The sequence below is a fragment of the Roseibium sp. TrichSKD4 genome (assembly GCF_000148725.1).
In the GTDB taxonomy this organism is placed as follows: Bacteria; Pseudomonadota; Alphaproteobacteria; order Rhizobiales; family Stappiaceae; genus Roseibium.
This window is the reverse complement of the sequence record NZ_GL476300.1, coordinates 240,882-297,879: the sequence shown is the minus strand read 5'-3', so window position 1 is coordinate 297,879 and position 56,998 is coordinate 240,882. Positions and strand designations below refer to the sequence as shown.

Below are 56,998 nucleotides of genomic sequence, written 5' to 3'. Positions count from 1 at the left end.
ACGGCTTCTATGAAGCAGCCGATCAGGTGGACCTCGGAGCACGCAAAAATGTAATGCGGTGGTATGAGGCCTGCGCAAACCGTCCAGCGAGCCAAAAGGCCATCAACATCCCTGCGCGGGATTGAGACGAAGTCTGCATTCCAAACACTCAAAGGCGGCTATCCAGCCGCCTTTTTGCGACCTAGTGCGAACGCGAACTCGTTGAGACTTGGATGATAGTGGCCGGAACAACAAAAAAGGGCGACCCGAGGGCCGCCCTTTCGTAACGCGTTAGCTTTGGGCTTCTTAGAAGCCCATGCCGCCCATACCGCCCATGTCCGGAGCAGCCGGTGCAGCAGCTTCCTTCTTAGGAAGTTCAGCAACCATTGCTTCGGTGGTGATGAGCAGGCCAGCGACAGAAGCTGCGTCCTGAAGAGCAGTACGCACAACCTTGGTCGGGTCGATGATACCAGCTTCGATCATGTTGACGAACTCTTCGGTCTGAGCGTTGAAGCCGAAAGTTGTGTCGTCGTTTTCCTGGATCTTGCCAACAACGATGGAGCCTTCAACACCAGCGTTTTCAGCGATCTGACGGATCGGAGCTTCCAGAGCGCGCAGAACGATCTTGATACCAGCTGCAATGTCAGCGTTGTCGGAAGCAAGACCTTCAACAGCCTTCTTCGCACGCAGGAGCGCAGTACCACCACCCGGTACGATACCTTCTTCAACGGCAGCGCGGGTTGCATTCAGAGCATCGTCAACGCGATCTTTTTTCTCTTTCACTTCGATTTCGGTTGCACCGCCAACGCGGATCACTGCAACACCGCCAGCGAGCTTGGCAAGACGCTCTTGCAGCTTCTCACGGTCGTAATCGGAAGTGGTTTCTTCGATCTGAGCCTTGATCTGTGCAACGCGGCCTTCGATGTCAGGCTTCTCACCAGCACCATCAACAATGGTGGTGTTTTCTTTGGTGATGTTGACCTTTTCGGCAGTGCCGAGCATGTCGAGGGTAACGTTTTCCAGCTTGATGCCGAGGTCTTCGGAGATGACTGTGCCGCCGGTCAGGATCGCGATGTCTTCGAGCATTGCCTTGCGGCGGTCGCCGAAGCCAGGAGCCTTGACAGCAGCAATCTTCAGACCGCCGCGTAGCTTGTTGACAACGAGAGTTGCCAGAGCTTCCCCTTCAACATCTTCAGCGATGATGAGAAGCGGACGGGAAGACTGAACAACAGACTCAAGGATCGGAAGCATGGCCTGAAGGTTGGACAGCTTCTTCTCGTGCAGAAGGATGTATGGCTTTTCGAGGTCAGCCAGCATCTTTTCCGTGTTGGTCACGAAGTAAGGAGACAGGTAGCCACGGTCGAACTGCATGCCTTCAACGACTTCGAGTTCGGTTTCCAGAGACTTGGCTTCTTCGACGGTGATAACGCCTTCGTTGCCAACTTTCTGCATCGCTTCAGCAATGTCAGCGCCGACCTGAACGTCGCCGTTTGCGGAGATGGTGCCAACCTGAGCAACTTCTTCAGAAGTGGTGATGGTCTTGGAAGCAGCTTCAAGTGCCTTCACAGCTTCAGCAGCAGCAAGGTCAACGCCGCGCTTCAGGTCCATCGGGTTCATGCCAGCAGCAACTGCCTTGGCACCTTCCTTGACGATGGACTGAGCCAGAACAGTTGCAGTGGTTGTGCCGTCACCAGCGATGTCGTTGGTCTTGGAGGCAACTTCACGCACCATTTGTGCGCCCATGTTCTCGAACTTGTCTTCCAGTTCGATTTCCTTGGCAACAGAAACACCGTCTTTGGTGATCCGAGGAGCGCCGAAGGCTTTGTCCAGAACAACGTTACGGCCTTTAGGGCCAAGGGTTACCTTCACAGCGTTTGCGAGGGTATCGACACCGCGCAGCATGCGCTCACGGGCGTCAGAGGAGAACTTTACGTCCTTCGCAGCCATTTTATCGTCTCACTTAATTAGAATTGGAACTTTGGATTGACAAAAGGGGATGCCGATTAGGCGATCACACCCATGATGTCGGATTCCTTCATGATCAGGAGGTCTTCACCATCGATCTTGACTTCTGTGCCGGACCACTTGCCGAACAGAACGCGATCGCCAGCTTTGACGTCGAGAGCAACAACGTTGCCAGAGTCATCGCGAGCGCCGTTGCCTACAGCAACGATTTCACCTTCTTGCGGCTTCTCTTTTGCGGTGTCCGGAATGATGATGCCGCCAGCGGTCTTCTCTTCGGAATCTACGCGGCGAACAACGACACGATCGTGCAGCGGACGAAATGCCATTTGACTGTATCCTCTCATGGGCACGCCCCACACCATAATTGGCAGCGTGCGAAGCATGATGATATGGTTTGAAAGCCATGAACACGCTGTCCATGACTGTTAGCACTCCCTAATGGCGAGTGCTAACGACATAGGATTTATGAACCGCAGCGACCTTTGTCAATGGTTGGAAATCACAATTTCTGCAGCTGGCGACGTCTTGGTCGATGGACGCAAGATCGCCCGAAAGTCAGATCAGGCACATTTTGCTGCAGTCTATCGGCTCGCAGCCGAGAACTTATTGCTGATCTTCAGAGGTGATTGCAAATGGCAGCAGAATTTCAGCCGACTTTTCACTGACTTGATCAGTGATATCCAGCGCCAGAGTATACTCGCCGCCCGGAAGTCCAGAAAACTGAAAACTCATGGACGTTGAGAGTTCACGCCGTGGGCTGCGCGCTTCATTTTCAAAGCGAGCAAAGTCGGTGTTTTCTGCGAGCACTTGTCCGGTCGGATTGAGCAGCCGGAACCCGGCTGACAAAGCGTAGGAATAGGTTCCCTCAGCTTCGCTCAGGCCAAAGGCAACGGGTTCGACATATACGTGCATCACCTCATCAGCGGAGAAAGCGGAAGCCGCGCGCGGTTCATATTGCCCAAAACCTGAGGCAGGGCCTTTAACAAAAAGGGCCTTGGTAAAGCCGAGTGGGGCCGACGCCCATGTCTTGACGAGGGCTGTCGTCGCGTCCGAAAGCGGGGCTGCAGGTTTGGGAAAACTGGGAGCAGCAGTATCAGCAGCCATGGACACTGTTGTGCCAGCCGCAACGATCAACATTCCCAGAGACAGTTTTGTGAAGCCCATTACCCCAATTTGCATCCGCAAACCCCTCGACCTGCGCGTTGGCGCAGTGTGTCATATGTCATTTGAGCTGCGGTATAGACCGCTTGGATCAAAGACACAAGAATTTGAGCAGGTTATGGTTTAGACATAAGGTCGCTAAACGCTACGCGCTTCCCAAGACTGGCGCTTTCGATAGATCGTGGATGGACTTATTTCCAAAGCGGCAGCAGCCATGGCAATGTTTCCGTTAAAGGCCGTCAGCGCATCCTCGATAATTCTGCGCTCTTGAGCCCAGAGCGGCTCGATGGTTCCGAACGCGCGCTGCGCAGGCGCTGGACGGGCACGTTCACGAGAAAAATCGATCAAGGATTGCGAGGCGCGGGCGGAAGAATCCCGGATCATGAGTGGAAGCATGTCGAACGTAATGGACGCACCTTCATTCATCACCACAATCTGCCGGATCGTGTTTTCAAGCTGCCGGACATTTCCCGGCCATGGATAACTGAGCAGGCGGGCTTCCGCGTCTGCGTCAAATCCCTTGAAGCCACGACATTCCTCTGCCGAATACTTCATCAGGAAGGAGAGGGCGAGGGGAACAATGTCCTCCCGGCGCTCCCGCAAAGGCGGTAGCTGGATGGGTAAAACGTGCAGCCGATAATAAAGGTCTTCCCGGAACCGGCCTGCGTTTATCTCTTCAAGTGGGTCGCGGTTGGTGGCGCAGATGATGCGAGCATCGACTTGCCGGGCGACCGTGTCCCCAAGGCGCTGAAAGGTGCCGGTTTGCAGAAAACGGAGCAACTTGCTTTGTAGCATGAGGTCCATTTCGCCGATCTCGTCCAGAAAAAGCGTTCCGCCAGCGGCTTGTTCTGCAGCGCCAGCCCGATTGTCGGTCGCTCCGGTAAACGCTCCACGGACATATCCGAATATCTCACTTTCAATGAGATCCCTGGGTATGGCCGCGCAGTTCAAGGTCACAAACGGTTTGCCTTCCCGGTCCGACAGATCGTGGATGGCATTGGCGCAGAGTTCTTTTCCCGTACCAGATTCCCCAGTTATGAAAACTGGTGCTTGAGACGGTGCCATGCGCTGGATTTGCTCATACACCTTTTGGATTGAAGGTGAAGAGCCAATCAGACGCGTTTGACCGGACGAATTATTGGGGGCTCGGGGCGCGAACCCAGCCTCTGCCGAGCCCACAATGATGGGATGGGTGTCTAAATCTACCTGATCTTCAGAAGTCGGGAGCAAATCGGATTTCAAAGCCGGACGTTGGTCCAGTTGAAAAGAGACTTTGTTGGCAAGCGCATCAAGGGAGAAGGGTTTCGTCAGGAAATCATGTGCGCCAGATCGCATGGCCGAAACAGCTCGCGACACTGACCCTTGTGAAGACACTGCGATGATGACCGCGGATGGACTGCGAACTGCAAAGGGCTCAAGCCCCTCATCACTTCCAACCGCTTCCAGATCAAGGATCAAGACATCAGTGTTTTGGCCGGCCAGATCTTTCAAGCAATCCGCGACATCGGTGTAGATTTGCGGATCAGCACATTCCAAAGAGAGTTTGGCACTGACTGCAGCCGTACGGCTGGCCTCGGAATAAGAGGCATCAAGAACACGCACAATGACGGGCCGTCCTTGGCCCAAATTACTTCCCATTTCTGGGCATCCCCCGTCGCTCAAACAGCTTTATCGAGAATCGATGCTGTTGACTAACTCAAGGAGATAATTCGCCGAACAGGGTAAACAAAGGGTTGTCATTTGCGTTTTGAGAAACACAAAAGACAACCCTGTGAGCGGTTTAAGTTTCTGAAATCTTTCAGAGTCTACCGATTACAAAACCAAGTAAAAAACTTGCCAGACATGCAATAGACACAATGTGCCGCTGCAAAAAAGCCTCGACAGCAGGTTTCTCAGCGGTCGTTGAAGATGCGATCTGTCCAGCGGAAATCGCCGGTTTTGCACAATCGTCACCGATCATTGATGCCGTGGGAGCCTCAGGCGCCGCTTGAGCTGCGGAGTGAGGAACCTGAGATTGTTCCATTTGGTTCGGTATCATGTGAAGCGAAATATCGGGAACGTAGCTTCCCTTGGGGATCGTAATCCGCAGGGGGGCGGTGTTTCCACTCCCCTCATAAAAGTCGCTCAGCCGACGGCGTAGTCGAGCTGCTTCTACGCGGACAATCGGATCTGTAACGGGATTGAAAGACGGATCCCGCCCTAAAGCTTCTACAGCGATAGTGTATCCCTTGATCTCGTCCACACGCCTGTCGAGCACAGCGCAGACAACGTAGTTCAAAAAGGCACGCAGCTGCGGTACGGAGCTGAATTCCGCGCTCGTAAGAATATTTTTTAATGCTGTCCGAACCTGATCATCGGTTGGAGCATCAGGTTCTGTGCCTTCAACATTGTCGGAAGCCCGACGGCGCTCGGAAGGAATAGTGGCCCAAGGGCGTGTTGATAGGTTACGCCGCTCGCCTTTGCTCGGATCCCACTTTCCAGAAGAAGGAGAGCTGGCCTCGGATTCAGATGTCGTCGAACCTTGTGGCAGAACGTCATCCGCAAGTTGTTTAGGGGCTTCGGCGTCGGGTAAAGGTTTAAGTTCCGAACCAGCCCGTTTTTGCGGTAGTTGTATGACGTGTCCAGCCTTGGTCATTCGACTAACCCCCTGTTCATTTGCGCTGATTGACTCAACGCTACCGAAGTCTGACCGTTAATATTACGTAAATGTACTTAGCGCAGATTGAAAAGAGTAAATCTTGAACGCAAAGTGAAGTTGCGTAAAAATTATTGCATTTCATTCAGGTAGTATCCGTATTTTTCGCATCACGCCCCTTTATGTAGGGGACAAACCTGCCATTTTTTCGCAGTTCTTCGCGAGGGAGTCGGAACTTCGCCCTGTTTAAGGCATGATTAACACTTGCAATTTGATTCGGGCCGAAAGTGTTGAGTGACGATGGGGCGCACCGCGACCATTTTTATAGTTTCCTGCATGGGCATCATTGCAGTGTCCGTTGCTGCAATCATGATGTTCCAGTTTGGGCGCCCGTTTGGCGAGGCAGCCTCGCTGTCGCTTGCTCTCTTGTGCACCATGATCGTTGTGCATCTGCTCATTGGTCGTAGCCGCGACCGCAGCGCCGTGGGCGAGGCAGTGGATCGATTGGAAGATCGACTGGCGGATGTCGATGAGGACCTTGGCAACCTGGAAGGCCGACTGAGCGGTGTGGAAAATGCGATCCCGCATCGGACGCGAGCCGAAATCGATCCGATCTTTGCGGAAGTTGAAGTGCTTGGCACTTTGGTCAAGCAGATGGCCGAGGCCATGGCTGATCTGGAAACGCGGGTCGAAGAGCAACCCGCACTGCCGCCTCAGTCCCACACACCGCAATTGCAGTATCAGGAGCCGCCACAGTCTCCTCGTGCGGATCAGCCGCGCCAATTCTCGCCTGAACGAACCACTGCGTATCCACAAGACCGGGATTATCAAGAACGCCAAGAGGTTCGCAGAGCAGAGCATCCTGCCCAATCAGAATATGAAGACACTCCCCGTCGTCGTGCCACGGATTGGAGCGAACCGTCCGGCGAAGAGCGCCAACACTATGCGGATACGAGAGCTGATGAATTTGGCGCTCCTTCAATGCCGGAACCAGCTCCGCGGCAAAAACGGCAACCTCCCGACCCGGCCATGCGGGAGCTTATCAATTCAGCTTTGAACGCCAATCGCGTCGAGCTTCACCTCCAGCCGATAGTCACGCTGCCGCAGCGTCAGGTTCGTTTTTACGAGGCGTTTACGCGCTTGCGGGATTCACAAGGTGAAATGATCGAGGCAGCTGTTTTCCTGCCAGAGGCAGTTCGCTCCGGGTTGATCGCACGCATCGATAATCTGCTGCTGTTCCGGTCGATCCAGGTGATCCGCCGTTTGACGTCGCGCAACAAAAACTCGGCCCTGTTTTGTAACATCTCGTCTCTGTCACTTGTCGATGACACGTTCTTTCCTGGGTTCCTTGAATTCGTGAAGAACAATCGCAACTTTGCTGACGTTCTGATCTTTGAGTTTCGTCAGGCTGAGGTTGCGGAGATGGGCGCACTCGAGCATGAAAGTCTGCGCGCACTCTCGGACCTCGGCTTCCACTTTTCCATCGACGGCATTACCGACATGAAGATGGACTTCAAGACTTTGGCGCAGCAGGGCTTCAAATACGCCAAACTTCATGCGGATTATCTGATTGGTCGGCGTGAGACCAATCATGGTCACATTCATCCCTCTGATTTTGGCGATTTGCTGCATCGCTATGGGATGGAACTTATCCCGAACCACGTCGAGACTGAGTCTCAGGTTCTGGAGTTGCTCGACTTTGAAATTTCGTTGGCGCAGGGGAACTTGTTCTCACCGCCGCGCCCTGTACGCGCCGAGGTTCTGCAAGGCGCTCCAGCCCCAGCTCCGCGCCGTCAACGCGCTGCCGAGTAAAAGCAGTTTTCACTTCTGCTGTAATCGCTGATAAAAATAAAAGGGGCTGCCACAGTGTGGACGCCCCTTATATTGTTCAGCTATGGCTGGGTCTGTTACTGTCCGGGATTAGGGCCAACAGTCACGATTGTTGGCGTCTTGTTTTCCAGCAACCGTTTGGCAACCCGTTTGATGTCTTCCAGCGAGACCGCTTCGACCTTGGAATTGCGGGTATCGAAATAGTCGATGCCAAGATCCGCGTTTTGCAAACCAACGAGCTGGCTGGCAATTTTGCCTGAACTGTCAAAGCGAAGTGCGTAAGACCCGGTCAAAAAGCGCTTGGCGCTGTCCAGCTCTTCTTGCGTTGGGCCCACAGTTCCCATTTTTTCCAACTGGGCCAGCATGACATCGACGGCTTCATCCGCGCGGTCAGGCCGGGTGGATGCGGACGCCATTAGCAAACCTGTGTGCTCATACGGCGCAAGGGACGTCCCAACGCTATAAGTCAGCCCACGTTTTTCACGCACTTCTTCGAACATCCAGGATGTGAAGGTTCCGCCGCCCAGAATGTGGTTCATCACAAACGCCGGAATGAAGTCGGGGTCGTCCCGTTTCAATCCTTCAAGCGTCATGAGAATTGAGGTTTGCGGAACATCAAGGGTTTTGGCAATGCGCTCGCCAATCGCAGGAGTGACGTCCTTGATGTCGGTCAGATTTCCTTTTTCCGCCAATGATCCGAACGTTTTGTCCAACAATGTGGCGAGCGAATCTGCATCGATAGCACCGACAACGCCAACATGAAGCGTGTCCTTGGTCAAAATCCGTTTGCGTTGGTTGTCCAAACCGTCGCGGGAGAGGTTGGGGAGACTTGCTTCAGTTCCGCCGCTGTGGCGCTCATAAGTGTGACCGGAAAAGAGACTTGCCACGAGTGCCTTGCCTGCAATGGAATTCGGGTCCGTTTCCTGACGCTTGATCCCGCTCAGCATTCGCGCCTTGATTCGCTCAATGCCTTCCTCTTCAAAGCGAGGTTCGGTCATGGCCAAGCGAAGCAACGCAAATGCTTCATCGCGCGTCGGCGTTAGGGTGCGCAGTGTGCCGTAAAAACGATCACGATCAGCACTGAAGCCGATTGAAACGGACAGGTCTTCCAGTCTTGTCTTGAACTCAGCTGCCGTCATATCGCCAGCACCCTCATCCAGAGCTGAAGACAACAGGCGGGTAAGACCTTCCTGACCATCCGGGTCCTGCGCAGTCCCACCGTCAAAGGAAAAATTGACTGCAATCAGCGGGATTGTGTGGTCTTCAACCAGCCAGGCTTCGATGCCGCCCGCACTGGTGACCTTTTGAACCTCAACAGCATGCGCTGCAATGCTTGCAGAAATGAGAAGGCCAACGCCGACCATAGCAGACATAAAGGTCTGCCGAAGTGCAATTGAAAATGCCATGGCTTATGATTTCTCTTCTGTTTGAGTCTCAGCCGGTTTGCGGAGGTAGCCAATTACAGGGTCACGAACGAGATGGGCATTTGCTGCAGCCATCACATCTTGCACGGTGACCGCCTGAATGCGCTGCGGCCAGGATTGGACGTCTTCTACAGTCAGGCCAGTGGTCAAGGCGGTGCCAAAAATCCGGGCAAGCGAACTTTGGCTATCTTGGGCATACACGGTAGAGGCAATCATGCTGCGCTTTGCGCGGGCGAGGTCTTCTTCAGAAATCCCGTTGGCGAGAAGATTGGAAACAACTTCACCGACTTGCGCCTCCATTTCTTCCAAAGAGACACCGGGACGGGGAGTGGCGTAAATTCCAAACCGCCCGTAATCCAGAGCGGTGCTTTGATAATAACTACCTGTGCTCAGAGCAGTTTTCTTGTCGAGGACCAGCGCCTTGTAGAGGTGACTGTTGGAAGTGCCACCCAAGATGTAGGAGAGGAGCTCAAGCGCTTCTGCTTCCTTGTCCGCGGCGCGGGTCTCACTGGGAACCACGCGGATCTTGCTTATTTGCTCTTGGCGCACCCGAGGATCTTGAAGCTCAGTCCGCCGGATGCCTGACAGCGACGGTTCACTTGGCCGAAGGCGTTCACCGGGTTCTGCACGGCGTTGCACCTTGCCGTAGGTTTCTTTGGCAGCAGCCAACACATCTGCTGGTTCTACATCACCCGCGACAATCAAGATGGCATTGTTTGGAGTGTAGAACCGATCATAAAAGGCAAGAGCGGCGTCTTTGTTCAGCGCCTCAATTTCGCTCTGCCATCCGATAATCGGCGAGCCGTATGGGTGGTTCACAAATGTGATGGCATTCATGGCTTCACCCAAACGCGCACCCGGCTGGGTATCGACGCGTGAGCGGCGCTCTTCCAAAACAACATCCCGTTCCGGCTTGACCACTTCATCGCTCAGGATCAGATTTTGCATTCGGTCCGCTTCCATCTCCATCATCAAGGCAAGATGTTCTTTGCCGACCTTTTGGAAATAAGCCGTATAGTCTGCGCTGGTGAAGGCATTCTCCTGACCACCAATCTCGGCCACGAGCTTTGAAAAAGCACCATCGGGATTGTTCGTTGTGCCCTTGAACATCAGGTGCTCAAGAAAGTGCGCCACACCTGATTGGCCTTCCGGTTCATCCGCTGCACCCACCTTGTACCAGATCATGTGAGTGACAACTGGAGCCCGGTGGTCCGGGATAACGACAATTTCAAGACCGTTGTCGAGCGTGAATTGCTCAAGGCCGGGAGCAAACTTGAGAGACGACAGTTCGAGACCGGGGGGCTGAGAAGGCTCCTTGGCTGTCACCGGGACAGCGCCGACAAGGCTGGCGCCTAGACATAAGGCGGCAAGTTTGGGAAAGCGGGCGTGGGGCAGAAACATCGGCATTGCATCCCTTTGAATGTCAAATGTGCAGTTTGCGCCGGATCAGCATCCTGCATTCAATCATTTATATAGGGCCACATCCGGCGGTAGCTGCATTAATTGTTTGTCATTTTCCAACAAGTGATGGACAAATGCCCTGAACCAAAAAGGGCTGCCGGTAGTGGGCAGCCCTTTTTCGTGAACTTAAAGCACCACGTTACTGGCGATTCCGGCGGCAGCTGCCACCTGTTTCTTCCAGACAGCGCATGTCAACCAAGCTGTTGTCGAGCGCGGATTCTTCTTTCGTTTTCTCAACACGAACGATTTCTGGAACCGGTGCGGCAGCGGAGGGCTCGTTATATGCGGTTGGCGGTTCGGTCAGATATTTCCGCTGCAGGCGGCTTTCAATAGAAACAGTTTCCTCGGTCACATTGCTGCGATGGCCGCTCGCCAGCTCCTGACGGGTCATCACTGCGCCTTCACCAAGTTCCGCTTCACGAGCATCCTGTGCCGTGCGGCGTTCGCGGGAATCAACATTTGAAATTGTAAAGCCACGCATCTGATCCGGTGTCAGGCGCTCTGTCCCGTTCGACTTGGCGTAAACTTCCTTGAGTTCTTCGAACTCCCGGTTGCCTTCCTTCGTCGGCCAATTGCCCGAATTGTTCGCAGCAACTTCGGTTTCAGGCTGCGGTAAGGCATCCATTTTGGCTGGCATGGCAAGTGGCGCACGCGGTTTGTAGTCAATCGGTTTTTCGTTTGGATCAACAGCACCAAGGCCAGACATCAAACCGTTGACCAACGCAATATCAGGCGCTTGAGATATTCCGTCAGCAGCCTGACACGCTGCGAGCCCAAGGCAGGACAGTAACAGGACACAGTTCTTGATTGACTTCATTTTGGTCCGCAGCACCGCAGATACCCTCGATTTTTACTCTACCGGCCCAAGGCCTTATCACGGATTGCAGTGAAACGCTATTTTGCGGCGGAATTGGGACTTCTGAAGAAGCTATCGAACAAAAGTCCGATGACACCTGCCACAATCCAGACATCCGCCAAGTTGAAGACATACCAGGAGAACGTTCCCACGTGGAAATGGATAAAATCCACGACAGCTCCATGGTAGATGCGATCAAAGCCGTTCCCAAGCGCCCCGCCGATGATCAATGCCAACGCCAGTGCGACAAACTTGTCGAGCGTCCTGACAGACCAGATCCAAAGCGCAATTGTCGCAACAACCGTTAATCCTGCCAGAAGCCAACGGCCCAAATCGCTATATTGCTGGAACAGCCCGTAGGAGATGCCCCTGTTCCATACCAATACGATATCCAGAACCGGCAACAACCGGTAAGGACCGGTGCTGCCGAGATCAACGGAATAAAGCAGCCAGAGTTTGGCCCCCTGATCAATCACAAGACCGATCAGGGCTACTGTCAGCACAAATCCGCTGAGCGGCCCCCATACCACAGAATTCGGTGTCGGGGTGTGCGTATCATTGGTGCGCATCAGCAGGTCAATCCGCCTTATGGCCTGCGTCCCATTCACGCAAGGCATTTGCATCCCGAAGCGTGACCTCCGGATAGTCTGCGTCAGATCCGACCTCTGGAAGGATTTTCCAGGAACGAGCACATTTTTGTCCCTCAGCCAGACCCGGAACAACGGCAACGCCGCCAGTATCATCCAGCGTAAACGCGTCAGCCGGCGCTTCATCGGAAGACAGCGTCAGCTGGCTGGTGATGGCGATATCTGCCATGTCCTGTCCGTCCAGTGCCGCCATCAGCTCTGCATCCGTCACGTGAACAATCGGATGGGCTTCTAAAGACGAACCGATTCGTTTTTCCCGACGTTCAATCTCCAAAGCACCGGTGATCACACGGCGAACCGTTTTGATCTTGGTCCATTTGGCGGCAAGTTGCTCATCACGCCAGTTTGCTGGTACGTCCGGGAACAGCTGCATATGAACGGAGCTTTGTCCGCCATTTCTTTCCCACCAGCTTTCTTCCATCGTGAACGGCAGCATCGGGGCGAGCCACGTGACGAGGCAGTTAAACAGCTTGTCGATGACAAACAGCGATGCCTTGCGCCGGACCGATGAGGCCGGGTCGCAATAAAGCGCGTCCTTTCGGACGTCGAAATAGAAGGCGGACAACTCAACCGTCATGAACGTAAAGAGCTGGTGGAATACCTTTTTATAGTCGAAATCCTGATAGCCCTGTCGAACCATCTGGTCCAGCTCGGACAAGCGGTGCAGCATCAAGCGTTCAAGCTCTGGCATGTCGTCAAAGGCAACCTCTTCACCAGTCGCATGGGCCAGAGACCCGAGCATCCAGCGCAGGGTGTTGCGCAGCTTGCGATAGCTGTCGACATTGGTCTTGATGATTTCCTGACCCAGTCGCTGATCTTCCCAAGAATCCGTAGAAGCGACCCACAAGCGGAGGATGTCCGCCCCATACTGCTTGATGATGTCCTGCGGGAACACTTGATTGCCGAGCGACTTCGACATTTTGCGCCCGTCTTCTGCCATCGTGAAGCCATGGGTCAGAACTGCGTCATAGGGTGCATGACCGCGGGTGCCACAGCTTTCCAGAAGGGATGAGTGGAACCAACCCCGGTGCTGGTCGGAGCCTTCAAGATAGAGGACATAGTCCTTACCGCCGAGGCCCTTGCGGTTCGGGTTGAGGTCTTCGCGTTGCTCCATGCAGAACGCATGTGTTGAGCCGGAATCGAACCAGACATCCAGAATGTCCATGACCATGTGCCACTTGGCATGATCATGGTCAGACCCGAGGAAGCGTTCTTTTGCGCCCTCCGCAAACCAGGCGTCTGCACCCTCGGCAACGAAAGCATCATAGATGCGCTTGTTGACGGCTTCGTCCCTCAGAACTTCACCAGTATCAGGATCCACAAACACGCTGATCGGCACGCCCCAGGCGCGTTGGCGGGAGAGAACCCAATCCGGCCGGTTTTCGATCATTGAGCGCAGGCGCTTTTGTCCGCCTGTTGGAACAAAGCGTGTCTCGTCAATCGCGTTCAGAGCGCGGGCCCGCAGAGTATCGCCTTCACCCTTCAGGTCGCGGTCCATATAGACAAACCATTGGGGCGTGTTGCGGAAGATGATTGGCTTCTTGGAACGCCAGGAATGCGGATATTGGTGCTTCAAGCGGCCAAGGCCGATCAAATTGCCTGACTGCTTCAGGTATTCGATATTGGACTTGTTCGCTTTGCCTTTTTCACCTTTGTGCGTGATGACCTGATTGCCTTCCAGACCCGGCGCGTCCTTGGTGTAGAAACCATCATCAGCGACTGTGAAAGGGATGGCTGTATCGATCCCGCGGTCCTGAAGGTGCTGGGTACTCGACATCCAGATTTCAAAGTCATCTGCGCCGTGGCTTGGAGCGGTGTGAACAAAGCCCGTACCGGCATCATCCGTCACGTGGTCGCCATCAAGAACCGGCACGTCATACTGATAACCGCCAAGGTCAAGGTCCCGATAAGGGTGCGCGAGTGTGGCGGTCGCAAGCTCGTTAGCCTCAACGGCCCGCACTTTCCTGAACTCCTCGATCCGGGCGTGCTTGAAGACATCTGCAGCCAGAGCATCGGCCAAAACCAGCAAGTCGCCCTTCTGCACCCAGTTGTCGTCCGGCAGACCGTCTTGGGTCACTTCGTAAAGACCATAGTTGATCTTTGACGAGAAACAGACCGCACGATTGCCCGGGATCGTCCAAGGTGTGGTCGTCCAGATGACGACAGACGCATCAAGCAGCTGTTCAGTTGCAGCTTCGTCCGTTCCACCCGCCTCCACGATCGGGAATTTCACCCAGATCTGATCGGACTGATAGTCGTGGTATTCGATTTCTGCTTCTGCCAAAGCGGTCTTTTCAACGACCGACCACATGACCGGCTTGGAGCCGCGATACAGCTGGCCGGACATGGCGAACTTCATCAGCTCATTGGCGATGATCGCCTCGCTTTCAAAGCGCATGGTCAGATACGGGTTGTCCCAGTCACCCTCAATGCCAAGGCGTTTGAATTCCTCGCGCTGAACATTGATCCAGTGCTCCGCGAAGTCGCGGCATTCTTGCCGGAACTCGTTGATTGGCACTTCGTCCTTGTTCTTGCCCTTGGAGCGGTATTGTTCTTCGATTTTCCACTCAATTGGTAGGCCGTGGCAGTCCCAACCCGGAACATAGTTGCTGTCATACCCCAGCATCTGCATGGAGCGGGTGACCATGTCTTTCAGCGTCTTGTTGAGTGCATGGCCGATATGGATGTTGCCGTTGGCATAGGGAGGACCATCATGCAGCAGGAACTTGTCCTTGCCAGCCGACTGTTCTCGCAGCTTTTTGTAAAGGTTCATCTCCTGCCACTTTTTGATGATCTCCGGCTCTTTCTTGGGAAGCCCGGCACGCATCGGGAAATCGGTTTTCGGCAGGTTCAGGGTTTCTGAGTAATCGCGGGTAGTCGTATCGGTCATCGCTTTACGGATCCGTAGAGGCAAGGCGCGGATCGTCGCGCCATCATCAATTAGGAGAGGACAGGCTTATCGCCCATCTGGCATCAGAAAGGGTCCCGGTCCTTCGGCGGCGCGCATTGCAGCGCCTTAGCCGACGGCCGGGCCGGTAATTCGTAACCCTGCAATAATGTGCAGGTGGTGTTGTGTAACGAAGCGATCCATGGCGCGTTTACTAGCAGTGTCGGGCGTTGGAATAAAGCCCTTACGTTCAGCAATATCTATCAGATCATTAGCGATCATTCGCATAGATTACGGGGCAGAGTGACAAGCCTTGAGTGAGTTGTTCCTTTGAGTGTGATGCTGCGCGAGCCGTATTGAAGCTATCGTGGTAATGATCCCTCTTGACCCTTTCGTAAGGACATTCGGTTAGGACACTTGGTAAAATTTGCTAGGTTACCAATATCCATGACTTCGACTGATTTTCCGCAGCGCTTTTCCCAACACCTGAAAACCGGGGATTGGCTACTGGCGCGCCATATCCGGTTTGCGAGCCTTTTTTATCTGGCAGCGAGTGCGTTGGTTGTTGTTCTGCTGTTCACAGTACCCAACAACTTTAATCCCGGAGACGGAAAGCCGCTGCTCACGGATTATTTGAGTTTTTGGGCCGCTGCAGGGGAGGCGAACGCGGGTCGCCCTGAACTTCCTTATCTGACCGGTGAGTTCCAAAAACTCCAATTTGAACTGACTGGAACGGACAAGTTCTTTTCGTTCTTTTATCCACCAACATTCCTGCTCGCAGTCCTGCCATTTGGTCTTGCAGGGTTTGCATTCAGCTTCATCGCCTTCAATGCGTTGAGTTTACTCGCCTATTGGGCAATGACGCGAACAATAACCGGAAATGGTTTCGCTGCACTGATGCTGTGTGCGTTTCCTCCGGCGATGATCTGTGTCTTCCACGGTCAAAACGCGCTTTTTCTGGCAACACTGCTCGGATTTGCGATGGTGTGTCTGAAGCAGGATCGTCCAGTTCTGGCGGGTGTCCTGATCGGATTGATGACGGTGAAGCCACAGCTTGGCATCCTGCTTCCGCTTGCTCTGTTGGCTGATCGGCAATGGGTCACCATCTTCACCGCTGCTGCGACCACTCTTCTATTTGCCGGAATGTCTTATCTTGTCTTTGGGCAGGAAACGTGGCTCGCCTTCATCGCACAAATTCCGATTGCCGGGCAAACCCTTCAAGAAGGATTGGTGGGATGGGAGAAAATGGTCTCGGTCTATGCTGGCCTCCGTACACTGGGCTTGGGGCATGGTCCGACCCAGATAATTCAGGGCATGATCACCATTGTGGCTGCGGTTCTGGTTTATAAAGCCTGGCGAGGCCCGGCTTCGATGGCCTCCAAATAATGGTGCTGGTCCCTTTCAGTATCCTCGCGACGCCGTTCGCGCTGTCTTATGATTTGACGATTCTGGCGGTGCCGCTGGCATTTTGGGTGGCTGAGGTAAGCCAACAAAGTGCTCGGCCCTATGAAAAGTCGATCATGGCAATTTGTGTGATCCTGACGGCCACCAGCAGTGGAGCTGCAATGTGGGCGGGACTACCGCTCGGGCCCTTCGCTGCGGCAGGGATTGCTTATCTTGGTGTCCAGAGAACCCTTGTGTCGAGATCACACAAGGCCGCGGGTTGATTAGCCTTTTCAGCTTGAGGCGCTTCCAAACTGCTGAAGGGTCATGAGGTGCTTTGCGCGCGCTCGCGCTGAGCGATGTAAAGGCCGCCAAAAACGATCAAGCCAATACCAATCCAAGTCGGACCGTCCGGAAAGTCGGCAAAAACGAGATATCCGAACAAGGTTGCGCCAACAATTTCAAGATATTGGAGAGGCGCAAGCAATCCCGCTTCGCCGCGTTGGAACGCCAAGACAACAAGTCCGTGCCCGAGGTAGGAAAAGACGCCCATCAGCGCGATCAATCCAAACTGCCAGCTCTCCGGCATGATGAAAGTGGCCTCCGGCACATCGAGGGCGGTCGTTGTTACCAACGCAAATCCGAGTATGACGGAACCCGCAAGACCTGCACTGAACTGGATGGGCACCAACCCGTCAGCGCTTGCATAAAACCTGTTCATGAGCAGGTAAATGGCGAAAAGTGTTGCCGTTGCCAATGGAAGCAGACTGACGAGACCGGTCTCTGCAAGGCTTGGGCGCAAAATGATCAAGGCACCAGTCAAGCCAACAATGATCGCGCCGATCCGCCGAATGCCGATTTTTTCTTTCAAGAAGATGACGGCCAGAACCGTCAGGATCATCGGTTCAACGAAAAAAATCGATATGGCGGTAGCGACCGACATGTATTTGACAGCCGTAAAGAAGAACAGGACGGCGAGGGACAGAATAGCGCCGCGCAAAAGGTTCACAACTGGCCTGTTGCCCAGCAATTTGCTGCGATGTCCGAGAACAAGTGCAGCTAGACCCGCCAGAATCAATTGCGCAAAGAAGCGCGCGAACGTGATTTCAAGGGGAGGGAGAGAGGCAGAAAGATACTTTGCGATGATGTCCATTAGCGGGACAATTAGCATCGCACTGGACATCAGGCCGATGGCAGCAAGGTTATTTTGCTCGATAGGGCCCGATGTCATTTTCTTGACTTTCAGTTCGGCGGGAAAAGTGCCAGATCAAGTTCGGAAAGCGGCTGGAGCGATCCAAGGACTGTTTTTGCCTCGTTACTGTCGCGGTCCATTTGCGCGATGAGGGCGTCTACGCTGTCAAAGGTCTCTTCGCCGCGCAAATAGGAAATGACATTCACCCGCAATGTCTGACCATAGAGATCGCCAGTGAAGTCAAACAGGAAGACTTCAAACATGGGCGCGCCATGATCGAACATCGGGCGTCGCCCATAACTAGCGACACCGCCAAACACGAAACCATCTGGTGTGGTGACCCTTACTGTATAAACGCCGTGTTTCAGGGGGCAGTTTTCAGCCATCTGGAGGTTGGCAGTTGGGTAGCCGAGATCCCGACCGCGTTTGTCTCCGTGCCGCACTTCGGCTTCAAAGAACCAGCGATAACCCAAAAGGCCATTGGCAAGGGTGATGTCACCCTCTTCCAGACAGGCGCGGATTCTTGAGGACGAAATGTCGTTGGCACCTTCGTCGGTTTCTTGTTCGACAATGGTCACACCGAATTGGTGCTCCGCTCCGGCGTTCCTCAGGTAGTCCGGAGTTCCTGCGCGCGCTTTGCCAAAATGAAAGTCGAACCCTGTCACCGCATGGTGAATGGCCAGCTTGTCCAAAAGAATGTTTTTTACAAACTGCTCAGCCTCGATGGAGGCAAAGTCCTTTGTAAATGGCAACTCGACGATCCCGTCGAGGCCACAGGCTTTCATCACCGCTGCTTTTTGAACAGATGGGGTGAGGCGGAACACCGGATTGCTGGGATTGAAAAAGCTGCGGGGATGCGGCTCAAAGCTCATCGCATAAACCGGGATGTCTTGATTACGCCCGGTTTCAAGGGCTGTATTCAAGACAGCTTGGTGGCCACGGTGAACGCCGTCAAAATTTCCGATTGCGACGACACCACCTTTTAATGCATCTGGCATCTCGTCGAGAGAGGTGATGCGAAAAAAATCAGTCACACGGGAAGACGGCATTCAATAGACCTTGCAAATGACAGGAAACAGTCAGGTGCCGCCGTGGCGAGCACTTGCCTGAGACAGTTTGCGGAAACTGCCGCCTTCATGTGCAAAGGTCAAGCTGGAGTGCTCTTCTATATAAAGGTGAGTCGGTTTGCCTTTATAACCCGGAGCGATCATCATCTCGGCTGGGCACCTTCACCAGAGCCTCCCCTTCCAGAACTACTGTCTCATCTACACTGCAAACACAGCTGAGGCGGGCGCGATTACCTTTATCCATTAATTCCTCAACCGTGACGAGCACGGTGACATCGTCTCCAATTTTGACAGGAGCCTTGAAATTGAGGGTCTGTGATAAATAAATCGCACCAGGACCCGGCAATCGGGTTCCAAGCACCGCTGAAATGAGACTAGCAGTGTAGAGTCCATGCGCTATGCGGGTTTTGAAGGGGGTTCGGGCGGCGAAATGTTCCGACAAATGAATCGGATTGCGATCACCAGAAACCTCTGCAAAACCAACGACATCAGATGAGCTGACATGCTTGACAATCTTTTCCTGCAACCCAACTTCAAGGTCTTCGAAGCTAAGTTTCTGTAATTCAAGTATCGCCATTGGTATAAATTACCCCTGTTTTAGTCGAATAAAGGCTAAGCAACACGAACATCATCAGCAATTGGGCTTTGGGCGAATAAAAAAAATCTCGTATTAACGGTCTTTTCAGGGGGCTGGATTAGTCTCTCCAAAGTGTGGGGAGGTGAGGACACGTTAAGTGTCTCTCTCCTTATTTAAAGTCATAACGCGTCTCCACGGCCCGAGGCCAAGGGCCGCGCAACTTGACAGTATGGAGTAGACGATGGCCCTTGATCTTCAAATGCCGGTCCTCGTGGTCGATGACTACAAGACGATGATTCGGATTATTCGCAACCTGCTTAAGCAGCTCGGTTTCGAGGATATCGATGATGCCGCGGACGGCACTGAAGCCCTGGAAAAGATGAAGCAGCGTAAATATGGACTGGTCATTTCTGACTGGAACATGGAGCCGATGACTGGCTACGAGCTTCTGAAACAGGTTCGCGCAGACGCTGATCTGAGCAAAACGCCTTTCATCATGGTGACCGCAGAATCCAAAACGGAGAACGTGATCGCCGCGAAAAAGGCCGGAGTGAGCAACTACATCGTGAAACCGTTCAATGCGCAGACATTGAAAGGCAAGATCGAAGCAGTTTTCGATTCCTAAGACACGGGCGTAAAGAACAAGCGGACATTTCGTCCGCTTCTTTTGCCAGGTTCGCCGTTACCACGTGGCGAATGCATGATCGGGTGGCGTATCCATGAACCGCCCGATGATCCGACACCCAGTATAGGTGTCCAGCAGCAAGGAAAGACTGCCTGTGACCCAGATTACCAAAGACAGCGTAGCACGCGTCATCACCTTCCTGGAGGAAAACAAGAACCGGGGGGGCGATGTTTCCCTGACTGATGTCATGCACTTGGCAGAGGTTATGTCTGGTTCAATGCACGATTTCCTATCCAACGTACAGCCAGCTGTTACCGAGGAACTCAAGGCAATCGCTCGCGAAATTACCTCTATGAAGGAGGAAATTTCCAATCTCCGCGCCAATGATATGACGGCTTCTCGCATTCCTGACGCCGGTCGGGAACTGGACGCCATTGTTGAGGCAACGGAAGATGCCACCAACACGATCATGGAAGCAGCTGAGGAGATCATGGGGGCTGATCCAGACGACCATGCTGCCTATCAGGAACTCGTCAGTGGCAAGATGATCGAAATTTTCGAGGCTTGCACCTTCCAGGACATTACCGGTCAACGCATTTCCAAGGTTGTCTCAACCTTGAACTTTATCGATGAACGGGTTTCCAATTTTGTTGAACGCCTTCGTATCCCAGAAGAGCTGGAAGCAGAAATAGAGGAAACGGCGGAAGATGTTCGCAAGCGCGAGCAGATCCTTCATGGTCCTCAACACGCTGGCGAAGGCGTTTCCCAGAACGACGTTGACGATCTGATGAATGACCAGTCGGATATCGACAAGCTCTTCGACTAAAAATATCTTCAATAAAGAATTCAAAAAAGCCGCCCGTTTGAGGCGGCTTTTTATGTTTGTTCGGATTGTCTCTTTACCAAACGAGACGAGGCAACGCTGCGCGGGCTCTCAGGCCCTCTTCCTTCAAGCGGCGGCGGATGAGGTCTTCTTGCGGCGCTTCAAGCGGTCCAAAGTCCGCACCGTGGATCCCGGCCGTGATAAACAACACATCCAAATCCTGCGATACCGCCCCTCGAATGTCCGTTGGCAGACCGTCTCCAATTGCGAGAATTTTGGTGGGGTCAACTGCAGCACCATTCAGTGTTTCAAGGCGGCGTTTTGCAGCCTCATAAATCGGTGCATGGGGTTTGCCCAAAATGGCAACAGACCCACCCAGATCCTCATAGAGACGAGCAAGGGCACCTGCGCACCAGATCAACCGGTCACCACGTTCAACGACAATGTCCGGATTGGCGCAGATCATCGTGACATCACGTTTGACCAAATCAGCGAGGCGTTCGCGATAGTCATCCGGGGTTTCCGTTTCATCATCGAAGAGACCCGTGCAACTCACGACGTCTGCGTTGGCTTCATCAGAAAAGGTCAGGCCCATTCCGTCATAAAGCGGCAAATCACGCTGAGGGCCAATATGGAACAGGTTCTTTCCAACCTGAGCTGAAAGCAGCTCTTGGGTTACGTCTCCGGAGGTGACAATATCATCGTAAGCCGTTTCGGTGACCCCAAAGCGCGCCAGCTGCACCCGGATTTCCGGGGCCGGGCGAGGTGCATTGGTAATTAGAACCACCTTTCCACCGGTTTCCTGACGGAAGGCAGTCAGGGCTTCGTGAGCTCCAGGCATGGCCGTTACACCATTGTGAAGCACGCCCCAGACATCGCACAAAACGGCAGAATATTGGGAAGCGATGTCTTTTAGCCCCGAAACAAGGAGCGGTGTTTGCACGGTCATATGGGATCACTCACGGTGGTCGTTCTGGTAGAATGGCTCAGAATCGTCTTGCGACGCGGCGGACCATATCGGAAACATCGGTGCCGGGAAACTCCGAAGGGTGGGAAATGCAGGTTAGGCAACTCGGTGAAGCGATCATAAATCGGATTGCAGCCGGTGAAGTGATTGAGCGCCCCGCAAGCGTTATCAAGGAATTGGTCGAAAATGCTATCGATGCAGGTGCGAGCAGTGTTGATATCGTCACAGCCGCCGGCGGCAAAACCTTAATGCGGGTGTCGGATGATGGCATCGGCATGCGCCGCTCCGATCTCGAACTCGCCATCCGCCGTCATTGCACGTCCAAGATCTCCGATGATGATCTGTTTGATATCCGCACGCTGGGCTTTCGCGGCGAAGCGCTGCCATCCATCGGATCTGTTGCCCGGCTCGCTATCCAGACCCGGCACAGCGAGGAAGAAAACGCTTGGACTATTAAGGTAGAAGGCGGCAAGGAAAGCTCGATTATTCCGGCGGCCCGCACCAAGGGCACCCAGATCGAGGTCCGGGACCTGTTTTTCGCAACGCCAGCGCGTTTGAAGTTCCTGAAGTCTGATCGTGCTGAGGCAGCAGCGATTACTGAAATCGTTCGCCGCATCGCCCTTGCTTATCCGCATATCGGTTTTTCTCTATCGGGAAGTGACCGCCAACCCGCAAATTGGCCTGCAGCCCGTGGGGACGAGCCTCATCTGGCGCGGATTTCGCAAGTGCTGGGCAAGGAATTCGTCGACAACGCCATGGAAATTGATGCCGCGCGTGAAGGCGTGCGCCTGTCGGGGTTTGCCGGATTGCCCACCTTTCATCGCGGCAATGCCCAACATCAGTTTTTCTTTGTGAATGGGCGACCGGTGAAGGACAAGCTGCTCTTGTCCGGATTGCGCGGGGCTTATGCCGACGTGTTGGCCCGCGACCGTCATTCGGTCGTGGTTCTGTTCATTGATCTTGATCCTGCCTTTGTCGATGTAAATGTGCATCCGGCAAAGGCGGATGTTCGGTTTCGCGATGGTCAGTTGGTACGAGGTCTCCTGGTTGGCTCAATCAAGCAGGCATTGGTGCAGGCAGGGCATAGATCCTCTACATCCAATGCGGCGGCAGCAATGGACGTCATTCGCGCGCAAGGGTTTGCTCCGCGAGCTCCGTCTGGGTCAGGTAACGCCACACCTGCTTACCAGCCACAACGCTCAAATGCAGCGTGGTCGCAGGACGCCTTTCGTCCACTTGAACCTACCGCACGTGGATTTTCTGACGGCGAGCAATCCGTATTTGATGCGCCTAGAGAAGCGGGGCTTTCTGGCCTTTCGATGCCGTCGGCGGATGCAAGAGCCCATGAAAAACAGATTGAGCCGGAAAAGACATCACTGCCATTAGGTGCGCCACGGGCGCAGGTGCATGAAACCTACATCATCGCACAGACTGATGATGGGGTGGTGATTGTCGATCAGCATGCAGCCCATGAGCGTTTGGTCTATGAAAAACTGAAGGAAAGTCTGGCGAAGAAGGACGTTGCGCGCCAATTGCTTCTCATCCCGGAAATCGTTGAGATGCCCGAAGAAGATGTTGGCAGGCTGACGGACCATGCTACCGAATTGGAAGAGGTTGGTCTTGTTCTGGAGGCTTTCGGTCCGGGGGCAGTGGCTGTACGTGAAACACCAGCCATTCTGGGCGATATGAACATCAAGGGTATGGTGCTCAATCTGGCTGACGAGTTGGCAGAGTGGGAAACGGCGAGTGGATTAAAAGAAAAACTCGACCATGTTGCCGCAACCATGGCCTGTCACGGGTCTATCCGGGCCGGACGCAGAATGCGTGTGGAAGAAATGGCTCAGCTCCTGCGCGACATGGAAGCAACGCCGCTTTCGGGCCAGTGTAATCACGGCCGTCCAACTTGGGTGGAATTGAAGCTGGATGACATTGAGAAACTGTTCGGGCGCAAATAGCCTACAAAACCAGATTTGGTTTCATTCGTTTGGATCGGCTTTAATTTTATGCGGACATTCAAAATTGCCCTGATCAGCATTGTAGCTGTCTACCTGGCAGCAGCTTCTTACATGTACGTGTTTCAGCGGGACTTTGTATTTCGTCCCTCTGGAGTGGCATCGACACCGGCAGATGAGGGGCTGGCTCAAGTCATCGCTGGCGAGTTCAGCGCTTCTGACGGCACGCCGCTTCTCCTGTGGAGCGCGGCACCCAAGTCGGCAGATCTGCCCACAGTGATCTATTTCCACGGGAATGGTGGGAACATGACGGAGCGCGCTTGGCGCTTTGAACAGATCCTGCAAAAGGGCTATGGGCTTTTGGCAGTCAGTTATCGCGGATATCCGGGCAGCGGAGGGGCGCCTTCTGAAGCCGATTTTATTTCAGATGGATTGGAGATTTTCGACGCACTGGCCAAGAAGGGCGGGCCGATCATCCTGCATGGAGAATCGCTCGGTACAGGTGTTGCTATTGCGGTGGCTGCTCAGCGCCCAAATGTTGATCTCGTCGTCCTTGAAGCGCCCTACACTGCAATATCCGACATCGCCAAGGATCAATATTTCTGGTTGCCGGTCGACCTGATGATAAAAGACCCGTTCTTGAGTCGTGAGCGCATTGGCAACGTGACCAGTCCGATTTTAATCGTGCATGGAACAGAGGACCGGGTCATTCCAGTTGAGCACGGAGAGCGGCTGTATGACCTTGCCAATTCGCCCAAACAGCTCAACATCCTCAATGGCGCCGGGCACGGCAACCTCTGGAAGCGCGATCTGATGGGTTTGGTCGATATGTTCTGGACTGACCTGGCGGCGAGCAAGAGCCTACAAAATTAGTCTCTTTGCCGTTTCTTTTGAAAGAAACTTTTCAACAGTTCGGCAGATGCCTGCTCCTGAAACCCGGAATAAACCTCCGGGGCATGGTGGCAAGTTGGTTGGCAGAAAAAGCGGGTGCCGTTTTCAACCGCCCCTCCTTTTGTGTCTCCAGCGCCGTAATAGAGGCGGCGAATGCGGGCAAAAGAAATGGCCCCGGCGCACATGGGGCACGGTTCAAGGGTCACATACAGATCGCACTCTGGAAGGCGTTGGGAGGCAAGCGTGTTGCAAGCTGCGCGGATAACCAGAACTTCTGCATGAGCGGTCGGATCGTTTAGTTCCAGTGTTCTGTTGCCGTCTTTCGCCAGCACTTTTCCATCACGGACCAACACAGCCCCAACTGGAACCTCTCCGCGAGCTGCGGCTTTTTCAGCTTCCTCAAGAGCCAAGTCCATAAATGAACCAACTGGTTGGAGATCAGGTGAGGGCATTTGGGCGATTGGTGATCCGGAAGACTGACAAACAGAGTGAGCCATAGCACAGTTATGCATCTTGCGCGTAACAAAGCCGCTTTCATCATGATTTCGCAATTCCCGTTCATGGAAAGCTCTGCTAAGAGGCACACATGACCAAATCGCGAAAAGACACCGGCGACCGGGCCCGACGGGCTGGCGGGCGCTCATTCGATCAAAATAGCAAAGGCCGGAAACCAGGGCCCCGCTCCAAGAGTGGACCCAAACGGGATAAGTCGCAGGCACAAAAGTCGGCTGTGCCGGCCTCTCCTGCAACTGAACGGTCGAGTGCATTTGAAGGTGAGCGCATTGCCAAGGTGATGGCCCGCGCTGGATTGTGTTCGCGTCGGGAAGCTGAGACCTGGATTGCAGCGGGACGTGTGGAAGTCAACGGTAAGAAGCTGGATACTCCGGCCATTACCGTTGGAGCCAAGGACAAGGTTCTGGTCGACGGCAATCCGCTTCCGACCCGCGAACGGACGAGGCTTTGGCTGTATCACAAGCCGCGTGGCTTGGTGACGACAAACAAGGATCCGGAAGGACGGAAGACCGTTTTCGATCGTCTGCCAAAGGATTTGCCGCGCGTCCTGACTGTTGGCCGTCTTGATATCAACACTGAAGGACTCTTGCTGCTGACCAACGATGGCGGCTTGGCCCGTGTTCTGGAATTGCCCGCGACTGGTTGGTTGCGGCGCTACCGTGTTCGCGCCTTTGGCAAGGTGACACAAGCTGATCTGGACACGCTGGCAGATGGCGTTGCTATTGATGGTGTACTTTACGGCGGCATTGAAGCCAGTCTCGATAAAGAGCAGGGCGATAACGTCTGGCTGACTGTGGGGTTGCGCGAGGGCAAGAACCGCGAGGTGAAGCGGGTTCTTGAGCATCTTGGTCTGTCAGTGAACCGTCTAATCCGGCTTTCCTTTGGTCCTTTCCAGCTTCAGGATATCGCGGAAGGCGAGGTCCGGGAAATCAGAGGCCGGGTCCTGCGGGATCAGCTGGGTGACAAGCTTGCAGAAGAAGCGGGAGCCGATTTTGATGCGCCGATCCTTAATCAGCCCAAGCAGGATGAACAGCCAAAAAAGAAAAAGTCTGTCGGCCAAAAAGGTGGCGGGAGCGAAGCGCGCTGGATGAGCAGCCGAGATGGTGAAGCTGCCGTCAATCGCAAGAAGCCTGGCACCAGAGACAAAGGTGCCAAATCCTATCGTGATCAGCAGCGCCCATCCCGCGATCAACGTCCGTCTCGTGACTTTGACGACCGTCCGGCACGTCCGCGTCCGCAGCGCCGGATTTGGTCAGACGACGGACTTGTTGAAGACAAGCAGCAGGACCGCCGAAACGCCGACAAACCAAAGCCGACTGGCCGGTTTGACAAAAAGCCGGGCCCGCGAGGCCGCTCGTGAGAATAGTTGCCGGTAAGTTCAAGGGTGCCGCGATTGTTGCGCCAAAGTCCCAATCGACCCGACCGACGAGTGATCGATTGCGGGAGACCATATTTAACATCCTCGCGCATGGTCTGGATGTGGATTTGAATGGCTCCCGCGTTCTGGACCTGTTTGCAGGCAGCGGCGCGCTGGGCTTTGAGGCAATCAGCCGAGGGGCACGCCATTGCACCTTCATTGAAGAAGGAGCCGAGGCACGAGGTGCTATTCGCCGAAACATGGAAGCCCTCGGTTTGAATGGGGCTGCGAAGATTTTCCGCCGGGATGCGGCCCGTTTGGGCGGGGCTGGAACTGTTGAACCATTTGATATTGTGTTTGTCGACCCGCCCTATGACAAAGGTCTCGGAGAAAAGGCATTTCTGTCTGCTGTTCAAGGCAATTGGGTTCAGCCCAATGCCGTCTGCATATTGGAAGAGCGGGCAAGCGCATTAATCGAGATGCCGGAGGCATTCGAGTTGCTAGATGAGCGCACCGCTGGCGACAGTCAAATCCTGTTCTATCGATGGCTTGGGTAGATCAACCGCCACTCGGCATCATGACGTAGACTGTTTTTTCTGACGGTGATGCATCGCTGCGCGCGATCAGCTTTGGTTCTGGCGCAGCAACGACACTGTAGCCTTCCGCCAGCGCTCGGGCCGAAAATGCCTCCAACGATCCATGAAAATGAAAGTGCATCGGGATAACCATCGCGGGACTGATGTCATCCAGTACCTTCATCAGGCTGTCGAGCTTGAGCGTTGACGAATTGTCGATGGCAGCCAACACGATATCAATCTGGCCAAGGCGCGTGAGGTCTTCCTGGGTCAGTTGATGATGCAAGTGACCCAGATGGGCAATGCAAAGATCGGCAATCTCGAAAACGAAAATCGAATTGCCAAGTTTTCGGCTCGTGCCGTCCCATCCTCTGATGTTGGTCTGGATGTTGCGGATGCGGGCGTCTTCAACAGTCAAATCGTGATCCATCGGACCGCCTTCAGGGTTCCAGCCGAGCAATATGTGGTCGATGTCGGGATCCGGGTTCAAACTAAAATGCGTGCTGTGGGCGCCATTCATTGTCGCAACTGTCGGCGTGTCGAAGGGGCGGTGGCTATCATTGTAGTCGGTTGCGATGCGAACACCTTTGGGCGTGGTGAGTTCAAAGGTGGAGTGCCCGATGTAGCAAATTTCAACTTCGTTCGGCTCTAGGGCGACCTGCACACGGTGCGGAGTGGCAGAGCCGCGATCTGCCACAAGCTGGCAACTGGCTTCTGCTGTCGTGATGGAAAAGGAGCTCAAAGCACCCACAATCAGAGAAATGCATACAACATTCAGGAGTTGGATAGCATTCCGCATGGTGACCGCACCTCCCATGAAATCCCTTCCTTAAAGGGTAGCGCGGGATTGAAGTCTGGCAAGGAAATTAGGGAAACTGTGGTCTAAATGACCTACAAAAAGAATTGGCAACCGCCCCGAGTTTTGAACGGGGAACGGTTGCCAAGTGGGGACAGGTGGGAGGAGGACCCTGCCCCGAAAATTGAAGTGCTGTCATACCCGGCGCAAAGAGACCGGTTTTTTTCCATGTCGGCTCCCCAGATAGGTATCACTTGCCAGTGTCCGTTCCGGGTTTGCCGCTTGTTGGTACAAAACTTCTCCGGCATGGCCTGCTTCTTCAACGAGGCCATGACGGCTGCAGTTCGCCGCAACGGCTAGGCCAAGGCGGCGGAGATGTGATCGGCGATAACAAAATACAGCAAGCCGACTGCGCTGATGTTCCGGCATTTCGCGGGTCTTCTCGGCAACCGATGAAAGTGTTTCATGTATCAGTTGACCAAGGACTTCCTCAGGTACCGGACATCCTTCCATGTCAGTCGAACCTTTGGTCATAAGTTTATCCATGCATCTTTCTAATACATGGAGTGTGTCGTTATTTAATTAAAGTTTACTTAATTCACAGTATTATCAAAATAACTGATGCCGGTTTATATAAAAATACTGGTATGACTATTCCTAGTTGTTGTTTTTTTCTAAGTCACTCAGAATCTCTGTAAGTCGTTGAATCGTATGGACTCGTAGGCTCTCCGCTTTGTCCAGAACCTGTTGTGTTTTCAAAAAGTCCAGAACACGGATATTGTCGTTCTCCGGACGCAGGAGAAGCTCCGGCCTGCCTTGTTTGAGTTTTTGCTGCGTGATGCTCTGCATCAGGATTTGAGACGAGCCGAAGATCGCATCAAGCGAGGTCGGAGATTGCCGGTCATTGCGGGGAACTGGGGCTCCCACAACGTCCACTGCTACAACGACATCGCATTCCGGTGGCAAGCGATCAAAGGGCAGGGGGTTGACCACGCCGCCGTCAATCAAAATACGGCCTTCACGCGTAATGGGGCGGAAAACGGCTGGAATGGCGATTGATGCTGCGATCGCCGGCAGAAGTGGTCCTTTGGTAATGTCAACTTCATTGCAGCCGTAAAAATCGGTCGCCAATACCGTGAGAGGAATGTCCAGTTCTTCGAAGCTTTCTGGCAGGTGCTCAGCGACAAAGGCTTCCAGTACGTTCAATGGATCGAACGTTACAGTGCCCCCAGTAAACATGTCTGTCAGCTTTTTGGGGCGGAGCTTCCACAAAGCCCCGAGAACCGCATTCCTGTCGGCAAAAAGGTCCAGCGCGATCCCTCTAACCTCCTTGCCACTTCTCCCGGCCGCATAGGCTGCTCCCAATATTGAGCCGATGGAGGTTCCTGCGATGGCGTAGGGCCGGATGCCAAGTTCGTCAAAGGCTTCGAGAACCGGAATATGAGACATGCCTCTGGCCCCGCCGCCGCCAAGTGCAAGCCCGATGCGTGGTTCGCTCATGTGTTGTCTCCGGTTCGCAATAGCGATGCGTTCTGAGTGCCCTGAATGGAGCGCCGGACGCGGTTTTGGTGTGTACCGGAGATAAGGACCGCAACGTCACAAATCAAATGACAAAAAGTGTGTCCTTTGACGAAGCTTCCAACCAGCTTGTCATGTTCTCAAATTCCATGGGGCGAGCGATCAGGTAGCCCTGAACCGAAAAATTGCCCATCATTCTCAGGCGCTCAAATTGGGCATCTGTTTCAAGGCCTTCGCATATGACGCCAATATCAAGCGCACGAGCCAGATGGATGAGTTGGTTGATAACAATCTCTTTTTTGTGGTCGCTCAGGAGTTTGGCAGTGAATGTGCGGTCGATCTTCAGGCCATTGATGGGAAGGTCGGCCACATGAGAGAGTGAGGCATAGCCCGTCCCAAAGTCGTCCAACTCGATTTGAACGCCAAGTTGGTGCAGTTGTTCAAGAACATCGGTGCTGTCTGATTTCTTGTCATCGAAAAAGACAGACTCCAATACCTCCGCAGTAATAAGAGATGGCGGCAGGTTGTAGGTGTCAATCATTTCCTCGAAGTCAGCCAAAAGGTTGCCGGAAACCAAATGGGTCGGCGAAATGTTGACGGATATCTGACCAAACCGGAAGCCAATATCTGTCCAGTTTCTGGCGGCTTGCAGCGCTTTGTCCAGCACAACGCGGCCAAGTTGAGAGGCAAGGTTCGTTTTCTCGACAACGGAAAGGAAGGCACCCGGCGCGAGAACACCCTTGGTGGGATGGCGCCAGCGAACCAGAGCTTCAACTCCCGTGACATTTCGAGTGCGAATGTTGACCTGTGGCTGGAACACGAGAAAAAACTCGTCATTTGCGATAGCTCGTCGGAGTTCTTTTTCGGTCTCAGCCTCTGCATCGCTGTCGAGTTTCATGTCTTCGGCAAAGTAACTCCAGCGGTCTTTACCTTTCTCCTTTGAGTGGTAGAGAGCCAAATCTGCATGAACCAGAAGTGACTCGAACGTTTCACCATCAGCGGGGCAGCAAGCGACGCCCATGCTGGTGGATGGCCAGATTTGATTGCCTTCAAATTCCATCGGGATGCGCATGGCAGATGTGGCGCGGTTGCACAAAACTGCCGGGTCCGCAGCGCTACTACTTGCAATAATAACGAACTCATCGCCGCCCCAGCGGTAGGCCGTGGCATCCTCTCCGCAACAGTCACGTAGACGGCGACCAGCTTCTTCCAGGCACAAATCCCCCGCAAGGTGGCCAAGGGTGTCGTTGATCCGTTTGAAATTATCTAGATCAAGATGGATCAGGAAAGCTGGCTTGTTCTGATTTGTCTTATCGAAACGGATAGCCGCTTCGCGTTGGCAGCAGGCACGATTTGCGAGACCTGTCAGTGCGTCGAAATAAGCGATGCGTTCGGCTTCATCCCTGGCGTCGCGGATTTCCTGTTCGCGAGCTGCGCGCTCGGTGACATCAATGGCAATTGCGACATAAAGGTCACGATTGTGCTCCAAATATTTTTGGAAGCGAACCTCAACAGGATATGAACTGCCGTCTTTTCGCAGTTGGTGCCCTTCATGTTTCAAATAGCTTTGCTTGCCCTCGCGCAAGGGCGATACGAGGCTATTGAATTGCTCAATTGTCATACCCGGGCTGATGTCCCGGACTGTGCAATCAAATAGTTCTGCCATCGAGTAACCGAGGTTTTCACGGCCACACGAATTTGCGTATTCGATGTTTAGCGTACGGGCATCGATCAGATAGACCTCATTCATCGAGGCTTCCAGAATGTCCGCAAGTAACAGGCTTTGTTGTTGCGCTAGGTGCCAGTCCGTTATGTCGTGGGATGTTGCAAAAACTTTGGCCGCATCGCTGAACTCATCTGTTTGGATGTTGCCACGAACATGTATATGCCGGGTAGAACCGCCCGGGCGAATGATCTCGTGTTCAAAATCAAAACCTTGTGATTTTTCAGCTGCTTCCTTGAGTGAATTTTCAATGAGACGCAGTGTTTCGGATGGGAGCAGCGAGAACAACTGATTTTGAGCAGCATTTCCATCCAGCTCTGGATCGAGGCCGGCGATATTATACATTTCCTCAGACCAATGGACCTCCTTTGTGATGAGATCCATTTCCCAGCTGCCTATTGACGCAACCTTCTGGGCTTGCTGAAGTCGATTTCTGCTTGCTTCCAGTTCGGCTGTGTTTTCCTGCACCTCCTTCTCCAACCGCTGGCGTGTCGATAGCACCAGTCGTTGAAGCGCATGAATAAGGCGGTTGAAAATGAGCCAAAATCCGAAGGCAAGTGCAAACCCGATACCCAGAGACAGAGCTGTGCTCTGAAGGAAGGCAATGAACTCGTCCGTCATGTCCTGCAACAGGACAAATGTCGTGTGATGGTCCCTGTCCGCATGACTGACAGCCAGACTGTGGGCAATCTTGAGCTGACCGCCATCATAGTTAATACGCTCATAAATGCTGGCGGTTTGGTCAAATTTGGCCAGATAATCTGCGAAGTGAGCGGGTAGTTTCTGATGGCTTGTGTTTTTGTAGATGAAGGGGCCGGCCTGCGCCCATCCTTCTCGTGAGAGCGCTTGAGCGCTGCCACGTGGGAAGGCATCTTTCCGATAGAGCTTGATGACTTGGGCATTGACGCTGGTGCCGATGAAAGTCAACACTTCATCGACCTTCCGAGACAACTTCAAGAAGCCTTTTAATTCGTCGTTTATTGTCCAAGGACGAACCGCTGAAATAGAAAGAAATCCATTGTCATCAAACGCAAATCCACGCGTCGTGACCCCGATCTTTTTAGCCAGCTGAAGAAGGTAATCCGGCGTGTCAGGCGTTTGTAGATCAAGTTCATGCGCTTGATAGACGACCGAAAGGTCTGGCGAGTAAATGGAAAACTCGGAGATGGCATGAAAGACGGACAGCTCCCGAAACAGGGAGTCTGCTGATGCTTCGAGGCTATCAATGTCGCCAGCAAGCATGGCTTGCTTCATTCGTCCGCCTGACGAAATTCCCAACAAGGCTTGTTCAAGGCCGAGCGATGCAACCTGTCTTTGGTGTTCCAGAAGTGTTTCTGCAGAAGACGTGGTCGCTATGATCGGTTTGGCAAAGTTCCGGTATTCATTGAGCGCATTTTGTGCAGTCAAGGCCAAGACTGTTACGACCAAAAAACCGATGAAAGTGACTTTCAACGGTCTTGAAATTAAGCGCCCATCGGCACTCCAGTTTTTGAAAACCGCGTCCAGTCGGTCGCTGAACCGCTTTTGGGTTTTGGGAGAGCCATTCTTGCCAAGATCCGAAACGTGACTATTCATGGGTCAGCTGACTGTATTACGCGTGAAGGACATGAATTACGTTGTTGTCGTCGTAATATTTGATGTCTCCGGTTTGTTTCTGTCTAAGATCTTCTTATTGAAGTCTTGCGAGGTTTCTTGATTTAGAAAGGATGAAAGTAACAGAATTCGCAAATTGCCCCAGTTAAGTCGAAGCACGTATTATATTGAATACCGTAGGGTTTGGTATTGACGGTAATGCGGAGGGTCAAAGCACGCACGCGTGGGTTCCAAGAGGAATGCCTGAAACGGAACTAAGCCGAAAACGCGCAATAAAATATCTAGTGATCTGAACTAAAAAAGGTTTTCATCTGCTGGAGGGCTTCAGTCGGCGCTTCTTCCGGTAGAAAATGGCCACTGGAAATTCCTGTGCCTTTCACAGAAATTGCCCATTCTTGCCAAGTGTCGAGAGGTGTGGAGGCCGAGCTCGCAATTCCTGCATTTCCCCACAGGACGAGAGTTGGACATGAGATCTTGCGTTGGTTCTCGCGATCCAGGCTGTCGTGGTTAAGGTCTATGGTTGCACCGGCGCGATAGTCTTCGCAGGAAGCGGCGACACGGCGCGGGTTAGAAAAAGCTGCACGATAGTGCGCGAGCGCTGCTTCCGAAAAGGCCGAAAGATCTTTGCTAGCTGTCCAGCTGGCCAATGTGTGCTCCAAATAGGAAATGGCTGACGCAGAAATCAGGTTCTCGGGAAATGGCGCTGGCTGGGCGAGGAAGGCCCAGTGGTAGACTTTCAAGGCGAATTCGCGATCCATTTTCGCCCAGTAGTCAAATGTCGGCAGGATGTCGAGAACAGCAAGTTTCTTGACCTTTTGAGGATGGTCCAGTGCCATTCGATAAGACACGCGGCCGCCTCGGTCATGACCGGCAAGAAAAAACGTCTCATGCCCCTGTTCAGCCATCAGCTGCACCATCGTTTTCGCCATGGTGCGTTTGGAATAGGCTGAGTGATCTGCGGAAAGAGGCGGGCAATCGGACTGCCCGTAACCGGGTAAGTCAGCCAAAATGACCGTGAACTGATCGGATAGGGCTGGGGCAATTTTGTGCCACATTACATGGCTTTGCGGATAACCATGGAGGAGTAGAAGAGGGGCCCCCGAACCGCCAACTCGACAAAATACGTCTCCATCGGGAAAAGATATTTTTTGCGATGAAAAGCCGGGAAAGAGCTCAGGCAAGTCTCGGCTTTTCATCTTGTTCTCCAATGGTCTTGTTTAGCCTTATGATTGTAGGGCGCGCCAGCCAATATCTGTTCGGCAAAAACCTTCTGGCCAGTCGATCTTTTCTACCGCAGCATAAGCCTTGTCTCGGGCCTCTTGAACTGTAGTTCCGTGTGCTGTGACGTTGAGCACTCGGCCCCCATTTGCCAAAAGCTGTCCGTCCACTTGTTTGGTTCCAGCATGAAAAATGGCAACGTCCGGACCATCCGCAGCCTTTTCAATACCTTTGATCTGTGTGCCATTTTCATAAGATCCAGGGTACCCCTTGGCGGCAAGGACAACCGTCATGGCAACATCATCGTGCCAACGGGCATCCACCTTGTCGAGCGTGCCGTCGGCGCTGGCCAAGAGAAGGGTTAGGAGGTCGTCTTTCAGACGCATCATAAGGACCTGGCATTCAGGATCACCGAAACGGGTGTTGTACTCAATGAGGTTCGGGCCTTCGTCCGTGATCATCAAACCGGCGAACAAGACACCTTTGAACGGCGTCCCACGTTTTGCCATTTCGTCGACAGTGGGCTTGATGATTTCATCGATTGTCCGCGAAACAATAGCCTCATCCATGACAGGGGCAGGAGAATAAGCCCCCATACCGCCTGTGTTGGGGCCTTTGTCCCCATCATAGGCGCGCTTGTGATCTTGGGCGGTTGCCAGAGGCAAGAAGTTCTCACCATCGACGAGAACAAAAAAGCTGGTCTCTTCTCCTTCCAGAAACTCTTCCAGCACCACCTCGGCGCCAGCTGCTCCAAAGCTGCCTTCAAAGCAGGCGTCAACAGCCGCGAGAGCCTCTTCCTTCGTCATGGCTACGACAACGCCTTTACCTGCGGCAAGGCCATCCGCTTTCACAACAATGGGCGCGCCATGTGCTTCAACATAGGCTTTGGCATCATCAGCTGTTTTGAAGTGGCCATATTTTGCAGTTGGAATGTTTGCAGCATCGCAGATGGCTTTGGTGAATGACTTTGATCCCTCCAGTTGAGCCGCAGCTTTGCTTGGCCCGAATGCCTTGATCCCGGCAGCGGTTAGATCATCAACGAGACCGGCGACAAGCGGGGCTTCCGGTCCGACCACAACAAAGTCCACGGCATTGGTTTGGCAGAAGGAGATCACCGCCTCATGGTCTGCAACATCGACAGAAATCAACTCCGCGATTTCCGCAATCCCAGCATTCCCCGGAGCCGCAAAGAGCTTTGTCAGCAAGGGAGAATTGGAAAGTGCCCACGCCAGAGCATGTTCGCGGCCGCCAGAGCCAATGAGAAGGATGTTCATGGGCAGATGTCTCTATCTGTCAGATCAGTGTCAGGAAAAGGGTCTAAAAAAGCACCCCGCATCGATGGCCGGGGTCTAGCATGCCGCCTGAGGCGACACAATTGTTTGGCCCGAGAGAAAGGGAGTGGCTGGATAAATCGCCGAAAAACACTCGCACCTGACAATCGAACGCGTTAAACCCCTGAAATGCTGTTTTCGACGAATGATACAGGACCGGTTGCCGACGCGGTCAAACGCCATTGGGTAGATACACGGCTGCCCGCTTGGCTTCGCCCCTATGCGCGGTTGGCGCGTTGGGAAAGGCCGATTGGGTGGTGGTTGCTGTTATGGCCGTGCCTTTGGTCTGCCGCTCTGGCCGCCATCGCGTCGGGTGCTGCCTGGCCGAATCCATGGCACATGTTCCTGTTTTTTATAGGGGCAGTCGCCATGAGAGGTGCAGGCTGCACCTACAATGACATTGTTGATGAAGACATCGACGGCCAGGTGGAGAGAACACGCTCTCGGCCGATTCCGGCCGGTCAGGTAACCAGAACGCAGGCGAAGATCTTTCTGGTGCTGCAGGCTTTAACCGGTCTGGTCGTGTTGCTTCAGTTCAACACCTTTTCCATCGCCTTGGGTGTTGCATCCCTTGTGCCGGTGGCAATTTACCCGTTCATGAAGCGGATAACCAACTGGCCGCAGTTGTTCTTGGGCTTCGCTTTTTCGTGGGGCGCTTTAATGGGGTGGGCGGCGGTGTTCGGCTCTCTCGGATGGGCTCCGATCCCTCTTTATCTGGGCGGAATATGCTGGACCATTGGCTACGATACGATTTACGCCCATCAGGACAAAGAGGATGATGCGCTCGTTGGCGTGCGTTCAACCGCGCTTTTGTTCGGAGAACGGACAAAACTTGCGTTGGTTCTGCTGTACTTGTCTGCCAGCTTGCTGTTCGCATTGGCGGCTATGCTCGCCGATGCTGGCCCGCTTGCCTTCATGGGAATAGCCGCGGGAGTTGTTCATCTCTTTTGGCAGATTGTGAAGCTGGATATTGATCAGCCTGAGGAATGCCTGAAGCTGTTTCGGTCCAACGGAAAATTCGGTTGGATCATGTTTATCGGTTTTGTTCTTGATGCCCTGGTTCAGGGACTATGAAACAGTAAAGTCAGCGTCTTTATAGGCACAATCGGAAACTTGGGTCCTATATCGCTTTAGGTGTTGCGAAGCCGCTTGCCTCTGGCACGCGGCTTGTTTCGCGTACAACGTCGAGTTTGGGCTTTTTGCTTGAATATACGCGGTTTCTGCCCGCATCTTTGGCTTGATAAAGTGCACGATCTGCGAAGGCCATCGCAGTGTTTAACGGGCAGTTGGAACGGGTGTTTTCGGTGTGATACCCCGCGCTTAAAGTGACGGACAGTGCCCCGTTAAAATCCGAGCAAACAGCTTCTATAAATTTACAACGCACGCGTTCGGCATAATACATAACACGGTCATGTGGTGTGTTTTTCAAGAGTATCGCGAATTCTTCTCCGCCCAGTCGACCAATCGCAGCATCGTTGGGGAGTTCAGTCTTCAGAACATCTGCTGAAATTTTTAGAACCTTGTCACCAATAGCATGGCCATGGGTGTCGTTGACCTTCTTGAAGTGATCAAGGTCCAACATAATGACCGAGAAATCACGTTCCTTGCGGGAGTTTCGTTTCAACCAGTCGTTCGCTTCATTCAGAAAGGCGCGACGATTGTTGAGATTTGTCAGAGGATCGACTTGAGCGAGTTCTTGAAACTTCAATTGCTCTCGCTCTGTAACCATTGCGAACACAATAATCGTATTCACAAACAATGTGACGAACATGATGCCTACATAGCCGCCGATCACTTCGATACTTGAGAAGGGTTGGAAGATGGAATGCTCTGAGAGGACTGCAGAAAACGCGACGTAAAAGTGAGTAAGCGCCGCGACACAGTAAGTCCAGCCCAACCAACGCGCTGTCCGTAATCTCCCCCTATTGCAGCTCAAGACCTGATAAGCAGCTTTTGCTACTATGACAAGCAGGGCCGCATGCACATAAAAAACAATAGCGGCGTAGCTCGATTTGAAGGCTGGAACAAAATAAAGCCCAGTCCAGCCAGCCGCGGCAAGCAAACCCAGCCAATGACTGGACCGTATGCCCCAAAACTTGGAGACGGCTACTCGGCGCATGTCAGCTGCAAGAAGGATCGCAGCATTGGCAAACAAGTAGCTAATCCAATCGGGTGCGTAGCCCCGAGAAATGAGAGCAACCAACCCGAAGCCACACATCGCAAAAGAAATAATCCAGAAGGTCAAGCTTTTGACACTGCGCGCATCGATAGCCGATGGCGATGTTCTAACGAAAAGGAACAACAAAAAAGCGCCGATGAATTCAACGGCAGCAGACATTAGCAGTATTGTACCTACATCGAGCGTCACCTTGCATCTCCTCGCGTGCAAGCGCCACTTGCGAATCTTATATATGCAAAAATGGCATTTTATACCAATGGTTGCAATCGTTCTCGCTAGAGACGTGGCGCTGACGTCACACTTTGCCACTTGATAAACATCTCTGCGGCCGTGTGATCAAGATGGCGACACATTACATTGTCGAAAACAACACGGTAGTAATCTGTAAATTTTTCGGTAATTTTTAATTGAAAACAATAGATTATAGCTCACCACTTTCAGTGGAGCGCTAATCTCCGAGACCGTTTTTTGAAAGATATCAGCTGCGCGCGATGATTTCTCGCTCGTCACGATGCACGTACATTGACCCTGAAGATTGGGTGGTAAATGCTCGTTTAACGAGAAATCTCGGGCGTCGACCTGTCAGCATGGCCAATCTGCGACGAGGTGCTGGAGGAGCATCTTGTTTCGCGCTGTAAGCTTCAATCGGCTTGATGTCGCCCGCAACATCACACACCAGCATAGGCAGCTTGAGGGCTCTTGACCATTCTGGCCAGAGACGTGAAAACGCTTCAGGCTGGCTTGTTTCGGCCAGTGTAATTGAAAGTTCAGGATCCTTGTTTTTCAGGATCAACGAGGCAATCACTTCACCAGGTGCCTCTCCGGGCAAAACCTGAACCATGACACCTTCAAAAAGGTGCATCGGAACAACGACTGTCAGCGGTAGATCATTTTGGGTGCGCTCGAAGATCGCAGCATCCTGATCCAGATATACCTGTGTGTCTTCGCTGGAGCCTGAATTTTTCTGGTTGAAGTTGAGAGGAATGGAACCAGGTTCAAGTAGTACCTTGTAACCTGGTTCCAAACCTGTGGCTTCACTGTGAGCTGTTTGACGTCTCAATTTGCCTCTCCGCCGGACCTATTTGTTTTTCTGTTCGGTCATTCGACGAATACATGAATACATCGGAGGTCGTACTTATTCGCTTAAGAAGCACGGTTAAAAAAGTATAAGTCTTAACACGGTTACTGGTTTCTGACCTTCTGATTCACATTTCGTTAACTGTGGGGTTTTCGCTAAAACACATCGTAAGAATTTGACGAGTTGCCGCCAGCCTCGCATCGTCCTAAACAACTCAATACCAGCCACGCCCAAGTCGCTTCGCCAACCACGGGAAAAACATGTCTGATCTCATTGACCAACAAGCCCTTACTTCAAAAGCAGAACAATTGGTCGAAACCGCCCGAAAGCTCGGCGCGGATGCGTGTGATGTTATCGCTGTGACTGGGACGTCTCTTGCCGTGGAAGTACGGGATGGAAAAGTTGAGGAGACAGAAAGGGCCGAAGGGGGCGATGTGACCGTTCGGGTTTTTGTTGGCAAACGAAACGCTGCCGTCTCGGCCAACGCCCTGCAAGACCCGGAAGCCTTGGTCGAGCGGGCCGTTGCCATGGCAAAGGTCGCACCGGAAGATCCGTATGCGGGTCTTGCAGATCAAGACCGTCTGCTGAAGGAGTTACCTGCGCTTGAGCTGCTCGATGAGACCGAAGTTTCTGCAACAGAGCTTACAGAATGGGCAAAAGAGGCCGAAGCTGCCGGTTTAGCGGTCAGCGGTGTTTCAAAGTCCGGTGGAGCAAGTGCATCCTGGCGCCTGTCAGGCGCAGTGCTCGCCACCAGCCACGGGTTTTCAGGTGCGTATGTTGCGTCTCGCCATGGTCTGTCCATGACAGCTGTTGCCGGTGAAGGCACGTCCATGGAACGGGACTATGATTTTGACTACCGGACGTTTCTGGAAGATATGGAAAGCCCGGCTGTGATCGGACGGCGCGCAGGCGAGCGAACAGTTCGTCGTCTGAACCCCAGAAAGGTTGAGACCGGCACCGTCAACGTAATTTACGAGTCTCGCGCTGCCAAAAGTCTAGTCAGCCATTTTTCAAGCGCGGTGAATGGTGCCTCCGTGGCGCGTAAGACCAGTTTTCTGAAAAACAAGATGGGTGAACGCCTGTTTGCTCCTGGCATTCGCATTACCGATGATCCCCGGAAACGGCGCGGTGCTGCAACCCGCCCTTTTGACGGCGAGGGAACTGCTGCTGAGTTTCTCCAGATGATTGAAGATGGCGTCTTGCAGAATTGGTTTTTGGATACGGCTGCTGCCAAAGAACTCGGATTGACGCCGAATGGGCGCGCTCAACGCAGCGGAGCAGGTACATCCCCCGGCAGCACCAATCTGACACTGGAGCCGGGTCAAAAAAGCGTAGAGCAAATGATGGCAGAGACAGGTCGTGGTCTTCTGGTTACAGATCTTATTGGCCACGGCGTCAATGCTGTAACTGGCGACTACTCGCGAGGTGCCGCGGGTTTCTGGTACGAAAACGGCGAGATCGTCCATCCTGTCAGCGAAATCACCATTGCCGGAAACTTGATCGACATGTTTGCGCGCCTCGTTCCAGCCAACGACCTGGACGCTCGATACTCCGTCGCAGCGCCATCCATCCTGATTGAGGACATGGCACTTGCCGGCGAGTAACCAAGACGTCACCGGCACCGCCAATACCAAAGATCTTCACCTTTTGCGTGAAGCGGCACTTGAGGCCGGTGAATTGGCGTTGTCATTTTTCGGCAAAGACCCCGAAACCTGGCTGAAGGGCGGCAAGTCGCCGGTCTCTGAGGCCGACCTTGCCGTAGATGGGTTTCTTGCGGACACCCTCAAGACCGCTCGCCCTGACTATGGTTGGTTGTCAGAGGAAACTTTGGATGACAAGGAGCGGCTTAATCGGGAGCGCACCTTTATCATCGATCCGATAGATGGAACCCGGGCCTTTCTTGCCGGCGGTGATGAATGGACCGTGGCTGTAGCAGTCGTCGAAAAGGGGAGGCCTGTCGCGGGTGTTGTCTACGCCCCGATGCGCAAAGAGCTGTATACCGCGCAAATGGGGGGCGGCAGCTTCTTGAATGACGCAGCGATTTCAGTTGCAGGGTCAAAGGCTGTTGCAGGGGCGACCCTGAGCGGCCCACCGTCTGTAAACGACCATGAGGACTTGGCGGGAGTTGGTGTCAAAAAGACCACCTATATCCGCTCTTTGGCCTACAGACTTGTGCTTGTTGCCAATGGTCAGGTGGATATCGGCGTTGCACGCGCCGGTCCAAGCGATTGGGATCTTGCAGCTGCGGACCTTTTGGTGCAGGAAGCAGGCGGAACACTGGCGGACCTCACTGGGCAACGTCTGGCCTATAACAAGGCAAAGACCCGCCATCCTGCGTTGATCGCAGCGCCCGTAGATTTGCTCGACCCGGCACGAGCTGCATTTGGCAGCCTGCTTGGGTGACCGACTTGAACTGATTTTTGAAAGGGCCTCACATGAGCGGCACTGAAGAGAACAAGCAACTTCTTCACCTGGTATTCGGCGGTGAATTGGAAACGCCAGAAGGTATAACCTTCCGTTATCTCGATGAACTGGACATCGTTGGCATCTACCCGAACTACGCTGAAGCTTATGTCGCGTGGAAGGCAAAGGCGCAATCCACCGTCGACAACGCACACATGCGCTATTTCATCGTGCACATGCACCGCTTGCTTGACCCGGATACAGCAGCCTGATCTGGCTGGCTGAAGCAAATAGGGTTTTGGGCGTCTAATGCTAAAGAGTCTTGGCCGAAATCCGCGAGTGTTGCGCGCTGTTGGCGTTCTCATGGCGGAGTATCTAAGGTTTGTCCACCGCACCAACCGCTTCACGGTTGCCCCTGAAGGGATTTATGAAATGGTTGGATACGGTCTGCCATACATAATTGCCATGTGGCACGGCCAACACTTCATGATGCCGTTCACACGCCCATCAGACGTGCCTGTGAAAGTCATGATTTCCCGCTCAGCGGATGGCGAAATAAACGCTGTCGCGGCTGAGCGTCTCGGGATCGGCCTGATACGGGCGTCTGGCAGCCAGAAAAAACACCAGATCAAAAAACGCGGAGGAATGCGCGGTTTCATTGAATGCCTGCGCACCTTGAAAGAAGGCGACAGCGTTGCTCTGACGGCGGATGTGCCCAAAGGTCCGGCACGGGTCGCTGGTTTGGGTATCGTTCAGATTGCAAAGCACTCTGGTCGTCCGATCCTGCCCATCGCGATTTGCACAAGCCGTAGTATCGAGTTGAACAGCTGGGACAAAGCGAGCATCAACTTGCCGTTTGGCAAAGGCGGAATAGCGTTTGGAGAACCGATCCACGTCGCGAAAGAAGCCACCGATGAAGAGTTGGAAGCAGCGCGTTTGGCGGTGGAAAATGGCCTGAACGATGTCACGGAAACAGCCTACACCCTTGTAGGGCGTCCGAATGGCTGAAAAGCGCCCACTGCCGGTCAAACTTTATTTGGGTCTGACCCGCTTGGGAGAACCGCTTTATTCGGTGCTTCATAAAAAACGCATCAAAAAGGGCAAGGATGATCCGCTCCGCAGTGGAGAGAGGTTCGGAGAGCCCGGCCAAACACGCCCGGAAGGAACTCTTGTCTGGGTCCACGCGGCTAGCGTTGGCGAGACGAATTCAGTGCTTCCCTTGATAGAGGCCCTTGCAGAACAGGGTCACACTGTTTTGCTGACAACCGTGACGATGACTTCAGCAGAGATCGCCGTCAAACAATTGCCTGATCGAGCGGTCCATCAATACGCGCCTTTTGACAGTCCCCGACTTCTGGAAAGTTTCTTAAACTACTGGCAGCCAAGTGTTGCCCTCTTTGTGGAGTCGGAAATATGGCCGGGCACGCTCGCCGCTCTAAAAGAGCGCAATTGCCCAACCGTGCTGGTGAATGGGCGCATGTCTCAGCGATCTTTTCGCGGTTGGGGCAAAGCTCCGTCTACGGCGGGTTTTCTTTTTGGCGCGTTTGATCTGGCAATGGCGCAGTCACCTCATGATGGCGAACGTCTTCAAAGGCTTGGTTGCAAAAGGGTCGAGTGTCCCGGGAACCTGAAGTTTGACTCTGTCGTTCCAGACCCGTCTTTTGAGGAAGTAGCCAGACTGAAGGCTGCCATCGGCTCACGAAAGGTTTGGTTGGCTGCACTCACACATCCGGGCGAAGAAGAAAGCGCTTTTGCGGCGCACTTGGACGTTCGAGACCGTCATCCAGGTGGGTTGTTGATGCTGGTGCCACGCCACCCGGATCGGCGAGCGGAAATCGCGACTTTGGCAAAAGAGTACGGGCTCTCGGTCTCACAGCGGTCCAAGGGCGCGCTCCCAGCTCTCACAGATGACGTTTATCTGGGAGACACGCTGGGAGAGATGGGGCTCTTTTATTCTCTGGCTCCCATTGCCTTCCTTGGAGGGTCACTAACGGATCGCGGGGGACACAATCCGCTTGAGGCCATCCAGTTTGACACTGCACTGATCACCGGCCCTCATGTGGCTAATGCGAAAAACACCTATCGCGACCTTTGGACAGCTGGTGCAGCCCGGAAGATCCCGTCGGCTGATAAGTTGGCTGAGGAAGTCAATTTTCTGCTTGAAAACGAGGCGGAATGCGCCTCACAAATAGCCAATGCGCATAAGATTATTGAAAATGGGCGCGGCGCATTGGTCCGGGTCATGAAATTGATTGAGCCATATCTGCCCTCGACAGGGCGATAATTAGAAACAGATTGGGAGTAAGGGTGCGGTGAAAGCTCCGGATTTCTGGTGGTCCAGTAGCACTACGCTGTCCGCCGCCCTTCTATCGCCTGTGTCTTGGATATACGGGTGGATTTCTGCCCGAAAAATGCACTCAAAGCCGAAAGGCGAAAGCCGATTACCCGTTGTCTGCATTGGAAACTTCGTTGTTGGTGGAACGGGTAAGACCCCGTTTTCGCTTATGCTTGCGGAACTTTTGAAAAACGAGGGTTTGCGCCCTGGATTTCTGCTGCGTGGGTACGGCGGAAGCGAGCAGGGGCCGTTGTTGATCAACCCCGACGATCACGTTGCCCGCCAGGTTGGCGATGAAGCATTGATGCTGGCAAGGTCGGGTCCCACGATAATTTCCTCAGATCGTGTCGCCGGTTCGCGCTTTGCCGAAAAGCAGGAAATTGATGTCCTGTTGATGGATGACGGGTTTCAAAATCCGGCTTTGAAAAAGGACCTGTCTTTTGTTCTGGTAGATGCCGCTTATGGTTTGGGTAACGGGAAGTGCCTTCCTTCTGGCCCTTTGCGGGCACCGATGTCCGCGCAAATTGTCGCAACCGATGTGCTTGTGGTCGTGGGAGAGGGGCAACAGGCAGAGCCGGCGATCAAGTTGGCCTCACGAAAAGGCATCCCGATCATCTATGCCCGCCTTGAGCCTGGATACGTAGATGACTTGAAGAATGGCAGTCTCTATGCGTTTGCCGGTATAGGGCGTCCCGAAAAGTTCTACGATACCCTGCGCGCACTGAAGCTGGATGTCGCTGAAACTCTGAGCTTTCCTGATCATCACGAGTTTTCAGAAGCCGAAGCGCAGAAGCTGCTGGAACTCTCCGAACAGCGACACCTTCAATTGGTCACAACCGAAAAAGACATGGTGCGCATTGAGACCGCGCGTCCGGAAATTTTCAGATGGTTGGCGACGCGAACAGAAGTTCTGCCGGTGTATATGCGCGTCCCGGATGGGGAGCGGTTGTCCCATATCGTGCAAGAGCGCATCAACAAACGGCGCTACGAGTTGGGCCGGTAGCGGCGGGACGCCGCCAGATTATGAGCTTTTCTGGGTTTCTTGAAACCGCTTGAGTGATGCATGAGCATCAATATAGGGTTCCTGCAATTCAACAGACCAGTATTTCAGCTCATCAAGTGGAATGACTGTATCTGTCACAGCGCACCGCACAAAAGTTCCCGGTGTCTCGACCTGATAATCTCCATCCAGATACCGGATACGAGCTTCGTTGGGCATGCCAGGTTTTTCAAATCGGTTCATCGAACTTGCGCCTTATCCATTGCGAACGGTCCTTTTAAGCGAGCTTTGGGGGGAGAGCAACAATTGCGCCTGATCAGAACTGTCAGCAGTTGAGATAATGTGGCAGGCGCTTTACAGCTTCAACGGCAAAAAAACTTGAGAAACCTTGTGGGTTTTGGGTGATTTGGCGGGGAAATCGCCTATGTTTGATGAAAGCAGACGATTCATCGAAAATCGTTTGAACCGTGATGGCCGCAGGCTGCGTTATAATGCTGCGCAAAGCCGAGAATGGCCATCTTTGCCACAGTCCAATGGGGATATGCATGTCTGACGTCAGCACCGATCTCATCGAAGCATCCGGCCTCGGGCTTGAGGCCGCCAAGCGCATTACGGGTGAGGCCTTGAATGGGGCGGATGATGGTGAGTTGTTTGTTGAATACAAGCAGACGGAAGGTCTCGTATTTGATAACGGGCGTTTGAAAGCTGCCAATTACGACACATCCCAAGGCTTTGGTTTGCGTGCTGTTGCTGGAGAAGCTGCGGGCTATGCCCATGCGGGTGATATCTCCGAAGCGGCTTTAAAAAGGGCGGCTGATGCGGTTTCTGCCGTCAAATCCGGCCATTCTGGCGCATATGCTGCTGCGCCGACCCGCACCAATCAGGCGCTTTATTCAGATGCCAACCCACTCGGCAGCCCGAGTTTTGAGGACAAGGTCAAGCTACTGCAGGAAATCGATGCCTACGCGCGTCAGAAAGACCCGCGCGTGCGGCAGGTTACGGCCTCTCTTTCCGGCCAATGGCAGGTTGTCGATATTCTGCGGGCCGATGGCCACCGAGTTCGAGATGTCCGGCCACTGGTGCGATTGAACATCTCTGTCATTGCCGGAAATGATGATCGCCAGGAAAGTGGCATGTTTGGCTGCGGCGGGCGTGAAGCTTTTGATCAGTTCATTGACCCGCAAAACTGGCAGGCTGGCGTTGATGAGGCTCTTCGACAGGCCCTTGTGAATTTGGAAGCTGTTCCGGCTCCAGCTGGGACGATGGATGTTGTGCTTGGCGCGGGCTGGCCGGGGATTTTGCTTCATGAGGCCGTAGGTCACGGACTGGAAGGTGATTTCAACCGCAAGAAAACATCCGCCTTTGCAGGGTTGATGGGCGAGCGCGTTGCAGCACCGGGCGTGACCATTGTAGATGACGGTACCATTCCGGACCGGCGTGGCTCGCTCTCAATCGATGACGAGGGGACACCCTCCTCACGCACGGTTCTGATCGAAGATGGCATCCTCAAGGGCTACATGCAGGACAGGCAGAACGCCCGCTTGATGGGAATGGAGCCAACCGGAAATGGACGTCGGCAGTCCTATGCGCACATTCCAATGCCGCGCATGACCAACACTGTCATGATGAACGGTGACAAGGATCCGCAGGAAATCTTGGAATCTGTGAAGGACGGAATTTATGCCGTTTCCTTTGGAGGCGGGCAGGTGGACATTACATCTGGCAAATTCGTTTTCTCCTGTACCGAAGCCTACCGAGTTGAAAACGGCAAGATCGGCGCGCCAGTAAAAGGCGCGATGCTGATCGGCAATGGTCCAGACGCCCTGACCCGCGTCACCATGATCGGAAATGACATGAAACTGGATCCAGGCCTCGGAACATGCGGGAAGCAGGGGCAGGGCGTGCCTGTCGGCGTTGGGCAGCCGTCCATGCGGATAAATGCCCTGACAGTCGGCGGAACCGCGGTTTAAGGTTTTCAACAATCGCAATTCTCGATTGCGGTTGGTCAATGCAAGTAAGGTCGGTTCCAGCGATGGTGAGACGGCCGGTCCGAGAGGGCCGGCAGAAGTATTGACACGGCCTGACCCCAGGCGGTCACCCGTTGTGACGAATGATCGGATATCAATAGATTATGGCTGCGGAAACCGCCCCACCATTCTTTGCTGAATCAATTGTATTTCTGGCGGCAACAGTTGTTGCTGTTCCCATTGCCAAGCGCCTTGGCCTTGGTTCTGTGGTCGGATATCTGGCGGCAGGCGCAGCAATTGGTCCTTTCGGTTTGGGGTTTCTGGCGTCTGGCGAAGATGTCCTGAAAATCGCAGAACTCGGCGTAGTACTCCTTCTGTTTGTGATCGGGTTGGAACTCGATCCAGCAAAACTCTGGCGCATGAAACGGGATATTTTTGGCCTTGGAACAGCTCAGGTGGGGCTGACAGGTTTGTGCCTCTTTAGTCTTGCGACCTTTCTCGACATGGGCAACAGCGCAGCATTGGTTGCAGGCTTCGGTTTAGCCTTGTCGTCCACCGCGTTTGCCTTGCAAATTCTTCAAGAGCGCGGCCAACTGTCTTCGCCATATGGTCAGCGGGCGTTTGGAATTCTGCTGTTTCAGGATATATCAATCGTCCCATTATTAGCGATGGTTGCCTTGCTCGCGCCTGACAGGGGCGTGAGTTCCGGCGGGGACGCATTAAAAGAAGTTTCCATTGTCCTTGCGGCGGTGGCCGCGGTTATTCTCACGGGGCGCTACCTCATATCACCCATCTTCTCCCTACTGGCTGCAACACGAGCGCGAGAGGTGATGCTGTCTGCGGCGCTTCTTGTTGCTCTTGGAAGCGCCGGGATCATGCATTCCGTGGGGCTTTCAATGGCACTCGGAGCCTTTTTGGCAGGGGTGCTATTAGCAGAATCCAGTTTTCGCCATACGCTGGAAGCGGATATCGAGCCCTTCCGCTCTCTGCTGATGGGGCTGTTTTTTGTCGCTGTTGGCATGTCGCTCGATTTCAGCGTACTTGGCGACAATCTCGGGTTCATTGCTGCTGGTGTTGTCGTGGTCATGGTGACCAAAGGTGTGTTTCTTTGGGCCTTGTCGCGCGTGACTGGCTCCAGCAATTCAGATGCTCTGCGGATCGCAGTTACTCTTCCTCAAGGCGGTGAATTTGCCTTTGTTCTCTTTACTGCGGCCGTCGGTGGCGGAATCCTGGCTTTTGAAACAGTCAATCTCCTAAATGCGATTGTCATCCTCACCATGCTGTTCACGCCCATTGCGTGTTTGGTACTGGATGGTGTTGCCGCGCGGATTAAGGCGCGGGGCGTGGAAAACCCATCTATTGAGACCTTTGATGAAGCCACGCCTACTGTGCTGGTTATTGGATTCGGACGTTTCGGGATGACCGTAGCTGAATCCCTGACAGCTGACGGTTTGGAAATCACCGCGATCGACAATCGGCCCGACCGGATCTCTTATGCGCGCAAGCTCGGCTACAATGTCTTTTATGGAGATGCGACACGCTCGGACGTTTTAACGGCTGCTGGTGCCGGCAAAGCTGCTCTTGTCGCCATGTGCATAGAAAATGACAAGGTGATGGGGCGAGCGATCGACCTGATCCGGGAAGAGTTTCCAGAGGTCAAGCTTTTCTGCCGGGCGACCGACAGTGCGCATGCCTTGTCATTGAAAGAAAAGGGTGTCGATTTCCAGATCCGAGAGACATTCGAATCGAGTCTTGCCTTTGGTCGTGCTGCCCTGGCAGCCCTCGGGACGCCGACCGATCGGATTGAGCAGATCGAAGACAAGATCCGCCAAAACGATTTGGAGCGACTTGAGCAACGTCTGGCGGAAAAAACGTGAGGTTCAAGGCCTTCCAGGGGCACAGAATTTGAAACATTAAAGGGGCCGATTTGGCCCCTTTGGTATATTCTAAGGCAGTGCGTTGAAACCGGCGGAAAAGCCGCGCAGTGAAATTGGAATGCCGATCCCCTCTTCCGGAGTTTGGAATATGATGAAGGTTGCGAGCGATCCGGCTTGAAACTTGGAGAGAAGCTCCTCTTCCAAAATGACCTCCGCGATACAGCCATTTGGCAAGCAGCGGACAAAGGCGGCACGGCCAATATCCGCATTATCAACTTTCAGGCCAAGGCCAGATGGCAGAAGCACGCCTAGCGGTGCCAGAACGCGTAAAATCCGCGCTTGATTGTCAGCTGTTTTCAGAACAATGACCGACAAGCCAACATTTTCCCTGTCTTCAGCAGTAACATTCTGGATCAGGGCGCACTGTTCGCCGCCTGCGCCGGGAGGTGTGTCGCATCGCAGTTGCCAGTCACCATGTGTAGATTTGATCTCACCCTGTGCAAGCGAAGGGGCGCTTGCGCCCGCCAAAGCTGCGCCAGCTATCAGAGCGGCTGCACATGCGCGGCTTGCAGAGGCAATTGCCCTACTGTGTAGCTGCTGGAGCAGGGATTTGAGCGAAAGATTCGGGAAGGTCGACACGGGGTCCTCCGAAATGGTCAGTATCTTGTGCCGTATTGTCGAAGCTGACGGGCCACGAATCAGGCTGAAATTCAGGTGACGAGATTGCAACATGCAAGTTGCGGTGACCAGCCCTGATCGGGGCAAGTTTCCCCAGATCACCGCAGACTTGGTGCAATTACCTAAACTCTGTGTTGTCCTTGATCTTCATCAAATGCATAAGTGCACTATAACAAGGGCGAAAAAGAGTCATAATCGTTGCGAATGGCGGCAGGTTGTGGTTTTTGTGCGCCTAAGACATGTCCGGAAGTGGTGTGCGGCACTTCGCCGCTCAGACTATTGGTTCCGTCGCCTTATAACGTTGATTGTGATTAGGATGGCGTTGAATTGGCGAAGGTCCTCGACCGGATATGCGCCATTTGATGGCCTCGAATGGGCGTCAAATCGAGGCACCAACAGTCGACCAGAACCGTTTTGGTTCTAGAAATTTGTACGCGAAGGCCGCGCAACAGGGTGCGGTTGAGGGAAGGGAGCGCAGACGTGAAGGCAGTCTTCAAGCGTCTCATGAGCTGGATCGCAGTGGCGATCGCATTTGCCGGGGTTGCGCCAGCGGCGCTTGCGGCAGAATCCGGAATGTCGATGTGGCAGCTTGGTTTTCAAGCTTCCGTTTCCGACGTGATGGACGACATCGTTTCGTTCAACAATCTGACACTGGTCATCATGACTGCGGTCGTGTTGTTTGTTCTCGGGCTGCTGATCTGGGTGATCATGCGGTTCTCCGCGAAGGCCAACCCGGTTCCGTCCAAGACATCTCACAACACCACGATTGAGATCGTGTGGACAGTTGTTCCTATCCTGATCCTTGTTGTGATCGCTGTTCCGTCTTTCCGCTTGCTGAACAAGCAACTGGAGATCCCGGAATATGAAATGACCATCAAGGCGACTGGCTATCAGTGGTACTGGGGTTATGAGTACACCGATGAAGGAATGGAGGACGTTTCCTTCGATTCCATCATGGTGGGCAGCTACAGTGATCCGGAAGCCGACGTGGCTGATCGTCAGGAAGTTGCTGACGCCCGTGGGCTAACACTCAACGAAGTGCCACGTCTTCTGGCAACTGACTACGACGTCATCGTCCCGGTTGATACCATTGTTCGCCTTCAAGTGACCGCAGCTGACGTGATCCATGCGTTCGCAATACCGTCCATGGGCGTGAAGATCGATGCGATCCCGGGCCGTTTGAACGAAACGTGGTTCGAAGCACGCGAGACGGGTGTTTACTACGGCCAGTGTTCTGAGCTTTGCGGCAAGGACCATGCGTTCATGCCGATCTCGCTTCGTGTTGTAACGAAAGAGCAGTACGCACAGTGGGTGGAAGCTGCGAAGAACGATGTCGATAAGGCAAACGAGCAGCTTTGGGCAGCCATCGCGTCTGACAAAAAAGTCGCAGAAGCTGCGTCTGAAGAAGTATCTGTCGCCGCTAACTGATACCGGCGTTTTAGTTTGAGCGAGGGCTAAATGCCCTCGCGATCCAAGGGCTAAATAGAGGGAGCACACAATGGCTGCGACCGATGTGCATGATGCACACGATCATCCGACAGGATGGACAAGGTGGGTCTACTCGACCAACCACAAAGATATTGGCTTGCTTTACCTGTACTTCGCGATTTTCGCAGGTATCATAGGCGGCATCCTTAGTGTTGGCATGCGTATGGAGCTCCAGGAGCCCGGCATGCAGATCTTTGGCGATCCGCACACTTTTAACGTTTTCACGACCGCTCACGGTCTGATCATGGTCTTCTTCATGGTCATGCCGGCAGTCATCGGTGGTTTCGCCAACTACTTCGTACCGATCATGATCGGTGCGCCGGATATGGCGTTCCCACGCATGAACAACATTTCGTTCTGGCTTCTCCCGCCAGCGTTCTTGTTGCTGCTGCTGTCCCTGTTTGTTGAGGGCCCTCCGGGCGCTAACGGTGTCGGCGGTGGTTGGACTGTGTATCCGCCGCTCTCCACTTCGGGTCAGCCTGGTCCGGCAATGGATCTGGCGATCTTGTCCCTGCACATTGCGGGTGCATCTTCGATCCTGGGTGCGATCAACTTCATCACGACCATCTTCAACATGCGTGCACCTGGCATGACAATGCACAAGATGCCGCTGTTTGCGTGGTCCGTTCTTGTGACAGCGTTCCTGTTGCTTCTGTCCCTGCCGGTTCTGGCTGGTGCGATCACCATGCTGCTGACCGACCGTAACTTCGGAACAACATTCTTTGATGCTGCCGGTGGTGGTGACCCTGTTCTGTTCCAGCACTTGTTCTGGTTCTTCGGTCACCCTGAAGTGTACATCATGATCCTGCCGGGTTTTGGCATCATCAGTCACATCATTTCTACCTTCTCCCGTAAGCCGGTCTTCGGCTACTTGGGGATGGCGTATGCGATGGTTGCAATTGGTGTTGTTGGCTTCATCGTGTGGGCGCACCACATGTATACGGTCGGCATGTCAGCTGAAACGCAAGCCTACTTTGTCGCTGCGACGATGGTCATTGCGGTGCCAACCGGAGTGAAGATTTTCTCTTGGATTGCCACCATGTGGGGCGGTTCCATGGAATTCAAAACTCCAATGGTTTGGGCGATCGGCTTCATCTTCCTGTTCACCGTTGGTGGTGTGACAGGTGTCCAGCTCGCAAACGCAGGTCTGGACCGTGCGTTCCATGACACTTACTTCGTTGTGGCTCACTTCCACTACGTTCTGTCGCTGGGCGCCGTGTTCGCGATCTTCGCTGGCTGGTACTACTGGTTCCCGAAGATGTTCGGTTACATGTACAATGACACCATCGGAAAGCTGCATTTCTGGGTGACATTCATTGGCGTGAACCTCGTCTTCTTCCCGCAGCACTTCCTGGGTCTGAACGGCATGCCACGTCGCTACGCCGACTACCCGGATGCGCTGGCTGGCTGGAACGCGATCTCTTCTTACGGTTCGTACATCTCCGCCTTCGCAGTTCTCATCTTCCTCTTTGGTGTGGTTGAGGCCTTCATGAAGAAGCGCGTTTCTGGTGACAATCCGTGGGGCGAGGGTGCAACCACTCTGGAGTGGACCCTGTCTTCACCTCCGCCATTCCACCAGTTCGAGACCCTGCCGCGGATCAAGTAATCCGAGCGTTCGCAGCGGGAACAATTTCCCCTGCCTGAAAAACACGCACCGCGCCTGAACACGGCGCGGTGCGTTCAAATAAAAAGAAAACAGCTGCAACCGTGTACTCAGGTTGCCTTGAGGCTGACGATAAAAGGAATTGCGGCATGTCGCTTGCCGACCGCCAAGATACGATGATCGCTTCCTCCAACGCCTGGGAAGGTGGAATGGGGTCTGCCGGGGATTACATCGCCCTGCTGAAGCCGCGGGTAATGTCGCTGGTCATCTTTACTGCGTTTGTTGGCATGATGCTGGCTCCCGGTTCTGTGCACCCGGTGATTGCCGCTGTTGCCGTTCTCTGCATCGCAGTCGGTGCCGGCGCTTCCGGCGCTCTGAACATGTGGTACGACGCGGACATTGACCGGATCATGTCGAGGACTGCCAAACGGCCAATCCCGGCAGGCAAAGTGACACCGGACGAGGCGCTGGCCTTCGGAATCACCTTGTCCATCGGCTCCGTACTCACGCTCGGCCTGCTGGTGAACTGGTTTGCCGGTGCGTTTCTGGCCTTCACAATCTTCTTTTACGCCGTGGTCTACACCATGTGGCTGAAGCGCTCGACACCGCAGAATATCGTGATCGGCGGAGCTGCAGGCGCATTCCCTCCAATGATTGGCTGGACAGCCGTGACCGGAGATGTGTCGCTGGAGAGCTTTGTGCTGTTCCTCATCATCTTCATGTGGACCCCGCCGCACTTCTGGGCGCTCGCGCTTTTCAAGAAGGGCGACTACGAGACTGCGGGTGTGCCGATGATGCCGGTAACTGCCGGTGAAACTGTGACGCGCCATAATATTCTGGCTTATGCAGTCTTGCTCGCGCCAATTGGCGTTGCACCTTACTTCCTCGGATATGCAAGCGTTATTTACGGGGTGATGGCCGCAGGTCTCGGACTGGCCTTTGTGTGGCTCTCTTATGATGTTTGGCGCAAACGGGAAGGTGACGCGGCACACGCGGCGAGCGTTCGTCTTTTCAAATTCTCGCTTTACTACCTGTTCCTGTTGTTTGCCGGTCTTTTGACCGAAAGCCTGATCAAGGGGTTTGTTGCATGACCCAGAAGGACGATGGCATCAAGCTGACAGACGATCAGCAAAAAAAACGGCGCTCGCGCTCGGTCGCAATTGCGTTATCCCTTCTTGCGATGGTGGTCCTGTTTTACGTGGTCACAATCGTGAAGATGGGTCCTGAAATCCTGAACCGTCCCCTTTAGGAGGCATTTAAGTCTATGAGTGAAGAGCACGACACTGCTGCACGCCAAAACAAATCCAACCGTAAGGTTGCATTTGCTTGCGTGGCTTTGTTCGGCACGATGATCGGAGCTGCTTATGCAGCTGTGCCACTCTATGATTGGTTCTGCCGGGTCACCGGTTTTGGCGGCAAAACCCAAGTGGCGGAAGAAGCCGCGCAAGAGGTGATAGACCGCGTTGTGACCATTCGGTTTGATGGAAACGTCAACCGGGGCCTTCCTTGGGACTTCAAACCGGAACAGCGCACCATTACGCTTAAGATGGGCGAAACCGGTCAGCTCGCTTATGTCGCCAAGAATATCGGCACCAACACCTCAGTTGGAACATCCACGTTTAACGTGACGCCCTATGAAGCAGGTGCCTACTTCAACAAATTGGACTGTTTCTGCTTTACCGAGCAACCGCTTAAAGCAGGCGAGCAAGTCGAAATGCCGGTGGTTTTCTTTGTGGATCCGGAGATGAATAAAGACCCGAATCTGAAGCACATCAAGGAAATCACCTTGTCTTACACCTTCTTCCCGGCTCACGATGCGGAGCAGCCAGTGGCTGCGCGTGTTGACGAGACGGCGACTGAAACGAATTTATGACGTTCCTGCTCAAGAGCAGGTGAAACTAGTGTTGGGGAGCTAGCCTATGGCTGAGGCACATACCAAAAATCACGATTACCACATCATCGATCCGAGCCCTTGGCCGTTCATCGCATCGATGGGTGCCTTCATCATGGCATTGGGTGCAATCGGTTTCATGCGCCTATCAAGCGGATCCGAGTTCATCATCAACTTCCCACTGTTCGAAATCAATTTGACCGGTTGGGGATTGTTTGCGATCGGCACAATCATTGTTCTCTACACAATGTTTGCTTGGTGGCGAGACACGATCAGGGAAGCCCATGAAGGGCATCACACACGGGTTGTTTCCTTGCACCTGCGCTACGGCATGATCATGTTCATCGCTTCGGAAGTGATGTTCTTTGTCGCCTGGTTCTGGGCCTATTTCGATGCGTCCCTATTCGCTGGAGAAGCCATCAACTACGCCCGGGTTGAAGCAACCGGTGGTCAGTGGCCTCCCGTTGGCATTGAAACATTCGACCCGTGGCACCTGCCGCTGCTGAACACTCTCATCCTTCTCTTGTCCGGTACGACTGTGACCTGGGCGCACCATGCTCTACTGCATGATGACCGAGAAGGGTTGAAGTGGGGCCTGATCTTCACCGTGATCCTTGGTATCCTGTTCTCGATCTGTCAGGCATACGAGTACGGTCACGCTGCGTTTGACTTCAGCGGTAACATCTACGGCGCGACCTTCTACATGGCGACCGGCTTCCATGGCTTCCACGTTATTGTGGGAACAATCTTCCTTGCCGTCTGCCTGTTCCGTGCGCTTGCTGGTCACTTCACACCGAAGCAACACTTCGGCTTTGAAGCAGCCGCTTGGTACTGGCACTTCGTTGACGTTGTCTGGCTGTTCCTGTTCGTTGCCATCTATATTTGGGGCGAATAAGCCGAACGCGAACTTGTGAAGTTATCGATATGAAACCTGGCACCCGGCCTTCTTTGAAGGTCGGGTGCTTTTTTGAGGTGGTGAAGCTTTAAGGAAGTGTTGATGCAGAACCATTCTCAGTTCCCACCACTCAATTCTGCCCTCGCTGCCATGAAAGGTCATTGCCCACGTTGCGGCGAAGGAAAACTTTTTCATGGTTTCCTGGACCTGAGAGCGGAATGTGACGCTTGCGAATTGCCTTATCAATTTGCTGATAGCGGTGACGGGCCAGCAGTTTTCGTGATCATGATTGTGGGATTTGTGATTGTTGCACTGGTCCTTTGGCTGGAACTTTCCTACCAGCCGCCTATCTGGGTCCACATGGTTATATGGCTTCCGCTAACCACTGTGTTGGCGGCTGCGATCTTGCGTCCCCTCAAGGGGCTGATGATCGGATTGCAATACAAGCACAATGCCAAAGAAGGAAAACTGGATGTCTGACAAGGCTGCAGCTCAAGGCTCGCGGAAAAGTATAGGGCGGCCCCTGATCATACCGACCATTGCAGCGGTCGTCGGCTTCCTCGTATTGCTGAACCTTGGTTTTTGGCAACTTGACCGCCTTGAGCAAAAGAATGCCTTGATCGAGCGGGTTGAAGCCGGTGTGTCTTCAAAGCCGGTTCCTGTTCCCGCGCCGGACGGCTGGGATGAACTCAGCCTTGAAGACGACTACAAGAACGTTTTCGTCACAGGTCGTTTTGTAGGGGATCCGGTCTTCTATTATACGGCTTTGACGAAGTCGGTCGGCAAGTTTAACGGCCCTGGATATCTCATCTACAGCCCCTTCAAAACGGAGGGTGGGTGGCATGTGATGATCAACCGGGGCTATATTCCGCAAGATCTGCCGGAAGAGGTCCGCCAAGCTGCTATCATGGCCCCAGAAGGTTTTCAGAAACTCACTGGACTACTTCGTGTTTCTGAAAAGCCATCATGGACGACGCCCGCAGCCGATCCGAAATCCCGTATCTGGTTTGCACGGGATACCGATGGCATGGCCGAGATGGTGAACCTCAAGACGGATGCGCTCGCTCCGTTTAGTATTGATTTGGCAAACACCGTTGAACAGGTTGCCGAGTTGCCGCAAGCCGGTGAAACGGTGGTTCGCTTCAAAAACGACCATCTGGGATACGCCTTAACGTGGTTTGGGCTGGCCGCCACGCTCGCCGGTGTTTATCTCGCATTTGTTTTTCACATGCTCCGGCAGAGGCACATCTGATACCAAATTCAAAAGAAAAGGCGCAGCTGAATTGCCGCGCCTGAACCAGTATTTGTGCATTTGCGAAGCGGTTAAAGCGCCTCGAGAATTGCAGCAGCGCCTGTAGCCGTTGCTTCGCCGGGGTTCTCTTCGACAGAGAGGAAAGTGACTTCCCCGTCTTTGGCAATCAGGGCAAAACGCTGCGCACGGGCATGGCCAAAGATCGGAGCATCAAAGCTGAGGCCAATGCTTTGAACAAAACTCGCATCGGTGTCGGAGAGGAAAGACACCTTACCGGTGGCACTTGAGGCCTTTTCCCAAGCATCCATAACAAAAAGGTCGTTTACGGATACCACGCCAATGGTGTCCACACCTTTGGCCTTGATTGTCGCCTCATGCTCAATGAAGCCCGGAAGGTGGTTCATATGGCACGTCGGAGTGAAGGCACCCGGTACACCAAAGAGCACCACCGTTTTGCCTCCAAAAAGGTCAGCAGACTTCACTTCACCCGGACCATCTGCCGTCATCACTTTGAATGTCGCGTCAGGTAGCTGGTCACCAACTTTAATTGTCATAGGATAGTCCTTCCCAAAATGCTGAATTGAAGTCCGTTAGAAGAGGTAGGTGCCTGGCGCCAAAAGGTCGAGGCTCTAACGGATAATTGGCGAAAATATTTTTGGAGTTTAGTTCTGCGGTATCGTGACAGGGTGCTGGCTTTCAACTGATGTGTCGCCATCCACAAGTACGAGCGTAAGCTGAGATTGACCGTTGTCATGCGCCAGCCCGTTCAATGGCAAAGTCCAGGTCGCGGTATTCCCAGTTCGATCCGTCAGGCGTGGCACGCCAATATAAGAGCCTTCCGGGCCTTCTGCGAAAAGGCCCGGATCAACTTCTCCAACACCCGTAAGGGTTGCTGAAATAAGAAGGGCTGGCTTGGAAGCCGCTTCGATCACGTCCAAACTCTGCACAAAGGGAGCTTCACTTGTGGCTGAAAGCGGCACGCGGTCCAAATCCCGTTCAATGAGCGAGGCTGAATGACGGTCGGATTCGCTGTCAGGTGTTAACTGAAGACCAAACGTGGCATCTCCCGGGACGCACACATCACTGCAGACACCGAAAAACATCGAAAGCGAGAGCGAAACTTCGCTGTTTAAGTCATTCGGAGTGATCTTCACGGGCAAAACAATACCGTGGTGATAGACAATAGAGGTTGAAAACCCGTCATCATAAAGCTCTGGCGCGGGATAGAGAACTTCGATATTGCCCACATTTTCGGAAGCAGAGAAGTCCAGCTGAGGTGGAATACCTGCCTCGCCGGGATAGCGCCAATAGGTGTGCCAGCCGTCATCAAGCAGAAACTCGATACCTGCCAGATAAGTGCCGTTTTCCAGCGGACCCGATGTGATAAGGCGTACAGCCCCCCCCAT

At 53.6% G+C, this 56,998-nt stretch carries 53 protein-coding genes (2 of these 53 only partly in view); 26 read left to right on the top strand and 27 right to left on the bottom strand.

Going from position 1 to position 56,998, the window contains the following annotated elements; genetic code table 11:
* Positions 1-125 carry the 3' end of a glutathione S-transferase N-terminal domain-containing protein gene (locus tag TRICHSKD4_RS01390; RefSeq protein ID WP_009758923.1) on the top strand. 580 nt of this gene lie to the left of the window's left edge, so the window shows 125 of its 705 coding nt (coding positions 581-705); its start codon lies off the left edge, out of view; it ends in the stop codon at positions 123-125.
* A 160-nt stretch (positions 126-285) separates the two neighbouring features.
* Here TRICHSKD4_RS01390 and groL read toward each other — a convergent pair whose 3' ends face one another.
* From groL to TRICHSKD4_RS01365, 5 genes are all read right to left on the bottom strand, one after another.
* Entirely contained in the window at positions 286-1,926 is a 1,641-nt protein-coding gene (groL, locus tag TRICHSKD4_RS01385) for a chaperonin GroEL (RefSeq protein ID WP_009758922.1), read from the bottom strand.
* A gap of 56 nt (positions 1,927-1,982) precedes the next feature.
* A complete protein-coding gene (gene groES / locus TRICHSKD4_RS01380) occupies positions 1,983-2,270 on the bottom strand; it encodes a co-chaperone GroES (RefSeq protein ID WP_008195263.1) in 288 nt (95 codons plus the stop codon).
* 277 nt (positions 2,271-2,547) lie between these two features.
* On the bottom strand, positions 2,548-3,123 hold the full coding sequence (locus TRICHSKD4_RS01375; protein WP_139051915.1) for a hypothetical protein: 576 nt from the start codon (positions 3,121-3,123) through the stop codon (positions 2,548-2,550).
* Between the two features lie 120 nt (positions 3,124-3,243).
* Positions 3,244-4,743 carry a sigma-54 dependent transcriptional regulator gene (locus TRICHSKD4_RS01370; protein ID WP_009758919.1) on the bottom strand — a complete coding sequence of 500 codons (1,500 nt, stop codon included), beginning with the start codon at positions 4,741-4,743 and terminating at the stop codon, positions 3,244-3,246.
* A gap of 160 nt (positions 4,744-4,903) precedes the next feature.
* The gene (locus tag TRICHSKD4_RS01365) at positions 4,904-5,740 is read right to left on the bottom strand and encodes a hypothetical protein (protein ID WP_009758918.1); all 837 of its coding nucleotides are present in this window, start codon (positions 5,738-5,740) and stop codon (positions 4,904-4,906) included.
* A gap of 300 nt (positions 5,741-6,040) precedes the next feature.
* Between TRICHSKD4_RS01365 and TRICHSKD4_RS01360 the strand changes: the two genes are divergently transcribed.
* The gene (locus tag TRICHSKD4_RS01360) at positions 6,041-7,552 is read left to right on the top strand and encodes an EAL domain-containing protein (RefSeq protein ID WP_009758917.1); all 1,512 of its coding nucleotides are present in this window, start codon (positions 6,041-6,043) and stop codon (positions 7,550-7,552) included.
* A gap of 95 nt (positions 7,553-7,647) precedes the next feature.
* Here TRICHSKD4_RS01360 and TRICHSKD4_RS01355 read toward each other — a convergent pair whose 3' ends face one another.
* The 5 genes from TRICHSKD4_RS01355 to ileS form a co-directional block, all read right to left on the bottom strand.
* Positions 7,648-8,976: a pitrilysin family protein gene (locus TRICHSKD4_RS01355; protein ID WP_009758916.1), complete on the bottom strand. Its 1,329-nt coding sequence runs from the start codon at positions 8,974-8,976 to the stop codon at positions 7,648-7,650.
* 3 nt (positions 8,977-8,979) lie between these two features.
* A complete protein-coding gene (locus TRICHSKD4_RS01350; protein WP_009758915.1) occupies positions 8,980-10,395 on the bottom strand; it encodes a pitrilysin family protein in 1,416 nt (471 codons plus the stop codon).
* Between the two features lie 199 nt (positions 10,396-10,594).
* Entirely contained in the window at positions 10,595-11,272 is a 678-nt protein-coding gene (locus TRICHSKD4_RS01345) for a hypothetical protein (protein ID WP_009758914.1), read from the bottom strand.
* 77 nt (positions 11,273-11,349) lie between these two features.
* Positions 11,350-11,880 (bottom strand): signal peptidase II, encoded by a 531-nt coding sequence (gene lspA, locus TRICHSKD4_RS01340; RefSeq protein WP_009758913.1) that lies wholly within the window; start codon positions 11,878-11,880, stop codon positions 11,350-11,352.
* Positions 11,881-11,887: 7 nt separating this feature from the next.
* Complete coding sequence (gene ileS, locus TRICHSKD4_RS01335; protein WP_009758912.1) at positions 11,888-14,848, bottom strand: isoleucine--tRNA ligase; 2,961 nt, start codon at positions 14,846-14,848, stop codon at positions 11,888-11,890.
* 444 nt (positions 14,849-15,292) lie between these two features.
* On the opposite strand from ileS, the gene TRICHSKD4_RS01330 reads away from it, so the two are divergent.
* Complete coding sequence (locus tag TRICHSKD4_RS01330; protein ID WP_009758910.1) at positions 15,293-16,231, top strand: glycosyltransferase family 87 protein; 939 nt, start codon at positions 15,293-15,295, stop codon at positions 16,229-16,231.
* A gap of 322 nt (positions 16,232-16,553) precedes the next feature.
* On the opposite strand, the gene TRICHSKD4_RS01320 is transcribed toward TRICHSKD4_RS01330, so the two are convergent.
* From TRICHSKD4_RS01320 to TRICHSKD4_RS01310, 3 genes are all read right to left on the bottom strand, one after another.
* Complete coding sequence (locus tag TRICHSKD4_RS01320; protein WP_009758908.1) at positions 16,554-17,459, bottom strand: DMT family transporter; 906 nt, start codon at positions 17,457-17,459, stop codon at positions 16,554-16,556.
* Between the two features lie 11 nt (positions 17,460-17,470).
* Entirely contained in the window at positions 17,471-18,469 is a 999-nt protein-coding gene (locus TRICHSKD4_RS01315) for a bifunctional riboflavin kinase/FAD synthetase (RefSeq protein WP_009758907.1), read from the bottom strand.
* Positions 18,470-18,611: 142 nt separating this feature from the next.
* Complete coding sequence (locus tag TRICHSKD4_RS01310; RefSeq protein ID WP_009758905.1) at positions 18,612-19,064, bottom strand: MaoC family dehydratase; 453 nt, start codon at positions 19,062-19,064, stop codon at positions 18,612-18,614.
* A gap of 241 nt (positions 19,065-19,305) precedes the next feature.
* Between TRICHSKD4_RS01310 and TRICHSKD4_RS01305 the strand changes: the two genes are divergently transcribed.
* Together TRICHSKD4_RS01305 and TRICHSKD4_RS01300 are read left to right on the top strand one after the other, a co-directional pair.
* On the top strand, positions 19,306-19,689 hold the full coding sequence (locus tag TRICHSKD4_RS01305) for a response regulator (protein WP_009758904.1): 384 nt from the start codon (positions 19,306-19,308) through the stop codon (positions 19,687-19,689).
* A gap of 154 nt (positions 19,690-19,843) precedes the next feature.
* On the top strand, positions 19,844-20,515 hold the full coding sequence (locus TRICHSKD4_RS01300) for a protein phosphatase CheZ (RefSeq protein ID WP_009758903.1): 672 nt from the start codon (positions 19,844-19,846) through the stop codon (positions 20,513-20,515).
* Positions 20,516-20,588: 73 nt separating this feature from the next.
* On the opposite strand, the gene TRICHSKD4_RS01295 is transcribed toward TRICHSKD4_RS01300, so the two are convergent.
* Positions 20,589-21,461 carry a TIGR01459 family HAD-type hydrolase gene (locus tag TRICHSKD4_RS01295; RefSeq protein ID WP_009758902.1) on the bottom strand — a complete coding sequence of 291 codons (873 nt, stop codon included), beginning with the start codon at positions 21,459-21,461 and terminating at the stop codon, positions 20,589-20,591.
* 107 nt (positions 21,462-21,568) lie between these two features.
* On the opposite strand from TRICHSKD4_RS01295, the gene mutL reads away from it, so the two are divergent.
* Both mutL and TRICHSKD4_RS01285 read left to right on the top strand, forming a co-directional pair.
* Positions 21,569-23,434: a DNA mismatch repair endonuclease MutL gene (gene mutL / locus TRICHSKD4_RS01290; protein ID WP_040615938.1), complete on the top strand. Its 1,866-nt coding sequence runs from the start codon at positions 21,569-21,571 to the stop codon at positions 23,432-23,434.
* 48 nt (positions 23,435-23,482) lie between these two features.
* Complete coding sequence (locus TRICHSKD4_RS01285; protein WP_009758900.1) at positions 23,483-24,304, top strand: alpha/beta hydrolase; 822 nt, start codon at positions 23,483-23,485, stop codon at positions 24,302-24,304.
* Here the strand turns inward: TRICHSKD4_RS01285 and TRICHSKD4_RS01280 are convergent.
* Positions 24,301-24,738: a nucleoside deaminase gene (locus TRICHSKD4_RS01280; protein ID WP_040615839.1), complete on the bottom strand. Its 438-nt coding sequence runs from the start codon at positions 24,736-24,738 to the stop codon at positions 24,301-24,303. The two genes, TRICHSKD4_RS01285 and TRICHSKD4_RS01280, sit on opposite strands and share 4 nt — an antisense overlap.
* 170 nt (positions 24,739-24,908) lie before the next feature.
* Here TRICHSKD4_RS01280 and TRICHSKD4_RS01275 point away from each other — a divergent pair, with 170 nt between their 5' ends.
* Both TRICHSKD4_RS01275 and rsmD read left to right on the top strand, forming a co-directional pair.
* Positions 24,909-26,195, top strand: a complete 1,287-nt coding sequence (locus tag TRICHSKD4_RS01275; protein ID WP_083782698.1) for a pseudouridine synthase — start codon at positions 24,909-24,911, stop codon at positions 26,193-26,195.
* Positions 26,192-26,749 carry a 16S rRNA (guanine(966)-N(2))-methyltransferase RsmD gene (gene rsmD, locus TRICHSKD4_RS01270; RefSeq protein WP_009758897.1) on the top strand — a complete coding sequence of 186 codons (558 nt, stop codon included), beginning with the start codon at positions 26,192-26,194 and terminating at the stop codon, positions 26,747-26,749. The genes TRICHSKD4_RS01275 and rsmD overlap by 4 nt, the downstream gene beginning before the upstream one ends.
* Position 26,750: 1 nt before the next feature.
* On the opposite strand, the gene TRICHSKD4_RS01265 is transcribed toward rsmD, so the two are convergent.
* From TRICHSKD4_RS01265 to purD, 6 genes are all read right to left on the bottom strand, one after another.
* A complete protein-coding gene (locus tag TRICHSKD4_RS01265) occupies positions 26,751-27,566 on the bottom strand; it encodes an MBL fold metallo-hydrolase (protein WP_040615935.1) in 816 nt (271 codons plus the stop codon).
* A 192-nt stretch (positions 27,567-27,758) separates the two neighbouring features.
* Positions 27,759-28,097, bottom strand: a complete 339-nt coding sequence (locus tag TRICHSKD4_RS01260) for a hypothetical protein (RefSeq protein ID WP_009758895.1) — start codon at positions 28,095-28,097, stop codon at positions 27,759-27,761.
* Between the two features lie 123 nt (positions 28,098-28,220).
* Positions 28,221-29,063, bottom strand: a complete 843-nt coding sequence (locus tag TRICHSKD4_RS01255; protein ID WP_009758894.1) for a patatin-like phospholipase family protein — start codon at positions 29,061-29,063, stop codon at positions 28,221-28,223.
* Positions 29,064-29,166: 103 nt separating this feature from the next.
* Positions 29,167-32,379, bottom strand: coding sequence for a bifunctional diguanylate cyclase/phosphodiesterase (locus TRICHSKD4_RS01250; RefSeq protein ID WP_009758893.1), 3,213 nt, complete (start codon positions 32,377-32,379; stop codon positions 29,167-29,169).
* 299 nt (positions 32,380-32,678) lie between these two features.
* The gene (locus tag TRICHSKD4_RS01245) at positions 32,679-33,593 is read right to left on the bottom strand and encodes an alpha/beta fold hydrolase (protein WP_040615836.1); all 915 of its coding nucleotides are present in this window, start codon (positions 33,591-33,593) and stop codon (positions 32,679-32,681) included.
* 27 nt (positions 33,594-33,620) lie between these two features.
* Complete coding sequence (purD, locus tag TRICHSKD4_RS01240) at positions 33,621-34,889, bottom strand: phosphoribosylamine--glycine ligase (protein WP_009758890.1); 1,269 nt, start codon at positions 34,887-34,889, stop codon at positions 33,621-33,623.
* 186 nt (positions 34,890-35,075) lie between these two features.
* Between purD and ubiA the strand changes: the two genes are divergently transcribed.
* On the top strand, positions 35,076-36,020 hold the full coding sequence (gene ubiA, locus TRICHSKD4_RS01235) for a 4-hydroxybenzoate octaprenyltransferase (RefSeq protein ID WP_009758889.1): 945 nt from the start codon (positions 35,076-35,078) through the stop codon (positions 36,018-36,020).
* 46 nt (positions 36,021-36,066) lie between these two features.
* Here ubiA and TRICHSKD4_RS27815 read toward each other — a convergent pair whose 3' ends face one another.
* Both TRICHSKD4_RS27815 and TRICHSKD4_RS01225 read right to left on the bottom strand, forming a co-directional pair.
* Positions 36,067-37,314 carry a GGDEF domain-containing protein gene (locus TRICHSKD4_RS27815; protein ID WP_139051912.1) on the bottom strand — a complete coding sequence of 416 codons (1,248 nt, stop codon included), beginning with the start codon at positions 37,312-37,314 and terminating at the stop codon, positions 36,067-36,069.
* A 289-nt stretch (positions 37,315-37,603) separates the two neighbouring features.
* Positions 37,604-38,185, bottom strand: a complete 582-nt coding sequence (locus TRICHSKD4_RS01225) for a DUF6101 family protein (protein ID WP_009758887.1) — start codon at positions 38,183-38,185, stop codon at positions 37,604-37,606.
* Positions 38,186-38,463: 278 nt separating this feature from the next.
* Here TRICHSKD4_RS01225 and TRICHSKD4_RS01220 point away from each other — a divergent pair, with 278 nt between their 5' ends.
* Genes TRICHSKD4_RS01220 through lpxK form a run of 6 tightly spaced genes read left to right on the top strand, consistent with a single transcriptional unit; the run spans position 38,464 to position 43,944 of the window.
* The gene (locus TRICHSKD4_RS01220) at positions 38,464-39,807 is read left to right on the top strand and encodes a TldD/PmbA family protein (protein WP_009758886.1); all 1,344 of its coding nucleotides are present in this window, start codon (positions 38,464-38,466) and stop codon (positions 39,805-39,807) included.
* The gene (locus TRICHSKD4_RS01215; RefSeq protein WP_009758885.1) at positions 39,794-40,606 is read left to right on the top strand and encodes a 3'(2'),5'-bisphosphate nucleotidase CysQ; all 813 of its coding nucleotides are present in this window, start codon (positions 39,794-39,796) and stop codon (positions 40,604-40,606) included. The genes TRICHSKD4_RS01220 and TRICHSKD4_RS01215 overlap by 14 nt, the downstream gene beginning before the upstream one ends.
* Positions 40,607-40,638: 32 nt before the next feature.
* Positions 40,639-40,878, top strand: coding sequence for a DUF4170 domain-containing protein (locus TRICHSKD4_RS01210; RefSeq protein WP_009758884.1), 240 nt, complete (start codon positions 40,639-40,641; stop codon positions 40,876-40,878).
* A 37-nt stretch (positions 40,879-40,915) separates the two neighbouring features.
* Entirely contained in the window at positions 40,916-41,614 is a 699-nt protein-coding gene (locus TRICHSKD4_RS01205; protein ID WP_040615834.1) for a lysophospholipid acyltransferase family protein, read from the top strand.
* Positions 41,607-42,890 (top strand): 3-deoxy-D-manno-octulosonic acid transferase, encoded by a 1,284-nt coding sequence (locus TRICHSKD4_RS01200; RefSeq protein WP_009758882.1) that lies wholly within the window; start codon positions 41,607-41,609, stop codon positions 42,888-42,890. The genes TRICHSKD4_RS01205 and TRICHSKD4_RS01200 overlap by 8 nt, the downstream gene beginning before the upstream one ends.
* Before the next feature lie 28 nt (positions 42,891-42,918).
* Positions 42,919-43,944, top strand: a complete 1,026-nt coding sequence (gene lpxK / locus TRICHSKD4_RS01195; protein WP_009758881.1) for a tetraacyldisaccharide 4'-kinase — start codon at positions 42,919-42,921, stop codon at positions 43,942-43,944.
* Between the two features lie 18 nt (positions 43,945-43,962).
* Here lpxK and TRICHSKD4_RS01190 read toward each other — a convergent pair whose 3' ends face one another.
* Positions 43,963-44,184 (bottom strand): DUF2093 domain-containing protein, encoded by a 222-nt coding sequence (locus TRICHSKD4_RS01190; protein ID WP_009758880.1) that lies wholly within the window; start codon positions 44,182-44,184, stop codon positions 43,963-43,965.
* A gap of 302 nt (positions 44,185-44,486) precedes the next feature.
* Between TRICHSKD4_RS01190 and tldD the strand changes: the two genes are divergently transcribed.
* The gene (gene tldD, locus TRICHSKD4_RS01185) at positions 44,487-45,911 is read left to right on the top strand and encodes a metalloprotease TldD (RefSeq protein ID WP_009758878.1); all 1,425 of its coding nucleotides are present in this window, start codon (positions 44,487-44,489) and stop codon (positions 45,909-45,911) included.
* Between the two features lie 161 nt (positions 45,912-46,072).
* Entirely contained in the window at positions 46,073-47,785 is a 1,713-nt protein-coding gene (locus TRICHSKD4_RS01180) for a monovalent cation:proton antiporter-2 (CPA2) family protein (RefSeq protein ID WP_009758877.1), read from the top strand.
* Between the two features lie 69 nt (positions 47,786-47,854).
* Here TRICHSKD4_RS01180 and TRICHSKD4_RS01175 read toward each other — a convergent pair whose 3' ends face one another.
* Complete coding sequence (locus TRICHSKD4_RS01175; RefSeq protein ID WP_009758876.1) at positions 47,855-48,424, bottom strand: invasion associated locus B family protein; 570 nt, start codon at positions 48,422-48,424, stop codon at positions 47,855-47,857.
* A 543-nt stretch (positions 48,425-48,967) separates the two neighbouring features.
* Between TRICHSKD4_RS01175 and coxB the strand changes: the two genes are divergently transcribed.
* The 8 genes from coxB to TRICHSKD4_RS01140 all read left to right on the top strand — a co-directional run bounded on the left by coxB (position 48,968) and on the right by TRICHSKD4_RS01140 (position 55,592).
* Positions 48,968-49,891 carry a cytochrome c oxidase subunit II gene (coxB, locus tag TRICHSKD4_RS01170; protein ID WP_040615925.1) on the top strand — a complete coding sequence of 308 codons (924 nt, stop codon included), beginning with the start codon at positions 48,968-48,970 and terminating at the stop codon, positions 49,889-49,891.
* 70 nt (positions 49,892-49,961) lie between these two features.
* Entirely contained in the window at positions 49,962-51,557 is a 1,596-nt protein-coding gene (gene ctaD, locus TRICHSKD4_RS01165) for a cytochrome c oxidase subunit I (protein ID WP_009758873.1), read from the top strand.
* A gap of 173 nt (positions 51,558-51,730) precedes the next feature.
* The gene (gene cyoE / locus TRICHSKD4_RS01160) at positions 51,731-52,645 is read left to right on the top strand and encodes a heme o synthase (RefSeq protein ID WP_040615924.1); all 915 of its coding nucleotides are present in this window, start codon (positions 51,731-51,733) and stop codon (positions 52,643-52,645) included.
* Positions 52,642-52,803, top strand: a complete 162-nt coding sequence (locus tag TRICHSKD4_RS30515; protein ID WP_009758871.1) for a hypothetical protein — start codon at positions 52,642-52,644, stop codon at positions 52,801-52,803. Before cyoE ends, TRICHSKD4_RS30515 begins: the two co-directional genes overlap by 4 nt.
* A 15-nt stretch (positions 52,804-52,818) precedes the next feature.
* Positions 52,819-53,427, top strand: coding sequence for a cytochrome c oxidase assembly protein (locus TRICHSKD4_RS01155; RefSeq protein ID WP_009758870.1), 609 nt, complete (start codon positions 52,819-52,821; stop codon positions 53,425-53,427).
* Positions 53,428-53,473: 46 nt separating this feature from the next.
* The gene (locus tag TRICHSKD4_RS01150) at positions 53,474-54,340 is read left to right on the top strand and encodes a cytochrome c oxidase subunit 3 (protein ID WP_009758869.1); all 867 of its coding nucleotides are present in this window, start codon (positions 53,474-53,476) and stop codon (positions 54,338-54,340) included.
* Between the two features lie 102 nt (positions 54,341-54,442).
* The gene (locus TRICHSKD4_RS01145) at positions 54,443-54,820 is read left to right on the top strand and encodes a DUF983 domain-containing protein (RefSeq protein ID WP_009758868.1); all 378 of its coding nucleotides are present in this window, start codon (positions 54,443-54,445) and stop codon (positions 54,818-54,820) included.
* Positions 54,813-55,592 (top strand): SURF1 family protein, encoded by a 780-nt coding sequence (locus TRICHSKD4_RS01140; RefSeq protein WP_009758867.1) that lies wholly within the window; start codon positions 54,813-54,815, stop codon positions 55,590-55,592. Before TRICHSKD4_RS01145 ends, TRICHSKD4_RS01140 begins: the two co-directional genes overlap by 8 nt.
* Positions 55,593-55,663: 71 nt before the next feature.
* On the opposite strand, the gene TRICHSKD4_RS01135 is transcribed toward TRICHSKD4_RS01140, so the two are convergent.
* Both TRICHSKD4_RS01135 and TRICHSKD4_RS01130 read right to left on the bottom strand, forming a co-directional pair.
* Positions 55,664-56,146, bottom strand: coding sequence for a peroxiredoxin (locus TRICHSKD4_RS01135; protein ID WP_009758866.1), 483 nt, complete (start codon positions 56,144-56,146; stop codon positions 55,664-55,666).
* Positions 56,147-56,254: 108 nt separating this feature from the next.
* Positions 56,255-56,998, bottom strand: partial view of a protein-disulfide reductase DsbD domain-containing protein gene (locus TRICHSKD4_RS01130; protein ID WP_009758865.1) — the 3' portion only. Its footprint extends 150 nt past the window's final position; only the last 744 of its 894 coding nucleotides appear in the window; its start codon lies beyond the right edge, outside the window; it ends in the stop codon at positions 56,255-56,257.

Excerpts from the sequence above, each read along its gene's own strand:
- groL (WP_009758922.1), bottom strand. The coding sequence starts at position 1,926 with ATGGCTGCGAAGGACGTAAAGTTCTCCTCTGACGCCCGTGAGCGCATG.
- groES (WP_008195263.1), bottom strand. The coding sequence starts at position 2,270 with ATGGCATTTCGTCCGCTGCACGATCGTGTCGTTGTTCGCCGCGTAGAT.
- TRICHSKD4_RS01375 (WP_139051915.1), bottom strand. The coding sequence starts at position 3,123 with ATGCAAATTGGGGTAATGGGCTTCACAAAACTGTCTCTGGGAATGTTG.
- TRICHSKD4_RS01370 (WP_009758919.1), bottom strand. The coding sequence starts at position 4,743 with ATGGGAAGTAATTTGGGCCAAGGACGGCCCGTCATTGTGCGTGTTCTT.
- TRICHSKD4_RS01365 (WP_009758918.1), bottom strand. The coding sequence starts at position 5,740 with ATGACCAAGGCTGGACACGTCATACAACTACCGCAAAAACGGGCTGGT.
- TRICHSKD4_RS01360 (WP_009758917.1), top strand. The coding sequence starts at position 6,041 with ATGGGGCGCACCGCGACCATTTTTATAGTTTCCTGCATGGGCATCATT.
- TRICHSKD4_RS01355 (WP_009758916.1), bottom strand. The coding sequence starts at position 8,976 with ATGGCATTTTCAATTGCACTTCGGCAGACCTTTATGTCTGCTATGGTC.
- TRICHSKD4_RS01350 (WP_009758915.1), bottom strand. The coding sequence starts at position 10,395 with ATGTTTCTGCCCCACGCCCGCTTTCCCAAACTTGCCGCCTTATGTCTA.
- TRICHSKD4_RS01345 (WP_009758914.1), bottom strand. The coding sequence starts at position 11,272 with ATGAAGTCAATCAAGAACTGTGTCCTGTTACTGTCCTGCCTTGGGCTC.
- lspA (WP_009758913.1), bottom strand. The coding sequence starts at position 11,880 with ATGCGCACCAATGATACGCACACCCCGACACCGAATTCTGTGGTATGG.
- ileS (WP_009758912.1), bottom strand. The coding sequence starts at position 14,848 with ATGACCGATACGACTACCCGCGATTACTCAGAAACCCTGAACCTGCCG.
- TRICHSKD4_RS01330 (WP_009758910.1), top strand. The coding sequence starts at position 15,293 with ATGACTTCGACTGATTTTCCGCAGCGCTTTTCCCAACACCTGAAAACC.
- TRICHSKD4_RS01320 (WP_009758908.1), bottom strand. The coding sequence starts at position 17,459 with ATGACATCGGGCCCTATCGAGCAAAATAACCTTGCTGCCATCGGCCTG.
- TRICHSKD4_RS01315 (WP_009758907.1), bottom strand. The coding sequence starts at position 18,469 with ATGCCGTCTTCCCGTGTGACTGATTTTTTTCGCATCACCTCTCTCGAC.
- TRICHSKD4_RS01310 (WP_009758905.1), bottom strand. The coding sequence starts at position 19,064 with ATGGCGATACTTGAATTACAGAAACTTAGCTTCGAAGACCTTGAAGTT.
- TRICHSKD4_RS01305 (WP_009758904.1), top strand. The coding sequence starts at position 19,306 with ATGGCCCTTGATCTTCAAATGCCGGTCCTCGTGGTCGATGACTACAAG.
- TRICHSKD4_RS01295 (WP_009758902.1), bottom strand. The coding sequence starts at position 21,461 with ATGACCGTGCAAACACCGCTCCTTGTTTCGGGGCTAAAAGACATCGCT.
- mutL (WP_040615938.1), top strand. The coding sequence starts at position 21,569 with ATGCAGGTTAGGCAACTCGGTGAAGCGATCATAAATCGGATTGCAGCC.
- TRICHSKD4_RS01285 (WP_009758900.1), top strand. The coding sequence starts at position 23,483 with ATGCGGACATTCAAAATTGCCCTGATCAGCATTGTAGCTGTCTACCTG.
- TRICHSKD4_RS01280 (WP_040615839.1), bottom strand. The coding sequence starts at position 24,738 with ATGGACTTGGCTCTTGAGGAAGCTGAAAAAGCCGCAGCTCGCGGAGAG.
- TRICHSKD4_RS01275 (WP_083782698.1), top strand. The coding sequence starts at position 24,909 with ATGACCAAATCGCGAAAAGACACCGGCGACCGGGCCCGACGGGCTGGC.
- TRICHSKD4_RS01265 (WP_040615935.1), bottom strand. The coding sequence starts at position 27,566 with ATGCGGAATGCTATCCAACTCCTGAATGTTGTATGCATTTCTCTGATT.
- TRICHSKD4_RS01260 (WP_009758895.1), bottom strand. The coding sequence starts at position 28,097 with ATGACCAAAGGTTCGACTGACATGGAAGGATGTCCGGTACCTGAGGAA.
- TRICHSKD4_RS01255 (WP_009758894.1), bottom strand. The coding sequence starts at position 29,063 with ATGAGCGAACCACGCATCGGGCTTGCACTTGGCGGCGGCGGGGCCAGA.
- TRICHSKD4_RS01250 (WP_009758893.1), bottom strand. The coding sequence starts at position 32,379 with ATGAATAGTCACGTTTCGGATCTTGGCAAGAATGGCTCTCCCAAAACC.
- TRICHSKD4_RS01245 (WP_040615836.1), bottom strand. The coding sequence starts at position 33,593 with ATGAAAAGCCGAGACTTGCCTGAGCTCTTTCCCGGCTTTTCATCGCAA.
- purD (WP_009758890.1), bottom strand. The coding sequence starts at position 34,889 with ATGAACATCCTTCTCATTGGCTCTGGCGGCCGCGAACATGCTCTGGCG.
- ubiA (WP_009758889.1), top strand. The coding sequence starts at position 35,076 with ATGCTGTTTTCGACGAATGATACAGGACCGGTTGCCGACGCGGTCAAA.
- TRICHSKD4_RS01220 (WP_009758886.1), top strand. The coding sequence starts at position 38,464 with ATGTCTGATCTCATTGACCAACAAGCCCTTACTTCAAAAGCAGAACAA.
- TRICHSKD4_RS01210 (WP_009758884.1), top strand. The coding sequence starts at position 40,639 with ATGAGCGGCACTGAAGAGAACAAGCAACTTCTTCACCTGGTATTCGGC.
- TRICHSKD4_RS01205 (WP_040615834.1), top strand. The coding sequence starts at position 40,916 with ATGCTAAAGAGTCTTGGCCGAAATCCGCGAGTGTTGCGCGCTGTTGGC.
- TRICHSKD4_RS01200 (WP_009758882.1), top strand. The coding sequence starts at position 41,607 with ATGGCTGAAAAGCGCCCACTGCCGGTCAAACTTTATTTGGGTCTGACC.
- TRICHSKD4_RS01190 (WP_009758880.1), bottom strand. The coding sequence starts at position 44,184 with ATGAACCGATTTGAAAAACCTGGCATGCCCAACGAAGCTCGTATCCGG.
- tldD (WP_009758878.1), top strand. The coding sequence starts at position 44,487 with ATGTCTGACGTCAGCACCGATCTCATCGAAGCATCCGGCCTCGGGCTT.
- TRICHSKD4_RS01180 (WP_009758877.1), top strand. The coding sequence starts at position 46,073 with ATGGCTGCGGAAACCGCCCCACCATTCTTTGCTGAATCAATTGTATTT.
- coxB (WP_040615925.1), top strand. The coding sequence starts at position 48,968 with ATGAGCTGGATCGCAGTGGCGATCGCATTTGCCGGGGTTGCGCCAGCG.
- ctaD (WP_009758873.1), top strand. The coding sequence starts at position 49,962 with ATGGCTGCGACCGATGTGCATGATGCACACGATCATCCGACAGGATGG.
- cyoE (WP_040615924.1), top strand. The coding sequence starts at position 51,731 with ATGATCGCTTCCTCCAACGCCTGGGAAGGTGGAATGGGGTCTGCCGGG.
- TRICHSKD4_RS30515 (WP_009758871.1), top strand. The coding sequence starts at position 52,642 with ATGACCCAGAAGGACGATGGCATCAAGCTGACAGACGATCAGCAAAAA.
- TRICHSKD4_RS01155 (WP_009758870.1), top strand. The coding sequence starts at position 52,819 with ATGAGTGAAGAGCACGACACTGCTGCACGCCAAAACAAATCCAACCGT.
- TRICHSKD4_RS01150 (WP_009758869.1), top strand. The coding sequence starts at position 53,474 with ATGGCTGAGGCACATACCAAAAATCACGATTACCACATCATCGATCCG.
- TRICHSKD4_RS01145 (WP_009758868.1), top strand. The coding sequence starts at position 54,443 with ATGCAGAACCATTCTCAGTTCCCACCACTCAATTCTGCCCTCGCTGCC.
- TRICHSKD4_RS01140 (WP_009758867.1), top strand. The coding sequence starts at position 54,813 with ATGTCTGACAAGGCTGCAGCTCAAGGCTCGCGGAAAAGTATAGGGCGG.
- TRICHSKD4_RS01135 (WP_009758866.1), bottom strand. The coding sequence starts at position 56,146 with ATGACAATTAAAGTTGGTGACCAGCTACCTGACGCGACATTCAAAGTG.